This window comes from Streptomyces sp. NRRL F-5727, assembly GCF_000719555.1.
Lineage (GTDB): Bacteria > Actinomycetota > Actinomycetes > Streptomycetales > Streptomycetaceae > Streptomyces.
On the sequence record NZ_JOGX01000043.1, the window covers coordinates 1 to 54,121 of the forward strand.

The following is a 54,121-nucleotide window of genomic DNA, read 5'->3' on the forward strand; positions in this document are numbered from 1 at the left end:
GAGCGGGCGCGGGGGCCTGGGCGGGGGCGGGGGTGGTCTGCGGCTCCGCGCCGGCGACGTGGACGCCGTGGTCGGTGGCCAGGCCCTCCAGGCCGTTGGCCCAGCCCTGCCCGACGGCCCGGAGCTTCCAGCCGCCGGCCCGCCGGTAGAGCTCGGCGAGCACCATCGCGGTCTCCCCCGCGGCGTCCGTCACGTCGTAGCGGGCGACCGGGGTGCCGTCGGGGGCGAACGCCTCCACCGAGAGCCCGGGCACGTCCCGGAGGGCGCCCCGGTCCGTGGAGCCGACGACGAGCACGCGGTCCACGTCCGGTTCCAGCGCCGGCAGCCCGACCTCCAGCCAGTCGCCGCCGTCCTCGGCCCGGGCGAACCTCACGGCGCCGTTCGGGTGCGCCGGCTGGCCGTGGAAGACCACGTCGGCGTCGCCCCGGACGAGCCCCCGCTCGGTGAGCAGGAGCGCCATCGCGTCCAGGCCCCGACCGCGTACGGCGATCCGCAGCGGCACCGAGGGCACGAAGCCGTTGCCCCCCTTGATCAGCGTCGTCATCGCGCTTCGACCCTTCCCCTCGTGTCCCCACCTGGTCGATCAAGGAAGATCCTCCGCGACGCGCGGTCCCGGGACAAGAGCCGAGGACCGAGGTCCGCGCTCGCGCGAGTGCTCGGCCCGCCGCGGGGCAGTCGCGGGGTGAGGCACCGGTTCCGTCCGGCCGTGCGAGGAGGTGACGACGTGGTCCGCGACACCATCCTGGTCCAGGCGCCGCTGAAGCGGGTGTACGACCAGTGGACGCAGTTCGAGGAGTTCCCGCGCTTCATGCACGGCGTGGTGGCGGTCAGGCAGACCGACGAGCGGCATCTGCACTGGCGGACGAGCATCGCCGGGGTGCGCCGGGAGTTCGACGCCGAGATCGTCGACCAGGCGCCGGACGAGCGGATCGCCTGGCGCACCGTGGGCGGCGACGTACGCCAGCGGGGCGTCGTGACCTTCGAGCCGGTCGGCGCCACGCACACGCGCGTGCGGCTGGTGCTGGAGCTGGAGCCCGAGGGGCCGGCGGAGAAGGCGGCCGCGGCGCTGGGCGTGGTGTCCAGCCGGGTCTCGGGCGACCTGCGGCGCTTCAAGGACTTCGTGGAGGACCGGCACGGGGCGACCGGCGGCTGGCGCGGCCGGCTCCGGCCCGCCGGCGCGGCGCGCTCGCCGGGCGCGGAGCCCGGTCCCGTACCGCCTGCCCCACCCTCTCCACCCCCTCCTCCCCGCCCTCCCCCTTCTTCCGGTTCTCCCGGCTTCCCGGACGGGCGGCAGCCGATGCCGCCCCGCTGACCCCCGGCGCCCGGCATCGGTCCGCCCGCCCGTTCCCCGACACTCGAAAGGCCCTGTCATGGTCCCGCTCCTGCTCGTTCTCCTGTTGATCCTGGTGCTCTTCGGCACCGGCTTCGCCGTCGAGGCCCTCTGGTACATCGCCCTGGCCGTGCTGGTCCTGTGGGTGCTCGGCTTCCTGTTCCACGGCTCGGGTTCACGGTGGTACCGCTGGTGATCCGCACCTCTCCCTCCCGGAGCTCGTCGCCCTCAGCGGGCGGCGGGCTCCCCGGCCGTCCCGGTGCCGTCCTCGCCCCGCCCTCCCCAAGTTAGTTTGATTTTCAACCATCAGTCGGGGGATGATGTCCCCGCCACCCGCGGCACTCGCGGGACGAGGCAAGGCGAAGGAGCGGACAGTGAGCGACGCCGTGGCGGCACCGGCCGGGCAGCGGATCTTCCTCGACAAGCAGACCCCCGACGTCTTCAAGGCGTACGTCAGGACCGCCCAGACGGTCCGGGACGCCGCCGACGCCGCCGGGCTCGACCGCGTCCTGGTCGAGCTGGTGAACCTGCGCGTGTCCCAGCTCAACGGCTGCGCCTACTGCCTCGACACCCACACCCGCGCCGCCCTCGCCGCCGGCGAGACCCCCCGCCGCCTCGGCGTGCTCGCGGCCTGGCGGGACACCCGGCTCTTCACCCCGAAGGAGCGGGCCGCCCTCGCCCTCGCCGAGGCCACCACCCACCCGGCCGAGGCCGACGCGCAGGACCGGGCCTACGCCGAGGCCCGCGAGGTCCTGGACGACGCCGCGCTCGCCGCCGTGATCTGGGTGGCCATCACCATCAACGCCTTCAACCGGGTGTCGATCCTCAGCAAGCACCCGGTGCGCGAGAGCTGACACCCGCTCCGGCCCGGCGCCTCACCACCCCCGTCGAACAGACGGCCGGTCCCGGGCGGCGCGGACCGGTAAAGTCTTCGGGTCGCCCCGGCCGCCGCGCCGCCGAACCGCCGCCCGGGGCTCGCCCCCCTCCCCCGTACGACAGGTCCCTCTCCTTTGCCTTCCGCCGTCGCTCCCGCCTCCGCCTCCGCCTCCGCCCCGGCCGTCTCCCGGTTCCGGGGCCCCCTGCCCGACTGGATGCGCGATCCGCGGGTGTGGCGGACCGAGGTGCTGGCGGGGCTCGTCGTCGCCCTGGCGCTGATCCCGGAGGCCATCGCCTTCTCCGTGATCGCCGGGGTCGATCCGGCGATGGGGCTCTTCGCCTCGTTCACGATGGCCGTCACGACGGCGATCGTCGGCGGACGGCGGGCGATGGTCTCGGCCGCCACCGGGGCCGTGGCGCTCGTCATCGCGCCGGTCAACCGGGAGCACGGCGTCCAGTTCCTGATCGCCACGGTCATCCTCGCCGGCCTCTTCCAGATCGTGCTGGGGCTCGTCGGGGTGGCGAAGCTGATGCGGTTCGTGCCGCGTCCGGTGCTGGTCGGCTCGGTGAACTCGCTGGCCGCCCTGGTCTTCCTCGCCCAGCTCCCCGAGACCCGGAACGTGCCCGTGGCGGTGTACGGGCTCATCGCGGGCGGCATCGTCCTGCTCGTCCTCTTCCCGAAGGTGACGACGCTGATACCCGCCCCGCTCGTCACCATCACCGTCCTCACCCTGGTGACGGTGGCCGCCGGAATCGCGGTGCCGACCGTCGGCGACCGGGGCGAGCTGCCGTCGGCACTCCCCGTCCCCGGCCTGCCGGACGTGCCGTTCACCGCCGGCACGCTGGCGACGATCGCCCCGTACGCCCTCGCCGTCGCCCTCGTCGGGCTGGTGGAGTCGCTGCTGACGGCGAAGCTCGTCGACGACCTCACGGACACCCCGTCGAACAAGACCCGGGAGTCGGTCGGGCAGGGCGTCGCGAACGTCGTCACCGGTCTCTTCGGCGGCATGGGCGGCTGCGCCGTCATCGGCCAGACGATGATGAACGTCAAGGTGGCCGGCGCCAGGACCCGGGTCTCCACCTTCCTCGCCGGCGTGTTCCTGATGGTGCTGTGCGTGGTCCTCGGGCCGGTGGTCTCGCGGATCCCGATGGCCGCGCTGGTGGCGGTCATGGTGATCGTGTCCGTCGCCGCCTTCGACTGGGAGTCGGTCGCCCCGCGCACCCTGCGGCGCACCCCCGTCGGGGAGACCGTCGTCATGCTGGTCACGCTGGCCTGCGTCCTGGTCTCCCACAACCTCGCGCTCGGCGTCGTCGTCGGCTCGGTCGCCGCCACCCTCGTCTTCGCCCGGCGGGTCGCCCGCCGCACCACCGTCACGTCGGTCGCCGACCCCGACGGGACGACCGTCGTGTACCGGGTCTCGGGCGAGCTGTTCTTCGCCTCCGCGGAGGCGTTCGCCGACCGCTTCGACCACGCCGGCGACCCGGACCGGGTGGTGATCGACCTGTCCGCCGCACGGGTCTCGGACGCGTCGGCCGTCGCCGCGCTGGACGCCGTCGAGGCGGCGTACGCCCGGCGCGGCAAGACCGTCGAGATCACCGGCCTCGACCCGGCCGGCGCGACCCTCCGCGACCGCCTCGCCCCCACCACGTCCTGACGGCTCCGGATACGGGCGGTTCGGTTTTCCGAACCCCCGGTTCGGGGGCGGGCACCATCGCCCGGCCGGGGCCCGTCCGCCGAGGATGAGGGCATGATCGAGACGGCGAAGGACATCGGGACGGAAGCAGCAGCGCGGGCGGAGGACCTGCGCCGCGTGTACGGGCGGGGCGGTGCGGCCGTACGGGCGCTGAACGGGGTGTCGGTGACCCTCGCGCCCGGCACGTTCACGGCGGTGATGGGGCCGTCGGGCTCCGGCAAGACCACGCTGCTGCACTGCCTCGCCGGCATGGACCGGCCCACCGGCGGCTCCGTCTGGTGGGGCGGTACGGAGATCTCCCGGCTGCCCGAGCGGCGGCTGGCGGTCCTGCGGCGCAGCCGGGTCGGTTTCGTCTTCCAGGCGTTCAACCTGATGCCGGCGATGACCGTCGCCCAGAACGTCGAGCTGCCCGGCCGGCTGGCCGGCGCACGCCCCGACCGGGGCCGCGTCCTGGACGCCCTCGCCCGGGTCGGGCTCGCCGGGCGCGAGCGGCACCGCCCCGGGCAGCTGTCGGGCGGGCAGCAGCAGCGGGTGGCCATCGCCCGCGCGCTGGTCTCCCGCCCGCGGGTGCTCTTCGCCGACGAACCGACCGGCGCGCTCGACCGGGCCACCGGCCACGAGATCCTCGCCCTGCTGCGCGCCGGGGTGGACCGGGAGGGGCAGACCTGCGTCATGGTGACCCACGACCCGGTCGCCGCCGGGTACGCGGACCGGGTGCTGCTGCTCGCCGACGGGGTCCTGGTGGACGCGCTCGACCGGCCGTCCGCCGCGCGGGTCGCCGAACGCCTGAGCCGGCTGGGCGGGTGAGCCCGGTGGTCACGCTCGCCCTGGCGCCGCTCCGCCGGCGTCCGGCCGCCTTCGCCGGCCTTGCCGTCGCCCTCTTCCTGGCCATCGCCACCCTGACGCTGTTCGGCCTGCTGTTCGCCGCCGGTCTCACCGCCCGCGAGGAGGACCCGCGCGCGGTCGCCGGGCCCGGTCCGATGGTCATCGCGGGCGCGTTCGGGGAGATCGCCGTCCTGGTGGCCTTCTTCGTCGTGGTCAACGCGCTCGGCTTCGCCCTCCGGCAGCAGCACCGCGAACTCGCCCTGCTCCGCACCGTCGCGGCCACCCCCCGCCAGACGCGCCGTCTGGTCCGCGGCCAGGTCGTCGCGACGACGCTGCTGGTCACCGCGCCGGCGTGGGTCGCCGGCGCCGCCGCGGCCCGTCGCTTCCTCGGCGAGCTCCAGCGGCGCGGCATGGCCGCCCCCGGCCTGCGGGTGCCGGACACCCTCCTGCCCCCGGTGCTCGCCCTGGCGGCCGCCCTCGCCGTCGGCCTGGCCGGCACGGCCGTCGCCGCCCGGCGGATCTCCCGGATCGCGCCGGCCGCCGCCCTCGCCGCCAGTACGACCGAGCACGCGCGGACCGGCGCGCCGCGACTGCTCGCCGGCGTCGGCGCGCTGGCCGGAGGCGCTCTGCTGCTGCGGCTGGCGGCGACGCGGCCGGTGGCGGAGGCGGACAAGGCGGGGCAGGCGGCGCTGCTCGGTTCGCTGGTGCTGCTGGTCGCGGTCGCCCTGCTCGGCCCGCTCGCGGCGCGTCTTCTGGCGGCGGCGTCGGGCGCGCCGGTCCGGCTGCTGGCGCCCCGGTCGGGATGGCTGGCCGACGCCCACCTGCGCGGGTACGCGCGGCGCCTCTCGTCCGCCGTGGTGCCCGTCGCGCTCCTGGTGGGCCTGTCGGGCACCATGTCGATCATGACGAGCACCGCGGGGAACGCACCGGGCACGACGGCGTCCGGCGTCACCTCGGCGACGGACGTGTGGCTGCGCCAGTGCGAGCTGGCGCTGCTGGTCTGCTTCGCGGCCGTCTCCACGGTCAACACCCTGGTCGCCGTGACCGCGGGGAGGCGCCGGGAGTTCGCGCTGCTGCGGCTGGTGGGCGCGACCTCGTCGCAGCTGCTGCGCATGCTGACCGTGGAGGCCGTGCTGACCACGGTGGTGGGCGTGCTGCTCGGCGCCGCCGTCGCGGGTGCCGCGGGCGCCGCTTTCAGCACGGCCGTGACCGGCTCGGCCGTACCGACCGTCCCCCTGGCCGCCTGCGGGTGGATCGTGGCGGGCGCGGCGGCGCTGACGGTCCCGGTCATCCTGGTGACGGGGGTTCGGGCGGTCCGTGGCCCGGCGGTGGAACGGGTGGGTGGTGACGGTGACTGAGCCGCGAGGCCGGGGCGGGGGCGGCGCTCCTGGGGGCAGGTCGGGTTCTGGGGGCGGGTCGGGTTCTGGGGGCGGTGCCGGGGGCGGTTCCGGACCCGGGGGCAGGGGATGGTTCTCCCTCGGCGGCGGTGAATGGCTCTTCGCCGCCGCCGGGCTGCCGCTCGCCCTCCTCTGCGGCGGTTACGCGATCGCCGTCCTGTACGCGGGGGTGCTGCTGTCGCTCACGGTGCTGGGCCTGCCGTTCGTGGTCGCCGCGCTGCTGGGCGCGCGGGCGCTCGGCGCCCCGCACCGGAGGCTCGTCGGCCGGCTGCTCGGGGAACCGGTCGAGGCGCCGGCGCCGCTCCCCCGCGCCACGGGCCCGGTCGCGCGCGGCCGCGCCGTGCTGACCGACCCGGTCGGCTGGCGGACGCTGCTCTACCTGGTGCTGCGGCTGCCGCTCGGCGTCCTGGGGTTCGCCGCCGCGGTGGCGCTCCCGCTCGGCTGCGGCTGGCTGATCGGCTTCCCGCTCTGGGTGCGGCTCCTGGAGACGGAGCCGCGGGCGTTCGGCTGGGCCGACGCCGTCTCCGTGCCGCTGGGTCTGCTGCTGCTCGCCGCGGTGCCCGGCGCGATCAGGGCGCTGAGCGGAGCCAACCGGCGGCTGGCGGCCCTGCTGCTCGGCCCGGCACCGGCGCAGCGGCGGGTCAGGCGGCTGGAGGCGGCCCGGGCCGTGCTGCTCGCGGAGAACACCGACCGGCTGCACCGCCTGGAGCGCGACCTGCACGACGGGACCCAGGCCCGGCTCGTCGCCCTGGCCATCACCCTCTCGCTCGCCGACGACGCCCTCGCGCCCGCCGCGGGCCCGGACCTGGAGCGGACGCGCGGCCTGGTGGAGCGCGCCCGCGGCCAGACCGACGACACCATCGCCGAACTGCGGCTGCTCACCCGGGGGATCCGGCCGGTGGCGCTCGACGGCGGCCTCGCCGAGGCGCTGCCCGGACTGACCGCCACCTCGCCCGTACCCGTCGCCCTCCGCCTCGATCTGCGGGAACGGCCGGACCCGGCGGTCGAGCGGGCGGTCTACTTCTGCGCCGCCGAACTCCTCACCAACGTCACCCGGCACAGTGGCGCGCGCGGGGCCGAGGTCGCGGCGAGCGCCGCCGGCGGCCGGGTCCGGCTGACCGTCCGCGACGACGGGCGCGGCGGTGCGGCGCCCGGCGGCGGCACGGGTCTGGCGGGGCTGGCCGAGCGGCTGGCGGCGGTGGACGGCGTCCTGACCGTCGACAGTCCGCCCGGCGGGCCCACCACGGTCACGGCGGAACTCCCGTCGCACCTGTGAGCGGTGCCCGCTCAGCCGGCGCTCTCCGCGAGGTACGTGAGGACGGCCTTCACGCGCCGGTTGTCGGTGTCGGTCGCGCGCAGGCCGAACTTCACGAAGACGGCGGCGACGTGCTTCTCCACCGCCCGCTCCGACACCACCAGCGACGCGGCGATGGAGCGGTTGGAACGGCCCTGGGCCATCAGCTCCAGCACCTCGCGCTCGCGCGCCGTCAGCGTGTCCACGGGACCGCGCCGCCCGCCGCGCATCAGCCCGGTGACGACCTCGGGGTCGAGCGCCGTGCCCCCGCCCGCGACCCGGTGCAGCGCCGCCACGAACTCGTCGGTGCGGGCGACGCGTTCCTTCAGCAGGTAGCCGACGCCCGCCGCTCCGTCGGCCAGCAGCCGGGCGGCCCAGACGGTCTCGATGTGCTGGGAGAAGACCAGGATGCCGACGTCGGGGGTGCGGGCCCGGATCTCGACGGCGGCACGGATGCCCTCGTCGGTGTGGGTGGGCGGCATCCGGATGTCCACCACGGCCACGTCGGGCCGGTGTTCGTCGACCGCTGCGACGAGCCCGGGCGCCGTACCGGCGGTGGCGACCACCCGGCAGCCGCGGGCGCCGAGCAGTTCGACCATGCCGTCGCGCAGGACGACGGAGTCCTCGGCCAGGACCACGCGGAGCTGTCTGTCGATCACCGTGCCCATTATCCGGTCATCCGGGAAGCGAACGGTCGGCCACCCGCCGCAGGTGCCCGGCGAAGACCTCGGCGGCGTCCGGGGTGAGGGTGCGCAGGGCGACCATGGCGGTGATGACGACGTCGCAGAGCTCCGCCTCGACGTCACCCCAGCTGTGGCTGGTCCCCTTCCGCGGGTTCTGTCCGGTGGCCCCGATCACCGCCTGCGCCGCCTCCCCGACCTCCTCGGACAGCTTGAGGACGCGGAGCAGGATCTCCTGGCCGGGCGGCAGCTCCTGATGGGCCGTGAGCCAGTCGTGGAGGCGGGCGATGGTGGTCCAGGTGTCGTCGGTCATGGCGGCAGCCTGCCAGGCCGGACGACTCCGGGGAGCGCGGTTCTACGCCTGGACGTCCTGCGGGTACCAGCGGAGTTCGACCGTGTTGCCGTCCGGGTCCTTCACGTAGACGGACTGGGCCGAGCCGCGGGCGCCCCAGCGGGGGACGGGGCCCTCCAGGACGTCGAACGTGCCGGAGTCGATGACCTCCTGCCAGTCGAGCGGGTCGACGACGAGGCAGATGTGGTCGACGTTGGACTCGCCTCGCGGCCGGGAGAAGAGGTCGATGACGGTGCCCTCGTCGATCCGGACGGACGGGAACGGCACCTTGCCGGCCCGCCACTCCTCGACCCGCTCCGGCGCGAGGCCCAGCCGGTCGGTGTAGAAGGCGAGGGCGCGCTCGACGTCGGTGACGTTGAGGACGAGGTGGTCGAAGGCTTTGACGCGCATGCGGTGTCTCCCGTGTTTCCGTTCGGTGGTGCCGGTCCGACGGGGTCGATGACCGCGGCGGCGCTCGACCGCGCCCCCCGCCGCCCCCTCCGCGCCTCCGCGCGGCCTGACCGGCCCGCACCTCCCCCGTGCAGGTAGTGCCTATCACGGCGGACCGCCCGCGCCCCACCCCGTATCCGTCGCGCCGTCAGGCCGGCGGCGTCCGCCGGGCGATGCCGGCGGCGGGTATCCCGTGACGGTCGGCGTGCGGCAGGGGCGAGCGCGGGGGCCCGGAACGGGCGCACCGCGCCGTACCGGCTCGGGAAGCCGGTCCGCAGGGGCCTCCGTCGCACCCCCGCCCTCCGGAACCGGCGAGACCGGCGGCGCCGCCCCGCCGCCGCCGCGGGGCCGGATTCGGGTCCGTCGTGTCCGAAGCCTTGTCAGGTACCGCGCGGCGCCCCTATCGTCACGCGCCGAAAGCGCTTTCTGGAGAGCGCTTTCTATGTTGCGTTACCCAGGGACGGGGCTGACGACGACATACGTCCGTGACCCCACGGACGTCTACGAAAGGGCAGGCATGGGACGACGATCCCCCTCCACCCGGCTCCGCGCGGCGCTGGCCGCCATGGCGGTCGCAGCGGCCACCGGCGCGGTCCTGACCATCCCGGAAGCCTCGGCCGCCACCGCCGGCGCCACCGGCTACGCGAGCCAGAACGGCGGGACCACCGGCGGCGCGGGCGGCCAGACCGTCCGCGCGACCACCGGCACCCAGATCCACGCGGCCCTCTGCGGCCGCGCCTCCAGCAGCACCCCGATCGTCATCCAGGTCGAGGGCACCATCAACCACGCCAACACCGCCAAGGTCTCCGGCACCAGCTGCAACACCGCCGACGGCGTCATCGAGCTCAAGCAGATCAGCAACGTCACGCTCGTCGGCGTCGGCTCCGGCGCCGTCTTCGACCAGCTCGGCATCCACATCCGCGAGTCGAGCAACATCATCATCCAGAACGTGACGGTCAGGAACGTCAAGAAGTCCGGCTCCCCCGTCTCCAACGGCGGCGACGCCATCGGCATGGAGAGCGACGTCCGCAACGTCTGGGTCGACCACGTCACCCTGGAGGCGTCCGGCGGCGAGTCCGAGGGCTACGACGGGCTGTTCGACATGAAGGACAACACGCAGTACGTGACGCTCTCCTACAGCGTGCTGCGCAACTCCGGCCGCGGCGGCCTGGTCGGCTCCAGCGAGACCGAGCTGAGCAACGGCTTCATCACGTACCACCACAACCTGTACGAGAACATCGACTCGCGCGCGCCCCTGCTGCGCGGCGGCATCGCGCACATGTACGACAACCACTACCGGCAGCTCAACGAGTCCGGCATCAACTCCCGGGCCGGCGCCCGCGCCAAGGTGGAGAACAACTACTTCGAGGACTCCAAGGACGTCCTCGGCACGTTCTACACGGACGCGGCCGGCTACTGGCAGGTCGCCGGGAACGTCTTCGACAACGTGACCTGGTCCCCCGCCGGCACCGACTACCGCCCGGCGGGCCCGAACCCGGTCTCCAACACCTCGGTGTCGGTCCCGTACGCCTACACCCTCGACAACGCGTCCTGCGTCCCCGACGTGGTGGCGCGCACGGCCGGCGCCGGCAAGGGCCTGCTGGTCTCGGACGGCTCCTGCACCCCGCAGACCCCGAGCCCGACGCCCACCCCGACCGCCACCGCGACGCCCACGCCCACCCCGACCCCCACGCCCACCCCGACGGCCACCGCCACCACCGCCCCGCCGTCCGGGACCAACCTGAGCATCGGCGCCGGCTCGGACGGTTCCAGCAAGGCCGACGGCACCAGCTACGGCAACGTCCGGGACGGCAGCCTGAGCACGTACTGGTCGCCCGTCGGCACGACCGGCTCCGTCTCGGTCAAGTGGAGCGCCCCGACGACGATCTCGTCGGTCCGCGTCCGCGAGGCGTCCGGGGCGGGCACGGTCACCGGCTGGCGGCTGCTGAACGCCGACACCGGCGCCGTCCTCGCCACCGGCGGCGCGGCCGGCACGATCTCCTTCCCGGCGACCTCGCTGAGCAAGGTCACCTTCGAGATCACCGGCGCCACCGGCACCCCGCGGGTCGCCGAGTTCGAGACGTACGCGTAGCGGTCGCGGCGTCAGAAGTCGATCGGGTCGCGGACGAGGGGGCAGGTCATGCAGTGGCCGCCGCCGCGTCCGCGGCCCAGCTCAGCGCCCACGATGGTGATGACCTCGATGCCCGCCTTCCGCAGCAGCGTGTTGGTCTGGGTGTTGCGGTCGTAGGTGAAGACCACGCCGGGCTCCAGGGCGACGGCGTTGTTCCCGCTGTCCCACTGCTGCCGTTCGGAGGCGTAGACGTCGCCGCCGGTCTCGATCACCCGCAGCCCGGGCAGGCCGAGGGCCTTGGCGACGACGTCCGTGAAGGGCGTGTCGCCCTCGTCGGTGATCTCGACGCCGGGGGCGCGGTCCGAGGGGCGCAGCGAGAAGGTGTGGACCGCGTCCATGATCTTCGGGTAGAGCGTGACGACGTCGCGGTCGGCGAAGGTGAAGACGGTGTCGAGGTGCATGGCGGAGCGCAGCTTGGGCATGCCCGCGACCACGACCTGCCGGGCGGCGCCGTGCTCGAACAGGGCGCGGGCGACCTGGGTGATGGCCTGCCGCGAGGTGCGCTCGCTCATGCCCATGAGGACGACGCCGTCGCCGACCGGCATGATGTCGCCGCCCTCGAAGGTGGCCTGGCCCCAGTCCTGCTCGGGGTCGCCCCACCAGACGGTGGCGTCCCTGAAGTCCGGGTGGTGGGTGTAGACCGCCTTCATGAGCAGGGTCTCGCCGTGCCGGGCGGGCCAGTACAGCGGGTTGAGGGTGACGCCGCCGTACAGCCAGCAGGTGGTGTCCCGGGTGTAGAGGGTGTTCGGCAGCGGCGGCATCAGGTACTCGCGGGCCCCGACGCCCTCGCGGGCCAGGGCCGCGTGGCCGGAGCGCACGTCCAGCGGCAGGTCGGCGGTGGAGAGGCCGCCGATCAGGTAGTCGGTGAGTTCGCGCGGGGCGAGCGAGTCGAGGAAGGCGCGGGTGTCGTCGATGAGCCCGAGGCCGACCTCGTTGGCGGTGATCTTGCGGTCGAGGAGCCATGCCCTCGCCTCGGGCAGGGCCATGGTCTCGGTGAGCAGGTTGTGCAGCTCGACGACCTCGACACCGCGCTGGACGAGCTTGTTGACGAAGTCGGCGTGGTCGCGCTGGGCGTTCTCCACCCACATGACGTCGTCGAAGAGGAGGTCGTCGGAGTTGGTCGGGGTCAGCCGGCGGTGGGCCAGGCCCGGCGAGCAGACGAGGACCTTGCGGAGCCAGCCGACCTCGGAGTGGACGCCGAGGGGGCGGGTGGCCTCGGGGGTGGCGGGATTCATCGCTGGCCGTTCCTTTCCGGAAGGGTCGTTTCTCGGGTCTGCTGCACTGGGGTCTGCCGCTCGCGGGGCTGCCGCACCCGGGACTGTCGCTCGCGGGGCTGCTGCCTGCGGGGTCGCCGCTCCCGGGGGCGCTCGCGGGCGCTCACAGTTCGATCCAGCCGACGGCGAGGGCGACGACGCCGACGGCGGCACCGGCCACGGAGAGGGCGCAGACGACCGCCTCGCGGGGGCTGAAGAGGCGCCGGCCCTGCTCCCGGCGGGCCTTGACGAAGAGCAGGGTGGCGGGGGCGTAGAGGATCAGGGAGACCAGGACGAACTTCAGCCCGGCCGCGTACAGCAGGAAGGTGGTGTAGAGGGTGGCGACGGCGGCGACGACGAGTTCGCGCCGGGTGCTGTCGCCGGTCACCCGGTTCTGCCGGGGCCGCAGGGCGATCTTGACGGCGAAGGCGGCGGCGAGGAGGAAGGGGATGAGGCTGAGGGCGCTGGTGAGGTCGAGGGCGAAGTTGAAGGCGTCGTCGGAGAAGGCGGTGACGACGAGCACGGCCTGGCTCAGCGCGGTGGTCATGAGCAGGGCGGGGGCGGGGACGTCGTTCTTGGTGGCGCGGCCGAGGAAGCGGGGCATGTCGTCGTCCTTGGCGGCGACGAAGAGGACCTCGGCGGCCATCAGGGTCCAGGCGAGGTAGGCGCCGAGGACGGAGACGACGAGGCCGACGCTGACGAAGACCTTGCCCCAGGTGCCGACGGCGGCCTCCAGGACGCCCGCCATGGAGGGCTGGCGCAGTTCGGCGATCTCGCTCATGGGCAGGATGCCGTACGACACGATGGTGACCGAGGCGAAGACGGCGAAGACGCTGAGGAAGCCCAGGACGGTGGCGCGGCCGACGTCCTCGCGGCGCCGGGCGTGCCGGGAGTAGACGCTGGCGCCCTCGACGCCGAGGAAGACGAAGACGGTGGCGAGCATGGTGCCGCGGACCTGGTCGAAGAGGGAGCCCGCGTAGTCGGCGCCGGCGAAGTTGTCGGCGAAGACGGCGGGCTCGAGACAGAAGGCCGCGAGGAGGACGAAGACCAGGATGGGCACGATCTTGGCGACCGTGACGATCCGGTTGATCGCCGCCGCCTCCTTGACCCCGCGCCGGATGAGCAGGAAGAAGCCCCAGAGGCCGACCGAGGAGAGCACGATCGCGAGGGCGGTGTCCCCGTCGCCGAGGGAGGGTGCCACGGCGCCGATGGTCGACATGATGAGCACCCAGTAGGTGACGTTGCCGACGCAGGCGCTGGCCCAGTAGCCGAAGGCGGAGAAGAAGCCCAGGTACTCGCCGAAGCCCGCCTTGGCGTACGCGTACACGCCGGCGTCCAGGTCGGGCCGGCGCACGGCGAGCGTCTGGAAGACGAAGGCGAGCATGAGCATGCCGGTGCCGGCGACGGCCCAGGCGATGAGCGCGCCCGCGACACCGGTCTCCTGGGCGAAGCGGCGGGGCAGTGAGAACACGCCGGCGCCGACCATGGAGCCGACGACCATGGCGGTGAGCGTCAGGAGGGTGAGCTTGACCGCCGGTGGGGGGCCGCCGGAGGCGGTCTCGGCGCTGGGTTCCGCTGTGGTCATGGGGCGTACCTCGCCGGTGCGCTCGCGCCGCGGTTCGGCGCGAAGTGAAGAGCGTCGGGCCGCTCAGACTCTAGTGGCGAATGACCACTTATGCCCGTTTTGTTAGATCTTGTACGTGCTCCGCCGGCCGGATCGCGCATGCGGTCGGGGGGACGGGGCAGCCGCCGTGTGTACGGGAGTCCACGACGTCACGAGGAGCGGCAGGGTTCGCCATGACCAAGGCACGCGAGATCATGACTCCGGACGTGACCTGCGTCCGGAGCGACGAGAGCGTGGTCGAAGCCGCGCGGAAGATGGTCGAGCTCGATGTCGGCGCGCTGCCGATCTGCGGGCCGGACGAACGCCTGAAGGGCATGCTCACCGACCGCGACATCGTGGTGCGGGTGGTCGCCGAGGGCCGTGACCCGTCCGCGTGCACCGCGGGCGAGCTGGCCCGGGGCGAGCTGGTGTGGGTCGGCGCCGACGACTCCCTGGAGCGGGTCCTGGAGCTGATGGCCGACCGGAGGATCCGCCGGATCCCGGTGATCGACGGACATGTGCTGGTCGGGATCATCGCCCAGGCCGACGTGGCCCGCCGGCTCCCCGACAGCACGGTCGGCGACCTGGTGGCGGACGTCTCCCGCCCGCCCGCCTGAGGACCCGGCCCCGGACGGTCAGAGGCGGCGGAGCGCGCCCTCCGCGCGCAGGTCGGCGAGGGAGGGGTAGCCGTCGACGGCCATGATCAGGTCGGTCTCGGCCAGCAGCGAGCGCAGGACGTGCACGACGCCGTCCTCGCCGCCGGCCGCCAGTCCGTACGCGTAGGGGCGGCCGACGCCGACGGCGGTCGCGCCGAGGGCGAGCGCCTTGACGGCGTCCGCGCCGGTGCGGACGCCCGAGTCGAAGAGGACGGGCAGTCCGTCGGCGGCCTCGACGACGCCAGGGAGGGCGTCGAGGGCGGGCAGTCCGCCGTTGGCCTGCCGGCCGCCGTGGTTGGAGCAGTACACCGCGTCCACCCCGCCGTCCCGGGCACGGCGCACGTCCTCGGGGTGGCAGAGCCCCTTGAGGATCAGCGGCAGGTCCGTGAGGGAGCGCAGCCAGGGCAGGTCGGCCCAGGTGAGGGGGTTGCCGAAGACGCCGACCCATTCGAGGATCGCGGCCCCGGGGTCCTCCTCGGGCGCCTTGGCGAGGCGGGCGCGGAAGACCGGGTCGGAGGTGTAGTTGGCGAGGCAGTGGCCGCGCAGCTGCGGGAAGTTGCTTCCGGCGAGGTCCCGGGGCCGCCAGCCGGTGACCCAGGTGTCGAGGGTGACGACGATCCCCCGGAACCCGGCGGCCTCGGCGCGCCGCACCAGGCTCTCCGCGAGGTCCCGGTCGGTGGGCGTGTAGAGCTGGAAGAAGCCGGGGGTGTCGCCGAACTCCGCGGCGACCTCCTCCATCGGGTCCGCGCTCAGGGTGGACGCGACCATGGGGACGCCGGTCCGGCGGGCCGCGCGGGCGGTGGCGAGGTCGCCGTGGCCGTCCTGGGCGCAGAGCCCGATGACGCCGACCGGGGCCATGAACAGCGGCGAGGGGAGCCGGAGCCCGAACAGGTCGACGCCCAGGTCCCGCTGGGTCGCCCCGACCATCATCCGGGGGACCAGGCCCCAGCGTTCGAAGGCCGCGACGTTCGCCCGCTGGGTGAACTCGTCGCCGGCCCCGCCCGCCACGTACGACAGCACCGACGGCGGCAGCGCCGCGCTCGCCCGGGCCTCCAGGTCGGCGTAGGTCATGGGGTGGGCGGGGAGGACGCCGCCGAGCCCGGCGAGGTAGATCTCGTTCTGGTAGTCGCCGTACCGCCCGCCGAACGCCCCGCTCATCGTGGCCCCGCCCTTCCCTCGCCCTCCCGGCCCGGGCCCGCCCCGGCCGCCGGTGGCGCCCACGGTGCCAGGCCGCGGGCCGGAGCGCCATGGGCGGGGCGGCACGGGCGGGGCGCCGGGCCTCGCATATTCCGGTGCGTCAGGGAGCGGGCCGGTGGTGGAATCGCCGGATGCGCATGAACGACGAGCGGACGACGGTGGTGGACCGGGGGCGGTTCCCGGACGCCGTGACCCCCTGGGACGACGAGGAGTGGCGGCGGGACGTGCTCGGCTGGGCCGAGCACGTCCTGGCCGGACGCGGTCTGGAGGAGACCGGAGCGCGCGAGGTGCGGGTCCGCCCGTGGTCGGTGCTCGTGCGGTTCCGCACCGGCGAGGGCGAGCGGGACGCGGTGTGGCTGAAGGCGGGCGCCCCGTCGAACGCCTTCGAGGCCGGGCTGTCCCGCGCGCTCGCCGACTGGGTGCCGGGGCATGTGATGACCCCGCTGGCGGTGGACGCCGACCGCGGGGTGTCGCTGCTGCCCGACGGCGGGCCGCTGTTCCGCGGGCTCGTCGACGCAGGCGAGGCCGGCCCGGAGGCGTGGACGTTGGCGCTGGGGCAGTACGGCGGCATGCAGCGGCGGCTCGTCCCGTACGCGGACCGGCTGGCCGGGCTCGGGGTGCCGCGGGCACGGACGCGGGACCTGCCGGACGCCTTCGACGCGCTCGTCGCCGACAACCCCTTCTTCGACGCGGACGAACGCGCCGCGCTGCTGCGCCGGCGGCCGCGGCTGGTCGAACTGTGCGCCGAGCTCGACGCGTACGGCCTGCCCGACTCGCTCGACCACTGCGACCTGCACGACGGGCAGCTCCTGGCCCCGGCCCCCGGCCGCTTCACCTTCTTCGACTGGGGCGACGCGTCCGTCGCGCACCCCTTCGGCAGCCTCCTGGTCCCGGTGCGCGCGGTGCGGGAGGCGTACGGCCCCGAGCACGTGGCCCCTATGGTGGACGCGTACCTGGAACACTGGACCGGCCTGGGCCCGTCACCGGCGGAGCTGCGACGGGCCGCGCGCCTCGCGGTCCGGCTGGCGGCACTGGGCCGCGCGGGCACCTGGTTCCGGCTCTTCCCCGGGACGCCGCTCGGCAGCAGCCACGACGCGAGCGCGTACTGGGTGCGGGAACTCTTCGCCGCCGAGGACCTGCTGGAGCCGTGACGGCCCCGGGGCCCTGACGCCCTACAGACCGACGTCGCGGGCGCGGAGGTCCGCCAGGGTCTCCCGCCGGACGAGCAGCCGGGCGGCGCCGTCGCGGACGGCGACGACCGGCGGCCGGCCGACGAGGTTGTACGAGGAGGCCATCGACAGGTGGTACGCGCCGGCCACCGGCACCGCGAGCAGGTCGCCCGGGCGGAGGTCGGCCGGCAGGGCGACGTCCTCGGCGAGGAGGTCGCCCGCCTCGCAGTGGCGGCCGGCGACGGTGGTGCGGACGGCGGGGGCGGTGGAGCGGCGGCCGATCAGGCGGGGCGCGTACCGGACGCCGTACAGGGCGGGGCGCGGGTTGTCGCTCATGCCGCCGTCGACGGCGGCGAAGGTCCGGCCGCCGGCGGTCGTCTTGACCGCGAGGACCCGGTAGAGGGCGACCCCGGCCGGTCCGACGACGGCCCGGCCCGGTTCGACGAGCAGCCGGGGCACGGGCAGTCCGGCGGCGGCGCAGCTCTCGGTGAGGGCGGCGCGGAGCCGGCGGGCGAGGGCGGTCGGGTCGAGGACCGGATCGCCGGGCCGGTAGGCGATGCCGTGGCCGCCGCCGAGGTCGAGCTCCGGCAGGGCGACGCCGTGCGCGTCCCGGACCCGGGCCATGAGTCCGACGAGCCGGCGCAGGGCGGTGAGGTAGGGCTTGACCTCGGTGATCTGGGAGCCGAGGTGGCAGTGCAGGCCGGTGAGTTCGAGCCGCGGCTGGTCGAGGACGCGGGCGACGGCGTGCTGCGCGTGACCGTCGCGCAGGGAGAGGCCGAACTTCTGGTCGTCCGTGCCGGTGCGGACCTTCGCGTGGCCCCCGGCGCCGATCCCGGGGGTCACCCGGAGCATGACCTTCTGGCGGCCGCGCGGCCCGACGGCGGCGGCGATCCGGGCGATCTCGGCCGGGCCGTCGATGACGATCCGGCCGACGCCGAGGCGCAGCGCGGTGTCGAGGTCGGCCGGGGACTTGGCGTTGCCGTGGAGGAGGATCCGCTCGGGCGGGAAGCCCGCGGTGACGGCGAGTTCGAGCTCGCCGGCGGAGCAGACGTCGAGGCCCAGTCCCTCCTCGTCGAGGAGGCGGACGAGGCCGCGGCAGAGGAACGCCTTGGCCGCGTAGTGCACCTCGGCCCCGGGTGCGGGGAAGGCGGCCCGGTAGGTGCGGGCGCGGTCGCGGATCTCGGCCTCGTCGAGGACGTAGACGGGGGTGCCGTGGGCGTCCGCGATGTCGGCCAGCGGCACACCGGCGAGGAGGACCCGGCCGCCGGGTTCCTCGGTGGCGGTGGCGGGCCAGACGGAGAACGCCCGGAGGGCGTCGACGGCTTCGTCGCCGAGCAGGTCGGTCACGGTCATGCGTCGTTCCCCCTCACGAACGCGTCGACGCGACGGGCGCAGGGCGTCGCCGGAAGGGCCCCGGGCAGGTCCGCGACGGTCTCCCGGGTGGGGGCGGGGGTGTAGGGGGCCGTGAGGACGGGGTCGACGGTCAGCGTGTGCACCCCGAGCGGGCGGGCGAGCGCGCGCAGCGCGGCCTCGGAGAGCGGGATCCAGGGCTGCGCGGCGCCGAGGGTGGCGCGGAGCCGCCCGGGGCTGGTGAAGGCGACGACCGTACGGGCGCCGACGGGCGTGCGGAAGAGGCGCGTCGAGACGCCGTGGGCTCCCGGCCGGACGGGCACGCAGAGCCGTCCGGCCGGGGCCGGTTCCCGCGGGTCGGCGTCGGCGTTTTCCGGGGCGGCGGATCCGGGGCGGGCGGATTCCGGGGCGGAGGGCGCCGGATCGACGGGCTCCGCGTCGGCGGGTGCCCTGTCGGCGGCTGCCCTGTCGACAGGCCGACGGCCGACCGGACTTCGATCGGCACGGTCTCGGTCCGCCGCGCCTCGGCCGGCGCTGAGCGGGGTGTGGGGCATGGGTGCCTCCTGCGTGCTCGGTCCCGCCGGGGGTGCGGCGGGGGCGTCCTCGCAGCTTTGCCCGGCAGGGGGCGGTCCGTCCCGGTCCCTGACGCGGTTCTGACGCCGGATCGGCCGACTCTTGACGCGTTCGTCACGCCGGGGCGTCCCCGGCCCGGGCGGCGTCGGCGTGCGCGGGGTGGGGGCGGCGGGGCCCGCGCGCGCACGAGGACGAGGCCGGGGAGGCTTCGCGCCGGGCCGGGCGGCGTGCGTGACGGACCTCCGGGGGCGCGTCGGGGGTGCGTGTCGCGCTGCGTGTCCCGCCGGGCGCGTGCTGGCACTTGGTGTCTCCCTGCGGTCGCGCGCCCTGCCCCGCCCCCACCTTCCGCTATACCGCCTGGGGGTATGTGATCCCCATGGGGTCGGGGCCATCGCCGCCCTCGGCGGCCGGACGGCCGGGATGGCACCGCGTGCCTGGTCGGAGGGGACCGGGACGTCGGCTGGACGGAGGGGCCGGGAAGCTGGAAACCTCGGCGTTCGAGGACCCGATCACCGGTCCCGTACGTGCGCCGCCGCGAGGGGAGCGTGGCGCGGGCCCGTGATCGCCGCGTCCTCGAAGGCGCGTCCGCCGCACCCGTACGCGCCGGAACCGCGAGGAGGAGGACCACCGATGACCGCCGCCCGGGAAGAACGGCTCCAGCTCGACGCCGCGAGCGTCGACAACGCGAGGACGACGCTGCTCCAGCTCCTCGCGCGGGCGGGGGTGTACTCCGGCGACGCGGAGGAGCTGATCGGCCTCGTCGAGGCGGGCGCGCTCGCCGTCGCGCACGAGACGCTGGCCGGCGCCGGACGGCAGGCGCCCCCGGGGAGCGGCGAGCCGTACAGCGCGGGCTGGCGCGACGGCTCACGGGCCGTCACCGAGGGGCTCGCGGGCCTCGCCGACCGGGCCCTGGGCGCGGCCGTCGCGGCGGAGGCCGGGGAGGACCCGGACGCCCGGCCGCGGGTGGGCCGGATGGAGGTCGAGCGGGCCAAGGTGGCGGTCGTCCCCCTGTACCTCACCTTCTCCGAGGAGTCCGACCTCGACCCAGAGGTCACCGAGCAGGTCCTCGCGGCCTCGCTCGCGACGATGGGGGTCCGCCAGCGGGCCTCGTACCCGGGACGGCTGACGGCGTTCGCGGCCGAGCACCGGCCCCATCTGGAGCGGCTGTACGCCACGTACGGGCCGGGCAGCGCGATCGCCATCCACGGGCGGTACACCCTCGTCCACTCCCCCACGAGCCTCGCCGTCCTGGAACGGCTCACCGCCCGCCCGGCGGAGCTGCGGGAGGAGTGGGACGCGGCCGAACTGCCGCCGGCCTGGCTGGACGGACTGACCCGCGCGTGGGACGCGACGGCCTGACGCCCCCCGCTCCAGGGACCGGCAGGGGTGCGCTCCGTCACAAGGGGCCCGGCGGGGGCGACCCGGTATAGCACGGACCCGGTCGCCCGCATAGGGTGGCGGCATGCCCAGAACTTCTCCGGCCCTTGCTCTCGACGCGCTCCTCGAAGGCAACCGTCGCTTCGTCTCGGGCACGCCCGAGCACCCGAACCAGGACGCCGCCCGCCGCACCGAGCTGGCCCCCGGCCAGGACCCGTTCGCCGTCATCCTCGGCTGTTCCGACTCGCGGCTCGCGGCCGAGATCATCTTCGACCGGGGGCTCGGCGACCTGTTCGTGGTCCGCACCGCCGGTCACGTCATCGGCCCCGAGGTCCTCGGCAGCGTCGAGTACGCGACGAGCATCCTCGGCGCGCGGCTCGTCGTCGTCCTCGGCCACGACTCCTGCGGCGCGGTCGCCGCGGCCCGCGCGGCCGTCGAGGAGGGCTTCACGGCCGGCGGCTTCGTCCGGGACGTGGTGGAGCGCGTGACGCCGAGCATCCTGGCGGCCAGGACCGCCGGCCTGACGGCGGACAGCGACATCATCGACGAGCACATCCGGCACACCGTGGACCTGCTCCTGGACCGCTCCCGGCTGCTGTCCGACCAGGTCGCGGCGGGCGAGACGGCCGTCGTCGGACTCGGCTACCGGCTGGACGAGGGCAGCGCCCGCCTGGTCACCACGCGGGGCGTCGTCGCACCGGAGGGCACCCCGGTATGACGACCCGCTTCGACTGCGCCGACCCGGCGGCCCGCGCGGCGGGCCTCGCCGAGGCAGCGGGCGCGGTGCGCCGCGGCGAGCTGGTGGTCCTGCCGACGGACACCGTGTACGGCGTCGGGGCGGACGCCTTCGACCCGAAGGCGGTCGCCTCGCTGCTGGCCGCGAAGGGCCGCGGCCGCCACAAGCCCTCCCCCGTCCTGGTCGACTCGGCCGCCGCCCTCGGTGAACTGACCGACGAACTCCCCGACGCGGCCCGGGCGTTGGTCGACGCCTTCTGGCCGGGCGGGCTGACCCTGGTGGTCCGTCACCGCGCCTCCCTGGACTGGGACCTGGGCGAGACCGGCGGCACGGTGGCCGTCCGGATGCCCGACCACCCGCTGACCCTGGAGCTCCTCGCGACCACGGGCCCGCTGGCGGTCTCCAGCGCCAACCTCACGGACCACCCGTCACCGCAGGACTGCGACGCCGCCCAGGCGATGCTCGGCGACACGGTGGCGGTCTACCTCGACGGCGGCCGCACCGCCGGCGCGGTGTCGTCGTCCATCGTGGACCTCAGCGGCGAGACGCCGCGCCTGGTCCGCGACGGCGTCCTCCCGGTCTCCGAACTCCGCGCGCTCGTTCCGGACCTGATCGTCCCCTGACGCACGGCTCGCATGCCTGGATCGAACGACCGCGCCCCGGGGCCCCTGAGGGGCCGCCGGGGCGCGGTCGTCGTGGTGTGGCGGGTTACGGGACCAGGCGGAGGAGGCGGTTCGGGGAGCCGTTGCCGGGGGTGGTGACCTTGTCGGGGGTGGCGCCGTTCACGAGGGCGGTGGCGACCTGGGCGGGGGTGGCGGAGGTGTGGCCGGCGAGGTAGACGGCGGCGGCGCCGGCGACGTGCGGGGTGGCCATGGAGGTGCCGGAGATGGTGTTGGTCGCCGTGTCGCTGGTGTGCCAGCCGGCGGTGATGGAGACGCCGGGGGCGAACAGGTCGAGGACGGCGCCGTAGTTGGACCAGCTCGCCTTGGCGTCGGTGTTGCTCGTGGCGCCGACGGTGATGGCCTCGGTGACCCGGGCGGGCGAGGTGTTGCGGGCGTTGACGCCGGAGTTGCCGGCGGCGACCGCGTAGGTGACGCCGTCCGCGATGGAGCGCTTGACCGCGTTGTCGAGGGTGGTGGAGGCGCCGCCGCCGAGCGAGAGGTTGGCGACGGCGGGGGCTCCGGCGGCGTGGTGGGAGGTCACCCAGTCGATGCCGGCGACGACACCGGCGGTGGTGCCGGAGCCGTTGGCGTCGAGGACGCGGACCGCGACGACCTTGGCGGCCTTGGCCACGCCGTAGGTGGAGCCGGCGATGGTGGTGGCGACGTGGGTGCCGTGGCCGTTGCCGTCCTGCGCGACGGTGTCGCCCTCGACGGCGTCGTAGCCGTTGACGGCCCGGCCCGCGAGCTCGCCGTGGCTGATCCGTACGCCGGTGTCGATGACGTACGCGGTGACGCCGGCGCCGGCGCTGTCCGGGTACGTGTACGTGCCCGAGAGCGGCAGGGCGGCCTGGTCGATGCGGTCGAGGCCCCAGGGTGCGTTGGTCTGGGTGGCGTCCGCGCGGACGATCTGGTTCTGCTCGACGGTCGCCACCGCCGGGTCGGCGGCGAGGCGGCGGGCGGCCGCGGCGTCGAGGGTGACCGTGTAGCCGTTGAGGGCCGCGCCGAAGGTCTTGCCGACCTTGCCGCCGTAACCGGCTATCAGACCGCGGCCCTTGGCGGAGCCGGCGGCGAAGCCGGCGTCCGGCTTGAGCGTGACGAGGTAGCTGCCGGCCACCGCGTCGGGCGAGCCCGCGGCGAGGACGACGCCCTCGGCGGGGGCGGGGGCGGCCTGCGCCGGGGCCACGGTGAGGCCGGTGGCGAGCGCGGCGACGGTGGCGGCCGAGGCGATGAGCGCCCGGCGGGCGGTGCGGTTCGCGGGGAGTGCCATGGTGAGGGATTCCTCCTCTTGGCGTGGCGCCCGGGGTCGGGCGTCGCGGCGTGGGGGTCGCGTGCGGTCGCACGCACCGCCGGGGCGGGGGCCCCGCTCGGCGTGAGCAGCAGCCTGCGCCGCAACGGCCGGACGGATCAAGAAAGTTGACCCCTTGTCATGCATCCGACACATGATGGACATGGAGACTCCGTCGATCCCCTGCCGAACCCCCATGAACCACCCCGCCCGCACCGCCGTCACGATCCGGCCGCGACCCTCCGGGACCGGCCACCGGACGGCACCGCACGAAAGCCGGACGGCCGGGGGAGGGATCGCGGGGGGGCCGCCGGGGGAACGCGGGGGAGGGATCACGGGAGGACCGCCGGGGGAACGCGGGGGGGCCGCCCGGGGGACCGCGGGTCCGCGAGGGGGCCGCGGGGGACCCCGGGAGCGCCCCTCCCCCGCGGGGCCCGTCGTGATCCCCGCGTGCGCGATGATCGGGGCATGCACGAGAAGAGCCCGTCGGACACCGGCGCCCCCGCCCTCCCCCCGTATCAGGAGGGGCTGCGCCGGCGCCTCCTCGACGCCCCGGTCGTCCCGGCGCCGGCGCCGTGGCGGAGCGTGTTCGGCGGATACGCCGCCGTCGGCGGGCTCACCGGCGTCGGCTTCGGCGTGGACCCCGTCGGCGGGCACGACCTGGTGATGGTCGTCTCCTCCCAGGGGTACGGGGTCTTCGACTGCGTGACGGGCGAGCGGATCGCGCGGGACCGGGACCCCGAGGACGACGGGCCCGACGGCACGCCCGACCTGTCGTGCCCCTGGATCGGGCCGCTCACCGGCCGACGGGCGCGTATCGCCGGACTGTTCGGGGGCGGGCTGCACAGCACCAGCGGCGACGGCTGGACCGTGGACGTCGAGGCCCCCGACTGGCCGAACCACCGGATCCTGCTGTCGGACAACGGCGGGAACTGGCACCGGCCGCCGCACACCGAGGGCTGGTGGCACGTCCACCACTCCACCTGGTCGACGCTGCGCGCCGCCGGCTTCTCCCCTACGGGGCAGACGCTCGCGGTCGCCACCTCCAGCGACCTGACGCTGTGGACGCGCCGGCCCGCGTGAGGAGCCGTCAGGCGTCGAGGACGGCGGCGACGGCCTCGATCTCGACCAGCTGGTCGTGGTACCCGAGCACCGTGACGCCCATCAGCGTGCTCGGCACGTCGTGGGCGCCGAAGGCGTCCCGTACCACCTCCCAGGCGGCGACCAGGTCGGCCTGACGGGTCGTCGCGACGAGCACGCGGGTGCTGATGACGTCCTCGATGCCGGCGCCCGCGTCCTTCAGCGCCGTCCGCAGGTTCTCGACGCAGGCGGCGGCCTGCCCGGCGACGTCGCCGACGGCGACGGTCGCGCCCTCGGCGTCGAGCGGGCAGGCGCCCGCCAGGAAGATCAGCCGGGCGTCGGCCGGCGCGGTCGCCGCGTACGCGTACTCGGCGACGTCGGAGAGGGAGGAGGAACGGATCAGGGTGACGGCGCGGGGCACGGGGATCCTCTCGGCTGCGGGTGGCGGTGACAGGGGCCGCACCCGGCCCCCGTCACGGGAACGTCCCACCCTGTCAGGCTTCCGTCGCCGCCTCGACCTCGTTTTCCGCGCCCCGGCGGGCATCGCCGTACCGCACCGGCCCCAGCGCCTCCGGCAGCAGCCGCACCGCCTCCGCGACCGCCTCCCGGGCGGTGGCGAACGACCGCCCCGGATCCGACATGAGGCGGCGCAGCCGGTAGCCCCCCTCCCCGGTGCAGTACAGGCTCGGACCCACGACGTCCAGGGCCGGACGGGTCGCGGTGGAGAAGCGCAGAGCCCAGTGGCTCGTGAAGGGGTACAGCGCCCTCAACCGCGGTTCGGCGTACGCCGCTTCGACCAGGTCCCGGTGGGCGTACGCCCAGGGGGTGTCGAGTTCGGCCGCCTCCGTGCGCAGGTACCGCCACTCGGACTCCACCATGCGTGCGGGGTCGGGCTCGACCAGCTCCAGGTGGCCGGTGGGGCGGACGGAAGGGGCCGCCGCGTGGATCTCGTCCGGCGTCCGGCCGTCGTACCAGGCGCGGAGCGCCCGCGCGACCTGGTCCAGGTCGTCCGTCACGCCGTGGACGAGGGGCAGGTCGAGGAGCGGTACCCCTGCCCCGACCGACCACTTCCGCTCATGGGCCCGGGCGGAGACGCGCATCGCGTCCCGGTGCGGCAGCACGCTCCCACACGTGGCGCTGGTGAGCGGCCCGTCGTCGGGCGAGGTCAGGGGTACGTCGTCGAGGGCGCCGTCCGCGACCGCGCGGAGCGCGGCGGCGAGGCTGCCGGCGGCGGCGATGTCGGGGTACAGGACGGCGGGTTCGGGAGGCGTCGGCATGGCGCCGATTCTCCCTGGTCCGCGCGTCAGCCGGTGGGGGTCGGCCAGTGGCGGTGGAGGGCGTCGATGCGGAAGGTGTGGACGTGCCGGTGGTCCGGGCCGGTCGCGGTGGCCATGTGGGGGTGACCGGCGGGGAGTTCGGGGTGCGTGTGCTCCAGTTGCTCCGGGTCGCCGCGCGGCCAGAGCCGGGCGGCGGCGACGGCGGCGGCCAGGGCGACGGCGGTGAGGGCGGCGGCGGAGACGGCGGTCCCCGCGCGGGCGGCGAGCCAGCCGGCCAGCGGGTACGTCAGCAGCCAGCATCCGTGCGAGAGGGAGAACCGGGCGGCGAAGACGGCGGGCAGGTCGGCGTCGGCCGCGGACCGGCGCAGCAGCCGGCCGCCGGGGGTGAGGACCGCCGAGGTGGCGGCGCCGAGGCAGAGCCAGACGGCGAGCAGTGCCGGCCAGGCGGCCGCCCGGTGCGCGTCGGCCCAGCCGGAGGCGAGTCCGGCGGTCAGCAGGCCGAGCGCGGCGGCGAGGACGGCGGCGGCGGGCAGCATGAGGGCCCGGTCGCCCGTCCGGTCGAGCAGGCGCGGCAGGAGCAGGGCCACGGCCATCGAGCCCGCCCCGTACGCGGCGAGGGCGAGGGACACGTCGCCGGGCGGCCGGGCCAGCCCGTCCTGGACGAGGACGACCGTGTCGACGAGGACCGCCGCGCCGGCCGCGGCGACGGCGAGGTCGAGGGCGAGCAGGGCGCGCAGCCGGGGCGTGGCGAGGAGGAGCCGGACGCCGAGGATCCGCTCGGCCGCCGGCCCCGGCCGGTCCTCCGGCGGGAGGCGCAGGGGGAGGACGAGGAGCGCGGAGAGGAGGAACCCGGCCGCGGTGCCGGTGAACAGCCATCCGTACGGCACGAGGGCGAGGAGGGCGGCGGCCAGGACGGGGCTGGCGAGGCTCTCCAGGTCGTAGGCGAGCCGGGAGAGGGCGAGCGCCCGGGTGTAGTCGCGCTCCTCGGGCAGGACGCGCGGGATGGTCGCCTGGAAGGCGGGGGTGAAGACGGCGGAGGCGGCCTGGAGCAGCAGGACCAGCGCGTACACCTGCCAGACCTGGTCCACGAACGGCAGGACCAGCGCGGCGAGCAGCCGTACGAGGTCGGCGCCGACGAGCAGCGCCCGGCGCGGCACCCGGCGGGCCAGCGCCCCGGCGAGCGGGGCCAGACCGACGTACGCGGCCATCTTGAGCGCGAGCGCGGTGCCCAGCACGGCGGGCGCGTGCCCGCCGGCGAGGTCGTACGCGAGGAGGGCGAGGGCCACGGTCGCCAGGCCCGTGCCCGTGAGGGCGACGACCTGGGCCAGGAAGAGGTGCCGGTACGTGCGGTCGCGCAGGACGGACAGCATGGGGACGCCCTCGGTCGGCTCGGGTGCGGTCCCCTTCACCGTAGCCGACATGTGCATGTGTGCGCACATGACGATTACGAAACGGCGGGAAGCCGCGCCTGGACCCCGTGCGGTGCCCGTCGCCTCAGACGTGTCCGTCGTGTTCATACGTGTCCGTCGTGTCAGACGTGTCCGTCGCGTCCGTCGCGTCAGTCGTGCCAGGGCTCCCCCGTCACCACATGGTCGGCCCGGTTCAGGGCCTCGACCACCAGCCGCTTGAGATGCCCGTCCGGCAGCGCGTACACCACCCGCCGCCCGTCCTTCCGGGCCTGGACGAGCCCGCCCAGCCGGAGTTTGGCGAGGTGCTGGCTGACCGCCGGCCGCGCCGCCCCGCACGCCTCCGTCAGCGCGCCGACGTCGGCCTCGCCCCGCGTGAGCAGCCAGAGCAGCTGCAGCCGGGTCGGGTCGCTGAGCAGCCCGAACACCTCGGCCGCCGCCGCGAGCTCGGGCGCCCCCGGCGTCCGCGGATGGACGGGGGACACGACCTGTTCACGTACGGGATCCGCCATGGAGCCATCGTAGGGAGACGGGCGGGGCTGTTCAGGCCGTGGGGGCGCGGGCGCGGTGAGGCGCGGGCGCGGGCGCGGTGGGGCGCGACCGTGGGCGCGGGGAGGGCGTGGCCTTCGGTGCGGTGGGGGCGTGGCCTTCGGTGCGGATGCCGCACGCCGCCTGTCCGGGTGCCGGGACGGGTGACCGATCCGTGGACCGGTCGTGCGCGGGGGCGGGCTCTCGGGTGAGGATGCTGCGGACGGCCGGGACGTGGCCGGGAGCGAGGAGAGACGACGATGACCATCGAGTGGCGCTACACCATCCACCCCGGCCTCGGTGTGCTCTCCTTGGCCGGCTTCCTCGGCCAGGAGGCCGTGGGGCGGTTCCAGGGGGCCGTCGGCTGGGCGCTCGCCCGCGGCACCGGCCCCGTGGTCCTCGACCTGACCGGACTGCGCGGCTGGTCCGACGGCGGCCGGCTCGCCGTGTCCGAGGCCGCATCGCGGCTGGCCGCCGAGGGGCGCGGGCTCGAACTGGCCGCCGTGCCGGGGAGCGGGGCGGGTGGCGCGCCGGACGGCGGCTTCGCCGACGGGCCGGTGGCCATCGCGGTGCACGGCGACCTCGCCGCCGCCCTCGCCGCCCACCGGGACCGGGGTGTCGAGGAACGCGCGTGGCGCAGCGACGCCTGGCCCGAGGGCGGCTGAGAGGGCCGACTGCCTGGCCGGGGGCAGCTGGGACAGAGGGCGGCCGAGGCCGAGGCGGCCGAGGGCGCCCCGGTCAGAACCAGTGCAGGCAGTGCGGCGGGCGCTCCGTGCGGAAGAGGGCGTCGGCGAGACCGGCCGCCTCCGGGTGATGGGCGCGGACGTGGCCCGCGCCCACGAGGGTGCTGGGGGCCGTACCGCCGAGGTAGACCGAGCCCAGGTCGCTCACGTCCAGGGACAGGTCGGGGCCCCGGTCCGTCGGGACGCAGTCGGCCTTGCCGTCCCGGACGGTCAGCAGGTGGCGGCCGCGCTCACCGAGGAACGGGTCGTGGACGTCGAGGACGAGCTCGCCGTCCGTGAGCCAGCCGCGCGCGGTCAGCGCGCGCGGGACGTCGAGGATGCGCACCCACAGCCAGTCGGTGTCGTTTCCCACCTCGGCGGCCCGGTAGTCCGCGAAGCGGTGGCGCAGTGGATGGGCGGGCGGGACGTGCTTGAAGACGACCTTCTCGACCAGGTCGTGGTCGAGCGCGAAGCGGGCCAGCTCGGCGAAGACCGCGTCGTCGGCGGTGATGATCTCGTCGACCGTCAGCGTCCCTCCGTCGAGGGAGTACGAGGCGTACCCGTCCGGGTTCCCTTCGGCGTCCCGGTGGACGGCGACGTGCCGCGGCGCCTTCGCGACCGGCGGCTGCCCCGCCCCGAGGGCCCACCAGCGGGGCGGCCGGGAGAGCGCACCGGGCCGGGCGCGGCGGTAGCGGTCGTAGACCTCTTCGAGGACGGCGCCGCCGTCGGCCCGCCGGACCAGCTCGACCGAGCCCGCCGGGGCGGGCGCCGTCGCGCGCGGGGCCGCGAACGCGCTCTGGTGGCGCTGTACGGTCATCCGCTGCGTGGAGGTCGCCGGTCCGTAGCCGAACCTGCGGTAGATGAGGGCCTCGGAGGCCAGCAGCACCGAGAGGATCTCGCCCCGCGCCCTCAGCTCGGTGAGCTGGTGCCGCATCATCGTGCTGAGCACGCCCTGGCGCCGGTGCGAGGGCAGGACGCCCACGGCGGTCACACCGGACACCGGGACGACGGTCTCGCCGGGCAGGGTGAGTTCGAAGGAGTACGCGCCGGCGGTGCCGACGGGGCGCCCGTCCGGGGCGACCGCGAGGAGGTTGCGCTCCATCTCCAGGGCCGACCACCAGACACCACCGCCGTCTGCGCCCGGGGTCTCCGGGAAGCGCCCGAACGCGGCGTGCAAGGTGTCGACGAAGACACCGAGGTCCTCGTCGGTCGTGGGACGGATCTCTACCACTACGGCTGCCTCCTCGTGCCGGCCCCACGGCTCCGTGGCGCCCGCATCAGTGCACCGCCGCCCTGCGACCCGGTCAAACGAATTAGGAGGTGGGGGCGCTGACGGGGCGACACGCGGAGGCGCGGTGCGTGCGCCCGGCCAGGCTCAGTCGAGGCAGAACTCGTTGCCCTCGACGTCCCGCATGTTGATGCAGGACTCGTTGACACCGTCGGCGTACAGCGTCAGGTCGTGGACGGCGCCGAGCGCGACCAGGCGCGCGCACTCCGCCTCCAGGGCGGCCAGCCGCTCCGCGCCCACGAGCCCGGTGCCGGCCCGCACGTCGAGGTGCACCCGGTTCTTGACGACCTTGCCCTCGGGAACGCGCTGGAAGTAGAGCCGCGGCTCGTCGCCCACCGGGTTGATCGAGGCCCAGTCCGCACCCCGGCGCCCGGGCTCGGCGTCGTCGAACTCCTCCCAGGAGGCGAACCCCTCCGGCGCCGGCGGCGCGTCGTGACCGAGTACGGCGCACCAGAAGCGCGCGACCCGCTCCGGTTCGGCGCAGTCGAAAGTGATTTGAAGCTTCTTGATCGACGACATCGGGCCATCATAGGTCGGCGCTTCCGAGGGCTCCGGGCATTTTTCGCCCAGGCCGGGCCGGCCCACGGCGGTCCGGAGGCGGTCCGGAGGCGGTCCGGAGGCGGACCGGTGGCGCGTAGCAGACGCTCAACTACCGCTACGGGAAACACGCTTGAGTCGCGCTCCCGGCGCTGCCCCCACCACCCGTCCCCGCGACCGGAGTCGGCCCGGTCCCCCCTCGCCAGGGCGACGACCCCGAGGGCACGCCCCCGACGCCGCACCCTCGCACCCCCCGCGGCGCCGGACAGCAACCCCCACCCCTCGTTCATATTCCTGAACACCCATCACGTACCCGCATATTGACGCGTCTCCGACACTCCCCCTAGCGTCGGCGCCAGCACGCCAGAAAGCGCTTTCTCGCCTGTGTCCGAGCCGCTTCCCCCACCAGGAGACACCGATGCGCACCCCTTCCCTCGCCGTGAGCGTGGGCCTCGTCGCCGGCACTCTCGTCGCACTGTCGACCGCCGGCGGCGCCCAGGCCGCGACCGTCCGGTACGAGGCCGAGAGCTCGCCCGCCGTCTGTACCGGGACGATCGACTCCGACTGGACCGGGTTCTCCGGCAGCGGGTTCTGCAACGGCACCAACGCCACCGGCGCGCAGGCCCAGTTCAGCGTGTCGGCGCCCGCCGCCGGGAGCGCGACGCTCACCGTGCGGTTCGCCAACGGGTCGACCACCGCACGCCCCGCCGACGTCGTGGTCAACGGGACGACCGTCGCCGCCGCCTCCTCGTTCGAGTCCACGGGTACGTGGACGGGCTGGACGTCCCGGACGTTCACCGTGCCGGTCGCGGCCGGCGCCAACACCGTCCGGCTCGTCCCGACGACCGCCGCCGGTCTGCCCAACATCGACTACGTCGAGCTGGCCACGGCCGACTCCCCCGCCCCCTCCGGCCCCGCCCTCTACGTGTCGCCCGCCGGGACCGCGGGCGCCTCCGGCACCCAGGCCGACCCGACGACGCTCGCCTCCGCGATCACCCGGATCGGCGCCGGTGGCACGATCTACCTGCGCGGCGGTACGTACGCGCACTCCACGACCGTCACCGTCGCCGCGGGCAACAACGGCACCTCCGCCGCCCGCAAGACGATCGCCGCCTACCCGGGTGAGACGCCGGTCCTCGACTTCTCCGCGATGGCGGAGTCCTCGTCCAACCGGGGGCTCGCCCTCAACGGCAACTTCTGGCACGTGAAGGGCCTGATCGTGCAGCGCGCCGGCGACAACGGCATCTACGTCGGCGGCAGCGACAACGTCATCGAGCGCACGGTCACCCGCTTCAACCGGGACACCGGCCTCCAGCTCGGGCGGATCGGCTCCACCACCCCGCGCGACCAGTGGCCGGCCCGTAACCTCATGGTGAGCGTCGAGTCGCACGACAACGCCGACGCGGCCGGCGAGAACGCGGACGGCTTCGCCGCGAAGCTGACCACGGGGCCGGGCAACGTCTTCCGGTACGCGGTCGCCCACCACAACATCGACGACGGCTGGGACCTCTACACCAAGCCCGACACCGGCCCGATCGACCCGGTGACGATCGAGTACTCCCTCGCCTACACCAACGGCACCCTCTCCGACGGCACGGTGAACGCCAACGGCGACCGCAACGGCTACAAGCTCGGCGGGGAGTCGATCGCCGTCGACCACGTCGTGCGGCGCAGCATCGCCTACCGCAACGGCAAGCACGGCTTCACCTACAACAGCAACCCGGGCTCGCTGAAGGTCTCCGAGAACATCTCGGTCGACAACGCGCAGCGCAACTTCACCTTCGAGGCGGGTACGTCGGTGTTCCGGGGCAACACGTCCTGCCGCAGCACGAGTTCGGGCACCAACGACAAGCTCGTGGGCGACGTGGACGGCACGAACCAGTTCTGGTCCGGTACGAACGGCTCGCGGTGCGCGAACCACAGCGGCGCCCTCGGCTGGTCGTTCGCCTCGAACGGTTCGCTCGTCGCCACCTTCGGGGGCCGGCCCGTCACCTGGTAGGCCGCGAACCGCCCGCCCGTGCCCGCCCGTTCAGGAGCGGGCGCGGGCGCGCAGTTCCCTGCCGAGGGCGTACGCGGCCCACAGGTCGTCGCCCTCGTACCCGGCGCCGGCCAGTGCGCGCAGCGCCGGGGAGGCGTTGACGGCGACCGTGTGCCGCAGGACGAAGAACAGCGGCACGTCGGAGCCGGAGTCGCCGTAGGCGACGCAGGAGTCCCGGTCGATGCCGAGGGCGGTGCGGAGGCGGTCGACGGCGGTGACCTTGTCCTGGGGGACGAGGATCCTGGCGGGGTCGGGCGCCGCGCGGAACGGGGGCGGCGGGAAGCCGGAGGCCACCACCTCGTCGACGCCGAGGCCGCGGAGCCGGTCGGCGAAGAAGTCCGGCGACATCGTGACGACGACGGCCCGGTCCCCCCTCTCCCGGATGTCCGCGAGGACGTCCGGGAGCCCGCCGATCCACGGGGCCCCGTCGAACGCCTCCGCGACGACGCCCGGGGTCAGCTCCCGCCACAGCCCGTGCAGGGCGGCGGCGAAGCCCCGGGTGTCGATGCTCCCGGCGGCGAACTCGCCCTCCAGTGCGCGGAGTTCGTCCAGACAGCCGAGCCGGGCGGCGATCTCCAGGCTGGCCGAGGTGTCCCTCAGCAGCGTGCCGTCCATGTCGAAGACGTGCAGCAGCCGTCCGTCCTCCACCGTGCCTCCCCGGGTCCGGGGATCAGCGTACGTCGCGGGCCGGGGCGGGGTGCTCGGGGTCAGCTGCCGAAGCCGAGGCCGAGGCGGTCGAGGGTGCGGAGCCACAGGTCGCGGCGGCCCTCGTTGCGGTCGGAGCGGGTGAGCGAGCGCTGGGTGAGACCGATGCCGATCGCGCGGGCCGGCTCGGGCGGGAAGGGCAGCGGCTTGCGGCGGACGAGTGCGAGGGAGGTGCGCTCGGTGCGGGCGCCGGCCAGCAGGTCGAGCATGACCTCGGCCCCGAAGCGGGTGGCGCCGACGCCGAGGCCGGTGAAGCCGGCGGCGTACGCCACCTTGCCGTGGTGGCTGGTGTCGAAGAAGACGCAGAAGCGGGTGCTGGTGTCGATGGCCCCGCCCCAGGCGTGGCTGAAGCGGACGCCCTCCAGCTGCGGGAAGGTCCGGAAGAAGGTGCGGGCCAGGGTCGCGAAGGTCTCCGGGCGCCGTTCGTTCTCGGCGCTGACGCGTCCGGCGTAGCGGTAGACGACGTCGTAGCCGCCCCACAGGATGCGGTTGTCGGCGGAGATCCGCACGTAGTGGAAGTGGTTCGCGGGGTCGGACCAGCCCTGGCGGTTCTTCCAGCCGACGGCGGCGAGCTGGTCCGCGGTGAGCGGTTCCGTCATCAGCGCGTAGTCGTAGACGGGCACCGTGTAGAGCCGGTGGCGGCGGAGCAGCGACGGGTAGGCGTTGGTGGCGAGGGCGACGCGAGGGGCGGTGACGCGGCCGTAGGGGGTGCGGACGGCGACGACGGCGCCGTGTTCGTCGAGGGAGAGGCCGGGAGTGTGCTCGTGGATGCGGACGCCGAGGTCGAGGCAGGCCCGCTTGAGGCCCCAGGCGAGGCGGGCCGGGTTGACCATGGCCGTGTCGCTCTTGTTCCACAGGCCGCCGAGGAAGGTCGGCGAGTCGATCTCGGCTCGGACGGCGTCGGCGTCGAGGAGGGTGGTGGTGGCGCCGTACCGTGCGGCGGTCTCGGCCTCCTCGGCCAGCCAGGGCAGCTGGTGGGGCTCGGTGGCGACGGTGAGGGAGCCGGTGCGCTCCCAGTCGCAGTCGATGCCGTACCGCTCGACGGCGTCCTCCATGGCCTGCAGGTTCTCGCGGCCGAGGCGTTCGAGGGTGGCGATCTCGTCGGGCCAGCGGTCGAGGCCGTTGCCGAGGCCGTGGGTGAGGCTGGACTCGCAGAAGCCGCCGTTGCGGCCGGAGGCGGCGTGGCCGATCTCCGTGCCCTCGATGAGGACGACGTCGGTGGCGGGGTCGCGTTCCTTGGCGACGAGCGCGGTCCACAGGCCGGCGTAGCCGCCGCCGACGACCAGGAGGTCGCAGGTGGTGCCGCCGACGAGGGCGGGGGTGGCCCGGGGGCGGCGGGGGTCGTCGAGCCAGAACGGCTTCGGTTCGGCGTCCCGCAGGGAGGTCAGGTGGTCCATGGGGGTGTCCTTCGGATCGCGGAGGAGCCCGGTCGCGGGGCTCCTTCCGAGGTGCCGCCCATGAGACCGGGCCGCGCCCGGCAAGGTCAATGGTGTTGACGTAAGGCGGCCGCCGAGGGCCCGGGAGGGGCCGCCGGCGGTTCAGCCCCGCGGGTCCCAGCGGTCGAGGAGCCCCTCCGCGATGCGGCGGGCGCCGGGGTCGTACCGCTGCGCGAGGGTGCGGAAGGTGCGCTCGGCGGCCTCGGCGGGCCACTCCTCGGGGAGGTGTTCGGCGGGCAGGTACGGGTCGCGGCGGACGAGTTCCAGCCAGTCGGTGTGGAGCAGCAGTTGGCGGCCGAGGTCGTCGCGGGCGTCGGCGGAGGCCGGTGCTTCGCCGTCCCAGCGGGCGAGGAAGGCGCGGTATCCGGCGGCGACGGCGTCGAGGTCGAAGGCGGTACGGAGCAGGGCGCCCGCCTCGGTCGGCGCGGCGGCCTGCCCGTGGAAGGCCCTGATACGGTCCCCGAGCCCGAGCTCCGCCGCGAGGGGCGCGACGTCGACGCGGCCGGGGGCGGCCCACAGGCCGCTCTGGAGCGGGCCGAAGCCGGCCCAGACGAGCCGGGAGCGCAGGTCGTGACGCTCCCGGCGCCAGGATTCGGGGAGCGAGAAGCCGACGAGGGTCCAGGTGCCGTCCCAGGTCCGGTTGACGGCGCCGGTGCGCCGGACGCGCTCCTCGCCGTCGGCGAGCACGGCGGCGGCGCGGTCGGTGAGCGAGAAGTACATGCGGCGGCCGCGGCGGTGCCGGTCCAGGAGTCCCCGCCCGACCATGCGGGTCAGCGTGGAGCGGACGGCGTCCTCGCCGACGTCGGCGCGGGCGAGGGCGTCGATGACACCGGCCGAGGAGAGCGCGGTGCCGGTGCCGAGCACATGGATGCCGAAGAAGCTCAGCATCAGGGACTGGGGGCGGGGCGCGGAGCCGCGGCCGCCGGTGTCGGGCTCGGCGTCCGGGGTGCGCCGAGGGGCGGGTGGGATCACGGGGGACAGCGTAGGGGGGCGGGTTCCGGGCGCGGAGGCCCCGGCAGAAATATTCGGCACTTTATTGACCGCAGACGGGAAGTTGCCTAACTTTGGCGCCGCCGGTGCGTGTGCGAGGCGGCGATCCCGCGCCCCGCCCCCGGCGACCCTCGACTCACGGGAAGGACCCCGTCCATGACCTCTCCTCAGGTGAATCCGGTGCATCCGGTGCGCCCGGCGGACCCGACAGACCCGGTGAATCCGGTGGATCTCACCGGCAAGGTGGCCGTCGTCACCGGCAGCGGCCGCGGCCTCGGCCTCGCCTACGCCCGTTCGCTGGCCGCCGCCGGCGCAGCCGTCGTCGTCAACGACGTGGACGCCGAGGCCGCCGGCGCGGCGGTCAAGGAGATCACCGAGGCGGGCGGCCGGGCCGTCGCCGAGGTGGTGCCGGTCGGCTCGACCGAGGCCGCCGAGGCGCTCGTCGCCCGGGCCGTCGACAGCTTCGGCCGGATCGACACGATGGTCACCAACGCGGGCGTGCTCCGCGACCGGGTGCTGTGGAAGATGACCGACGACGACTTCGACACCGTCGTCCAGGTCCACCTGCGCGGCACCTTCACCTGCGTCCGCGCCGCCGTCGAGCGCATGCGCGAGCAGGGCGACGGCGGCCGGATCGTCGTCGCCGGCTCCCCCGCCGGACAGCGCGGCAACTTCGGCCAGACCAACTACGCCGCCGCCAAGGCCGGCATCGCCGCCATGGTCCGCACCTGGGCGATGGAGCTGGGCCGCGCGGGCATCACCGCCAACGCGGTCATCCCGGTCGCCGCGACCGCCATGACCAAGACCGTCCCGGTCTTCGCCCCGCACATCGAGGCCCTGGAGCGGGACGGCACGCCGTTCCCGGACAGCCTGCGCAAGGGCGAGGGCTTCGGCACCCCCGAGGACGTCGCCGGCCTGGTCGCCTTCCTCGCCTCGGACGCCTCCGCCGGCGTCACCGGCCAGTGCATCGGCATCGGCGGCGACAAGCTCGCCCTCTGGTCGCACCCGCAGGAGATCGCGGTGGCGTACGCGGACGGCGGCTGGAGCGCGGACGCGATCGCCGCCGCCTGGCCGGTCTCCGTCGGCCGCGCCCCGGAGACCTACGGCATCCCCGCCCCGGTCCTGTGAGCGGCGCCGTGATGGACCTCGACGCGCTCGTCGCCATCGACATGCACGCCCACGCGGAGGTGTCCGCGAAGGGCGCGGCGTCGCTCTCGGCCGAACTGGACGCCGCCGCCGGCGCGTACTTCAAGGCGGAGCACCGGCACCCGACGCTCCCGGAGATCGCCGCGTACTACCGCGAGCGGTCGATGGCCTGCGTGGTCTTCACCGTGGACGCGGAGTCGACCACCGGCACCGAGCCGGTGCCGAACGAGGAGATCGCCGAGGCGGCCGCCGAGAACCCGGACGTCATCATCCCGTTCGCCGGCGTCGACCCGTACAAGGGCAAGGCGGCGGTTCGTCAGATCCGGCGGCTCGTCAACGAGTTCGGGGTCAAGGGCGTCAAGTTCCACCCGAACCTGCAGGCGTTCCACCCCAACGACCGGATGGCCTACCCCCTCTACGAGGCCATCGAGGACGCGGGCGCGATCGCGGTCTTCCACACCGGCCAGACCGGCATCGGCGCGGGCGCGCCGGGCGGCGGCGGGATCCGGCTGAAGTACTCGAACCCGATGGACGTGGACGACGTCGCCGCCGACTTCCCGGGCATGCGGATCGTCCTCGCCCACCCGTCCTTCCCCTGGCAGGACGAGGCGCTGGCGGTGGCGACGCACAAGCCGAACGTGTACATCGACCTGTCCGGCTGGTCGCCGAAGTACTTCCCGCCGCAGCTGGTCCGCTACGCGAACAGCCTCCTGCAGGACAAGGTCCTGTTCGGCTCGGACTATCCGCTGCTCACGCCGGACCGCTGGCTCGCCGACTTCGCCGGGCTGCCGCTCAAGGACGAGGTGCGACCGAAGATCCTGAAGGACAACGCGGCCCGTCTGCTCGGCCTCACCACCACCTGAGGGAGGACGCCATGCGCAACCAGGGCATCGGCTCCTGGCCGGCCCGCCGGAACCGCAGGAGCCCCCGCCGGACCGCCCTCGTGCACGAGGGCCGTTCGCTCGACTACGCGACGCTGCACGACCGCTCCACCCGCCTCGCCCACGCCCTGCGGGGCGCGGGCGTGGAGCGCGGGGACCGGGTCGCCTTCCTGGGCCCGAACCATCCGGCGTACCTGGAGACGCTGTTCGCCGCCGGGCTCCTCGGGGCGGTCTTCGTGCCGCTCAACACCCGCCTCGCCGCAGCGGAGTTGGCGTACCAGCTGACGGACTCCGGCAGCCGGGTGCTGGTGCACGCCCGGCAGCCGGAGGAGAAGGTGGCCGGACCGGCCTCGGCCGCCGGGACCGCCACCCTGCTCTCCGTCGAGGGCGAGGGGCCGGGCCTGGTGTACGAGGAGCTGCTCGCCGCCGCGCCGGCGGAGCCGCTCGACGAGGAGGTGGGGCACGACGACGTCTGCCTGATCATGTACACCTCGGGCACCACGGGCCGGGCGAAGGGCGCCGTCCTCACCCACGGCAACATCGTCTGGAACAGCCTCAACGTCGTCGTCGACACCGACGTCGCCGCCGATGAGGTGGCCCTCGTCGGCGCCCCGCTCTTCCACACCGGCGCGCTCGGCATGAGCTGCCTGCCGACCCTCCTCAAGGGCGGCACGGTGGTGCTGGAGTCGGCCTTCGACCCGGAGCGGGCCCTGCGCCTCATCGGGCGCCACGGCGTCACGGCGCTCTTCGGGGTGCCGACGATGTACGACGCGATGGCGGCCGCCCCCGGCTGGCGGGAGGCGGACCTGACCAGTCTGCGGCTCCTGCTGTGCGGCGGGGCGCCCGTCCCGAGCCGGACCGCCCGCGCCTACCTGGAGCGGGGGCTCGCCTTCGTCCAGGGGTACGGCATGACCGAGGCGGCGCCCGGCGCGCTGATCCTGGACCGTGCCGACTCGGCGCGCCGTGCCGGCACGGCGGGCGTCCCGCACTTCTTCACCGACGTGCGGGTGCTGCGCGAGGACGGCTCGGAGGCGGCGCCCGGCGAGAAGGGCGAGGTCGTGGTGGCGGGGCCGAACGTGACCCCCGGCTACTGGAACCTGCCGGAAGCGACCGCCGCGGCCTTCCGCGACGGGGGGCGTTTCCGTTCGGGCGACGTCGCCACCGTCGACGCCGACGGCTACGTCACGCTCGTCGACCGCCTCAAGGACATGATCATCTCGGGCGGGGAGAACATCTACCCGGCCGAGGTCGAGGAGGCCCTGCTCCGGCACCCGGACGTCGCCGAGGCGGCCGTCATCGGCGTCCCCGACACCCGCTGGGGCGAAGTCGGCCGCGCGGTCGTCGTCCCGCGCGCCGGGACCTCCCCGACCGCCGAGGAGCTGCTCGCCCACCTCGGGGGCCTGCTGGCCCGCTACAAGATCCCGCGGAGCGTCGTGCTCGCGCCCGAACTGCCCCGCAACGCCACCGGAAAGCTGCTGAAGGGCCCCATCCGGGACCACTACGGCAGCTCCCCCGCCCACTGACCTTCTGGAGAACCCCCATGGCCCTCACCGTCCACGGCATCGACGGGATCCGCGCCCAGGCCGGCGCCGACCTCGGCCACAGCTCCTGGGTGGAGATCGCCCAGTCCCGCGTCGACACCTTCGCCGACGCCACCGACGACCACCAGTGGATCCACGTCGACCAGGAGCGGGCCGCCGCCGGCCCCTTCGGCGGCACCATCGCCCACGGCTACCTCACCCTCTCCCTCCTCATCCCCATGTGGAGCGAGCTGCTCCAGGTCGAGGACGTCTCGATGGCCGTCAACTACGGCCTGAACAAGGTGCGTTTCCCCTCCCCCGTGCGCGTCGGCTCCAAGATCCGCACCCACGGTCGGATCGCCGCGGTCGAGGACGTGCGCGGCGGCGTCGAGGTCGTCGTCGACCTCACGGTGGAGATCGACGGCTCCGAGAAGCCCGCCTGCGTGGCCCAGGCGGTCTACCGCTTCCACGCCTGACCTCCCGCCCCGAAGAGGCGGCCGCCGCCCCGGCGACCGCCCCTTCGGCATGCCCCCGGCCGGACAGCGGGACGGTCACGCGCCGGGTACGGTTCTCCCCGCGCGCGGGACGAGGGAGGCGGACATGGCGGTGGAGCGGCCCGACGGGGTGGTGGGGCCTCTGGAGCGGGGGCTCGCCGTGGTGCGGGCCGTGGTCGACGGCGGCGGGCGGCGGGGGCTCGGGGAGGTGGCGCGGGCGACCGGGCTCGCCCGGGCCACGGTGGACCGGGTCGCCACCACGCTCACCGTCCTCGGGGTGCTGCGCGCCGAGGGGCGCGACCTGCTGCTCGCGCCGGGCGCGGCCGCGCTCGGCAACGCCTATCTGGACTTCTGCGGGCTGCCCGGGCTCCTCGGGCCGCATGCCGCCGCGCTCGCCGACGAGCTCGACGCGCCCGTGTCGCTCGCCGTCCCCGACGGGGACGGGGTCCGGTTCCTCACCCAGGCGACCCGGCGCCGGGCCATGGCCATCTCGTTCCGGCCCGGCGACCTGCTGCCGGCCGAACGCTGCGCGCCCGGCGCCCTGTTCGCCGCCGGCTGGGACGCGGAGCGGTTCGCCGCGTGGCGGGAGTCGCACGGCGACGACGGCGGGTTCCCGGCGCGGGTGCGGGCGGCCCGCGAGCGGGGCGCGGCCGTCGACGACCAGCTGATCGAGCCGGGCCTGGTGGCCGTCGCCCTGCCGGTACGGGACCCGGCGGGGGCCGTCGTGTGCGCGGTCAGCGCCGTCAGCCACACCAGCCGGCACGACGCCGCCGCCCTGGAGGCGCTGGCCCTCGCCCCGCTCGCCCGGACCGTCGCCGCGATGGAGGCCGCGCTCGCCGCCGGACCACCGGCCGCCGCCGGGCCCGCCGCCCTGGCCGCCGGGCCCGCGCTCAAGGAGGAGCTGGGGTCGGGCTACCTCCAGTCGCTGGCCCGGGGGCTCGACGTGCTGCGCGCCTTCGGAGCCGTACGCGGGCCCGCCCGGCTCACCGATCTCGCCCGGCTCGCCGGGCTTCCCCGGGCGACCGCCCGGCGCTCGCTGATCACGCTGCGGCACCTGGGGTACGTACGGGAGGAGGCCGGGGGTTTCGTGCTCCTCCCCCGCGTCCTCGAACTCGGCCACGCCCTGCTGTCCGCGCTCACCCTCCCCGAGATCGCCACCCCGCACCTGGTCCGACTGGTGCGCGCCGTCCGGGAGTCGGCGTCGGTGGCGGTGCTCGACGGCGACGACATCCGGTACGTGGCGCGGGTGGCGGGCAGCCGCCTCCTGCACATCGACATCGTGGTGGGCACCCGCCTGCCCGCGTACGCCACCTCGATGGGGCGGGTGCTGCTCGGCGCCCTGCCGGAGGCGGAGCGGGACGCGCGGCTCGGGCGGATCACCCCGGAGGCCCTGACCCCCCGGACCCTGACCGGGCCCGAGGAGCTGCGGGAGGCCGTGGCGGCGACCGCCGGGCGCGGGTTCGGGTGGGTGGAGGAGGAGCTGGAGGAGGGGCTGCGGTCGATCGCGGTGCCCGTCCGGGACGGCGCGGGGCGGGTGGTGGCGGCGCTCAACGTCGCGCTGCACGCGGGCCGTTGCTCCCCGGAGGAGAGCCTGGACGCGCTCCTGCCACGGCTTCGGGAGACCGCCGGAGCCATCTCCGCGGACCTGGCGGCGGTGGGCCGTCACGCCCCCGTGGGGCGGTTCTGACGCGGCACCGGAGAGGTGTTCCTACGCCTCGGCCTTCGCCGGGTCCGGGCGCAGGCCCGCCAGTGCCGTCAGCATGAGCTCCAGGGCGAAGGGGTAGCCGCTCTCCCGCATGTCGGCGGCGAGGAGCGGGAACGTGGCCGCGATGTGCGGGTGGGTCTCCGCCGGGAGGCGGCCGTAGACCTCTCCCCAGACCTCGGCGTCCGCCTCGCGCGCGGCCGGCGGCATCGCCCCGGCGGCGGCGTCCTGGGCGGCGAAGGCCAGCGCCTGGTCGACGAAGGCGTGGTAGGCGCGGACGGCCAGGGGGTCGGGGAAGCCGCCGTCCCGCAGGATGCCGAGGATCCTCTCGACCGCCCGCGTCTCGTGGCAGCGGCCGGTCGTGCGGTGCGCGGCGAGGAGGGCGGCCTGGGGCTGGGCGACGTAGGAGGCGTGGATGCGCAGGCCCAGCGCGCGCAGGTCCGCGCGCCAGTCGCCGGTCGCCTCCCAGCCCTCCTGCGCCCGGCCGATGACCTCGTCGGCGAGCGCGAGGAGCAGGGCGTCGGTGTTGCGGAAGTACCGGTAGAGGGCGCTGGGGTCGGCGCCGAGGGCCGCGCCCAGCCGGCGTACGGAGAGGGCTTCGGCGCCGTGCTGGGCCACCAGGCGCAGCGCGGTGTCGACGATGAGCCGTTCGGAGAGGACGGCGCCCTGCTTGGTGGGGCGGCGGCGCTGCCGGCTTCCTTCGGGTACGACGCGTGCGGACATGGCCGGGACCTTACGTCAACACCATTGACGTGTAAACGGCTCGCGGGCTTCCATGGCGCCCGTCACCTGAACGGCGACGCCGGCCCGTTCCGGCCGCCGACGGGTCCGACCCGTCCGACGGCCGACCCCGCGGCGCTCCGCGCTCCGACCGGCCGTCGTCCGCCCCGCGCCCCCCGGGCGCGCCGCACGCAAGGGAGCCGCCGTATGCCCCAGGCCGATCTGGTCTTCACCCGAGGCCCCGTCCTCACCCTGGATCCGGCGCGGAGCCGGGCCACCTCGCTCGCGGTGACCGGTGACCGGATCACCGCCGTCGGCCACGACGAGGTGCGCGAGCTGATCGGGCCCGGCACCGAGGTGGTGGACCTGACCGGCAAGCTGCTGCTGCCCGGTTTCCAGGACTCCCACATCCACGCGGTGGGCGGCGGCACCGAGCTCGCCGAGTGCGACCTCACCGGCAGCGTCGACGTCGCGCAGTACCTGGAGCGGATCCGGGAGTACGCCGAGGCGCATCCGGACCGGGAGTGGATCACCGGCGGCGGCTGGTCGATGGAGAGCTTCGAGGGCGGCATGCCGACCCGCGCGCTCCTCGACTCGGTCGTCCCGGACCGGCCGGTGCTGCTGTCGAACCGCGACCACCACGGCGCCTGGGCGAACACCCGGGCGCTGGAGCTGGCCGGTCTCACCGCCGCCACCCCGGACCCGGCGGACGGCCGGATCGAGCGGGAGGCCGACGGCTTCCCGAACGGCATGCTCCAGGAGGGCGCGACCGGTCTGGTCTCCCGCCTGGTGCCGGACAAGACCGCGGAGGACCGGCTGGCGGGCCTGCTGCGCGCGCAGCGGCTGCTGCACTCGCTGGGCATCACCGGCTGGCAGGACGCGCTCCTCGGCGCCTTCAACGGCATGTCCGACCCGTCGGACGCCTATCTGACGGCGGCGAAGGACGGTTCGCTCACCGCCCGGGTGACCGGGGCGCTGTGGTGGGACCGCGAGCGCGGGGCCGAGCAGATCCCGGAACTGGTCGACCGGCGCGAGCAGTTGACCTCGGGGCGGTTCCGCGCCACCTCGGTCAAGATCATGCAGGACGGGATCGCGGAGAACTTCACGGCCGCGATGCTCACCCCGTACCTGGACGGCTGCGGCTGCGCGACCGGCAACTCCGGGCTGAGCTTCGTCGATCCGGTGGCGCTGCGCGGGCATGTGACCGAGCTCGACGCCCTCGGCTTCCAGGTGCACTTCCACGCGCTCGGCGACCGTGCCGTGCGGGAGGCGCTGGACGCGATCGAGGCGGCGGTCGGGGCCAACGGGCGGCGCGGCAACCGCCACCACCTCGCCCACCTGCAGGTCGTCCACCCCGAGGACCTGCCCCGCTTCGCCGCGCTCGGCGCGATCGCCAACATCCAGCCGCTGTGGGCGGCGCACGAGCCGCAGATGGACGAGCTCACCATCCCGTTCCTGGGTCCGGAGCGGGCGGCCTGGCAGTACCCGTTCGGCTCGCTGTTGCGGGCCGGGGCGACCCTGGCGGCGGGCAGCGACTGGCCGGTCTCCAGCCCGAACCCGATCGAGGGCATCCACGTCGCCGTGAACCGGCGGGACCCGGAGGCCGAGGACGACCGGGTGTTCTACCCGGAGGAGCGCCTCGACCTGCTCTCCGCGCTGACCGCGTACACGGCCGGCGCGGCCCATGTGAACGGCCTCGACGACGCGGGCAGTCTGCTGCCGGGCCACCTCGCCGACCTCGTCGTGCTCGACCGGGACATCCTGGCCGCGCCGGCCGACGAGATCGCCGAGGCCCGGGTGGAGCGCACGTACGTCGGCGGCCGGCTGGTGTACGAGGCGTGACCCGGCGGATCCGTGCGTCCGCTAGCCGGGCCGTACGGAGGACTCCCGTACGTCGAGCCTGACCGGCACGAGCGATCCGCCGGTCTCCTGGAGGCCCTGTTCGAGTACGGCGACGAGGTGGGCGATCCCCGCCTCGGCGACCGCGTCGGGGCGCAGGCTCAGCGTCGTCACCGGCGGGTCGGTGTGCACGGCGGTCTCGTCCTCGCTGACACAGACGAGGAGCAGGTCGCCGGGGACGTCGTAGCCGTGCCGGCGGGCCGCGTCCAGCACGAGCGGCGGACTGGCCTCGGCGACCACGAGGAGGGCGTCGGGGCGTTCGGGACCGGCACCCAGGGCGGTCTCCACGGCCTGGATCACCGGCCCGTTGCCGGGCTCGGCGGCCCGCACGGTCAGCTGCGGCAGTCCGTGCGCGGCGCACCACGCGCGGTGCGCCGCGTCCACCTCGCGGTGGAAGCGGGTGGTGCTGTCGGGGACGACGAGCACCGGCCGGCGGGCCCCCTGGGCGTGGACGTGGTCCAGGACCTGCCCGACGGCGTCGGCCGCGTCGACGTCCACCCAGTGGGCGCCCTCCCGGCCCTCCACGGACCGGTCGCTGAAGACCGGGATGCGGGCGGCCAGCAGGTCCTCGACGATCCGGTCGTCGGCGACGGGGTCGGCGACGACCACGGCGTCGAGGGGCAGCGCCGCCCACTCGCTCTGCAGCGAGCCGGCGGGCAGCAGCACCACCGCGTAGCCGCGCGCGAGCGCGGTGGCGGCGGTGGCGCCGGTGAGCCGGGCGAAGTACGGCGACTCCAGGAAGGTCCACGGGGTGTCGGCCAGCTCGCCGACGACGTAGCCGATCAGCCGGGCCCGTCCCGCGCGCAGCTGGCGCGCGGTGGCGTTGGGCCGGTAGCCCATGCGGCGGGCGGTCTCGCGGGCCTTCTCCCGGATCTGGGGGGAGAGCCGGCCGGTGCCGTTCAGGGCCGCCGACACGGTGGTCTTGGACAGTCCGGCCTCGCGCGCCACGTCGACGAGACGGACGCGCGGGGCGGGCTGTGCGGTCCCCCGGGTCCCGCCGCGCGCCTCGTTCCGCCGTCCGCCGGGCGCGTCCCGCCCCGGGGTGGTCGCGTGCCGCTCCGGGGCCGCTCCGCCGTGCTCTGAAGCTTCGGTCATGGGGCTGATGCTGCCATCCCCGTGACCATTGCAAAACCGTTCCCGCAAACTGGCCGGAACTCTTGTGCGGGAACGTTCCCGCATCAATACTCGCTCCATCCCCCCAGCGCCCGTCACTACACCCGTAAAGGGGTGGGTCTGCATGCGCACGCCCAGTTTCACCGCCCTCGCCTGTACCGCCGCCCTCGCGGCCTCCCTCACCGCCTGCTCCGGCGCCACCCAGCCCCAGCCGGGCACCTCGGGCACGGGAGCCGACTTCAAGGTCTCCCCCACCTCGCCGGCCGCGAAGGGCCCGCTCGACTCCTTCACCTGGTCGCTCTACGCGGAGCCGTACACCCTCGACTACGCCCTCGCGTACGACTACCCGCCCAACACCGTGCTCGCCAACGTCTGCGAGCAGCTGCTGCGGGTCACCCCCGACCTGAAGATCGAGCCCGGTCTCGCGGTCAAGTGGGACCGGCCCGACCCGCGCACCCTCGTCTACACCCTGCGGCCCGGCGTGAAGTTCCACGACGGCACCACCCTGACCGCCGACGACGTCGTCGCCTCCCTGAAGCGGCAGATGGATCCGGCCACCGGCTCCCCCTGGGGCTCCGCGTTCAAGACCGTCGACGCGATCGAGAAGACCGGCCCGCTGGAGGTGACGATCCGCCTCGGCAAGGCCGACGCCCTCTTCCACGAACTCCTCGCCGCCTCCCCCGGCACCGTCGTCAGCGCCGCCTCCCTCACGAAGGAGGGCAAGGACTACGGCACCCCCGAGGGCGAGCTGAACTGCACCGGCCCGTACGCGCTGGAGAAGTGGGCGCAGGGCGACAGCATCACGCTGAAGAAGCACCCGGACTACTGGGACACGAAGCTCGCCCCGAAGTCGGAGAAGGTGCGGTTCACCTTCATCGAGGACGCCGCCGCCCGCGCCAACGCCTTCCTCTCCGGCACCTCCGACGGCGGCTACATGGTCCCGTCGGCCTCCTTCGCCCAGCTCCGCGGCAGCGGCAAGGGCTCCCTCCTCTTCGGCCCCAACACCGCCGCCGCCAACCTGGCGGTCACCGACTTCAAGGGCACGCTCGGCGACGTGCGGGTCCGCAGGGCGCTGTCGATGGCGCTCGACCGGAAGAACATCGTCAAGGCGGCCGCCGGCGGCGTCGGCGTCCCCGCCAAGGCCCCCGCCGCCCGCGGCGCGTGGGCGCTCGTCCCCGAGAAGACCGCCACCCTGTACGACACGCTGCCCGAGCCCGCGTACGACCTGGCCGCCGCGAAGAAGCTGGTCGAGGAGGCCAAGGCCACCGGACGGAAGGTCACCCTCGCGACCAGCTCGATGGCCCCCGAGATCAGCGTCGTCGCCAACGCCGTACAGGCGGCCGGGCGGCAGATCGGCCTGGACGTGACGCTCAAGCCGGTCTCGCCGGACGCGTACAGCAACATCTTCGTCGACCCCGCCGCCCGCGAGGGCCTCGACCTGGTCATCACCAACGGCTACGACAACACCCCGGACCCGCTGGAGTTCTACCAGTACCTGCGCACCGGCGACTTCGGGAACTACGGCAACTGGTCCGACGCCGAGTACGACGTGGCCTTCGACCGCGCCAACACCGAGTACGACCCCGCCAAGCGCGCCGAACTCACCGCGAAGCTGCAGGAGATCGCGCTCGACCGGCTGCCGGTCATCCCGGTCTACGAGGCGCCCTACTCCGTCTTCCTCGGCAAGCGGATCACCGGCGCGCCGACCGGCATCGCCCAGCTCTACTACCCGTGGGCCGCGACGATCGGGGCCGCGCAGTCATGACCCGCTTCCTCCTCGGCCGGCTCGCCGGCCTGGTGGCGGTGCTGTTCGTGACCTCGGTCGTCGTCTTCGGCACCATCCACCTCGCCCCCGGCGACCCGGTCACCTTCCTCCTGCACGGCCGCCCCGCGACCCCCGAGACCGTGGCGGCCCTGCGGGCCGAGCACCACCTGGACGACCCGCTCGTCGTCCAGTACGGCAAGTGGCTCGGCGGCGTCCTCGGCGGCGACCTCGGCCGCTCCGCCCAGTACCACCAGGACGTCACCGCGCTCCTCGGCTCGCGGCTGCCCGGCACCGCCCTCCTCGTCGGTTACGCGGCGCTGCTCGTCACCGTCCTCGGCGTCGGCGCCGGCATCCTCGCCGCGCTCCGCCCCGGCCTCCTCGACAAGACCGTGCTCATCGGCACCGGCGTGGCCACCGCCACCCCCGCCTTCGTCACCGCGATCGCGCTGGTCTCGCTCTTCTCCGTACAGCTCGGCTGGTTCCCCGGTCCGGGCGGCGGCGCGGCCGAGGGGCTCGGCCCCCGGCTCCACCAGCTGACCCTGCCGGCCTTCGCGCTCGCCCTCACGTTCGCGGGCCTGCTCGCCCGGGTCACCCGCTCCGCGATGCTCGACGAACTGGGCCGCGAGCACGTCGAGGTGGCCCGCGCCCGGGGCGTCGCCGGCCGGACCGTGGTCCGCCGGCACGTGCTGCGGAACGCCCTCGGGCCGGTCGTCACCGTCGGCGGCACCATGCTCGCGGGCCTGCTCGTCAGCACCGCCATCGTGGAGACCGCCTTCGACGTCCCCGGCCTCGGCTCGCTGCTCGTCCAGTCGGTCACCGCCCAGGACTTCGCGGTCGTCCAGGCGGTCACGCTGCTCAGCGTGGCGGCGTTCGTCGTCGTCAACCTCGCGGTCGACCTGCTCGCGTCGCTCATCGACCCCCGTCTCTCCCCCGGGGAAGGCTCCTCATGACCACCACCCTCACCACGGTGCCGTACCGCAGGCCGGGCCTGCGCGGGCTGCGCCTGCTCGGGCAGGGTCCGCTCTTCACGGTCTCGGTCGCGGTGCTCGCCGTGCTCGTCCTCGTCGCCGTGTGCGCGCCGCTGCTCGCCCCGTACGACCCCGAGGCGCTCGACCTGGGCGCGAGCCTGGTCGGCACCACGGGCGACCACCTCCTCGGCACCGACCAGTCCGGCCGCGACATCCTGTCCCGGCTGCTGCACGGCGCCCGCACCGGCCTCCTCGGCCCGCTCCTGGTCGTCGGCGTCTCCACCCTGCTCGGCACCCTGCTCGGCGTGGTGGCGGCCTGGCGCGGCGGCTGGGCCGACACCCTGCTCTCCCGCGCGATGGACCTGGTCTTCTCGATCCCCGGGCTGATGCTGGCGATCCTGCTGGTCGCGGTCACCGGCCCGGGCATGACGGCCCCGGTGATCGCGATGGCGGTCGCGTACACCCCGTACGTGGGACGCCTGGTGCGCGGCATCGCCCGGCAGGAGAAGGCACGGCCGTACATCGAGGCGTACGTGGTGCAGGGCTGGTCCGGCTGGACGGTCTGCGTCCGGCACCTGCTGCCCAACATCGCGCCGACGGTCTTCGCGCAGTCCGCGATGAACTTCGGCTACGCGCTGATGGACCTGGCGGCGCTCTCCTTCCTCGGCTTCGGCGTCCAGCCGCCGACCGCCGACTGGGGCGCCATGATCAACGAGGGCCAGGGCGCCGTCCTGCAGGGCGCGATGCTGCCGGCGCTCGCGCCGTCCGTGTGCATCGTGCTCGCGGTGGTGGCCTTCGGCATCGTCGGCGAGGGCCTCGCCGACCGCATCGCCCGTCGGGAGAAGTAGACGACATGAACCACTCCACACCCCCTCCCGTCCTGGAGATCGACGGCCTGGAGCTGCGGCTCCCCGGCGACCGTGCCGCCCGGCCGATCCTCGACGGCGTCAGCCTGACCGTACGGCCCGGGGAGACCGTCGGCCTGGTCGGCGAGTCCGGCTCCGGCAAGTCCGTCGCCTGCCGCAGCGTCCTCGGCCTCCTCCCCAAGGGCGCCCGCACCGCCGGCGAGGTCCGGGTCGGCGGCGCGGACGTCCTCACCATGGACCGGGCGCGGCTCGCCGCGCTGCGGGCCCGAGAGGTCGCCATGGTCTTCCAGGACCCGCGCGCCTCCGTCAACCCGCTGCGCCGGGTCGGCGACTTCCTCACCGAGGGCCTCCGGGCCTCCGGCACCCCGGCCGCCCGGGCCACCGCGCGCGCCGAGGAACTCCTCGCCGCGGTCGGCATCCGCGACCCGCGCGGGGCGCTGCGCCGCCACCCGCACCAGTTCTCCGGCGGCATGCTCCAGCGGGTCGTCATCGCCGCCGCACTCGCCGCCGAACCGGCGCTGCTCGTCGCCGACGAGCCGACCACCGCCCTCGACGTCACCACCCAGGCCGAGGTCCTCTCGATCCTGGCCGGGCTGCGGGCCGAGCGCGGCACCGGCATGCTCTTCGTCACCCACGACCTGGAGCTGGCCGCCGCGATCTGCGACCGGGTGTACGTGATGTACGCGGGCCGGATCGTGGAGCACCGGTCCACCGACGAGCTGTTCGACCGGCCCCGGCACCCGTACACCGCCGGCCTGCTCCGCTGCACCCCGCGGATCGAGTCCGGCGCGCCCGCGCCCCGCCCGATCCCGGGCCGCCCGGTCTCGCTCGCCGAGGCGCCGCCGGGCTGCGCCTTCGCCGCGCGGTGCGCGCACGCGGTGGCGCGCTGCACGGAGGAGAAGCCCGAACCGGCACGGCACGGCGAGGGTTTCGCCGCGTGCCACCGCGCCGACGAAGGGATCGCGCTGTGACGACCGTGGTGGAGAAGGGCCTCGTCGTCGACGGGCTGCGGAAGCGGTACGGCGACCATCTCGCGGTCGACGGGGTGTCGTTCACCCTGCCGGCCGGGGGCTCGCTGGCGATCGTCGGCGAGTCCGGCAGCGGCAAGACGACCACGGTCCGGATGCTGGTGGGTCTGGAGCGCCCGGACGGCGGCACGGTCCGGCTCGACGGCCGGGACCGCTCCGCCCGCCCCCGGGGTCGCGCGGAACGGCTGGCGCGGGCCCGGCAGATCCAGATGGTCTTCCAGGACCCGTATCTGTCGCTGGACCCGCGGATCCCGGTGAGCGGCTGCCTGGACGAGGTGCTGCGGCTGCACACGGCACTGGACGCGGCCGGGCGGCAGGCCCGGGTGGCCGACCTCCTCGACCGGGTCGGGCTCGGCGCCCGCGAGGCCGCCGCCCTGCCGCGCGGGCTCTCCGGCGGGCAGCGGCAGCGGGTGGCGATCGCCCGGGCGCTGGCGGCCGAGCCCCGGGTGCTGGTCCTCGACGAGGCGGTCGCCGCGCTCGACGTGTCGATCCAGGCGCAGATCCTCGACCTGCTCCGGGAGATCCGCCGCGAGGCCGGCATCGGCTACCTCTTCGTCACCCACGACCTGGCGGTGGTCCGGCACGTCGCGGACGACGTGCTCGTCCTCAGGTCGGGGCAGGTGGTGGAGTACGGCCCGGTGGACCGGGTCCTCGGCTCCCCCGAACACCCCTACACACGGCTGCTGTTGGACTCGGTGCCGCGAAGGGGCTGGGACCCGGCCCGGGTGACGGGCCGGGCCTGAGAGCCTCCGTCCGGTCATCCCCTCCCCGTCACCCGGTCGAGCACGGCCCGGACCGCCCGGACCACGGCGTCCCGCGACGCGTCCGTGCGGTCCAACGCCTCGAAGCCGTGCCGCCCCTCCGGCACGTCGACGATCTCGACGTCCGCCCCGTGCTTCCCGGCCGCGGCGAGGAACTCCTCCACCGTCGCCGCGAACGCGGGGTGCTCGCGTCCGGCGCGGACGAGGACCACCGGCAGCGGGCCGGCGCCCGCGAGCGCCGCCACCGGGCGGAAGCGGGTCTCGACCGTCTCCCAGCCGGGCGGCGCGGCGAGGACGGGGTAGGAGAGGGCGAGGCAGCGCAGCCACGGCGGCGGCGCCGCCAGCCAGTCCGCGGCGAGGAGGCCGCCGCCGGAGAAGATCCAGAGCGCGATCCGGTCCGGGTCGGTCCGGGGGTGGGCGCGGAGCCGTTCGACCGCCTCGGCCAGGTCGTCGGCGGCGCGGGCGTAGTCGGTCAGGGCGTACAGCCGGTGGTCGACGGTGGCGCCGACGACGCCGAGTCCGGCCAGGTGGCGGGCGTAGCCGCGGTAGAAGGGCATGTCGCGCGGGGTGGGGGTGCGGTCGGCGTCGACGGGGCCGCCGTGCACGAGCAGAACGGCGGGCCTGCGGTCCTCCCCGTCGGGCGGGTAGACGTCGAGGCGGCCGTGCCGCTCGTACGGGAACTCCCGCGTCTCCAGCAGGAACTCCACCTGCTCGTAAGAGGGTTGATCGTCGTCCAGGGTCAGCCGCCGCCCCTCCCCGACGGCCGCCCGCACCAGCAGGTCGGCGAGTTCGGCAGGGTGCGTGAGCATCGGCCAGTGTCCGGCGGGGAGTTCGAAGAAGGCGTAGCAGGGACCGGCCAGTTTCCTCAGGTGCGGCGGTCCCGTCCGGACGAGCATCTCGACGACGTCGACGCCCGGCCCGTCGGCCGTGCACATCACCGCGGCGGCGGGCACCCGGTCCACGGCGCCGCCGAGCCGCAGGGGTTCGGTGAGGGTGCCGGCGGGCTGCGGCACCGCCCGCCGGTCGAGGAGGGCGAGGTCGTCGCCGGAGAGCCCGTCGAGGCTGCCCCAGCGCGCCCACTCCTCCCCCCGGGGCGCCGGGAGCGGCGCGGTGTCGTGGCCGAGCCGGGCCCGGACGGTCTCGTCGCGGACGAGGAGCAGCGCCGGGTCGCCGTCCGAGGGCAGCCCGGCGGCGACGTACACCACCCGGGCGACCCGGTCCGGCCGCCGGTCGGCGGCGGCGAGCACGGGGTGGATGCCGTAGTCGTGCCCGACGAGGACGAGCTCCGGGTCGTCGAGCCGGTCGACGAGCTCCGTCAACTCCCGCACGTGCGTGCCGAGTCCGGCGTCGGGTGCGCCGTCCAGGGTCACCGGGCGGGCCGCGGCCCCGGCTGCCCGCAGCCGCTCCGCGACCCGTTCCCACAGCCACCCGCCGGTGAACGCGCCTCCCACCAGAACGAACGTCGTCATCGCCGCCTCCTCGTACTCGTCTCCCGCTGCGGTCCCCGGCAGGCTAGGAACTCCCCCTGGGGGAGATTCCACCCCGCGCGGGGGCGGCTAGGGTCGGCCGCGGGAGGTGCGGGGTGGCGGACGCGGACGGGACGTGGAGCATCGGCGAGCTGGCCGGGCGGGCCGGGGTGACGGTGAAGACCGTGCGGTACTACTCGGACCGGGGACTGCTTCCGGAGGCCGGGCGCAGCGGCGGCGGGCACCGGCGGTACGGCCCCGGGGCGCTGGCCCGGCTGCGGGAGATCCGGTCGCTGCGGGCCCTGGGTCTCGGCGTGCCCGAGGTGGCGCGGGCGCTGGAGGACGAGGGCCGGCTGGCGGACGTGGTCGCCGGGGAGCTGCGGGGCGTGGCGCGGGAGCGGGCGGCGCTGGCGTGGCGGGAGGCGTCGCTGCGGCTGCTCGCGGAGTGCGACGGCGCGGAGCGGGCCGAGCTGCTGCCGCTGTTGGGTGCGGCGGCACTGCCGCCGGACACGGACGCGGTGGTCCGGTTCTGGCGGCGGTCGCTGCCGGTGCGGCTGCCGGCCCCGCTGGTGGCGCGGGTTCTGGAGGAGGTCGTCCCGGTGCCGCCGGACGAGCCGTCGCCGGGTGAGGTGCGGGCCTTCGCCCTGCTGCGCGCGCTGGTGTCGGACCCCCGGCCGGAGCGGGCGCCGGCGCCGCCGCTGCGGGGGGAGCGGTACCGGCCGGCGGTGCTGTACGAGGGGCTGGCGGAGGCGTACGGCCTGGCGGCGGCGGAGGTGCGGGCGGGGCGGGCGCCCGGCGGCGCGGAGGCCGTGGACTGTTTCGCCGGGGCGTACGCGCTGGCGCTCGGGGAGGCGGACTCGGCGGTCTTCCGGCGGCGCCTGGTGGAGCTGCTGGGCCGCGAGGACACGGGGGTGATGGCCCGGTACTGGAAGCTGGTCGCCCCGCTCCAGCCGGCGGACCGGCCCGCTCTCGGCCTGCTGCACCACCACCTCACGGTGGCCCTGTCCGCGCCCCCGGCGGCCTGACGTCCCGCCCGGGTCCGGTGCGCCGCCGGCCGGGTGAAGGGGGGTGTGCGGGGCGGTCCGCCGGGGAAGGCGCGCGGGGTGGCGTCCGGCCGGCGGGCGCTGGGTCAAGGAGGTGGTCCGGTGGCGGAGCCGACGACGGCACAGGCGCTGGGCGCGCCGTGCTGGCTGAGTCTGGCGGCGCGGGATCTGGACGCGGCGCAGCGGTTCTACGGCGCGGTGCTGGGCTGGACGTTCCGCAAGGGCGATCTCGAGGCGGGTTCGGCGTACGCGGTGGGCGAGCGGGACGGGGTACCGGTCGCGGGGATCGCCGCGCTGGCGGCGGAGCTGGCGGTGCCGGTGGCCTGGACGGTGTTCTTCGCGGTGGAGGACGCGGACGCGGCGGTGGCGCGGATCAGGGAGCGGGGCGGCACGGTGGGCGTGGGCCCGGTGGCGTACCCGCCGCAGGGGCGGGCGGCGCTGGCCACGGACCGGGACGGGGCCGCGTTCGCGGTGTGGGAGGGGCGGCTGGTGTCGCGCTGGCAGGTGGGCGAGCGGGGCGCCCCGGCGTGGGTGGAGCTGCACACCCGGGACGCGTTCGACGCGGCGGTGTTCTACGCCGGGGTGCTGCGCTGGGCGGAGGACCTACCGGGCTGCTGCGACACCTCGTACGAGGAGGACCGGGTGGTGCTGCGCCGCGACGGGGTGGCGGTGGCCCGGCTCGACAGCGGTCCGGTGGAGGCGGCCTCGTCCCGTCCGCAGCTGCGGCCGCGGTGGCTGGTGCGGTTCCGGGTGCCGGATCTGGCGGCCTCGGTGGCGGCGGTGGGGGAGCACGGCGGGGCGGTGGTGCCGGGCGGCGAGTGGGGCGGGGCGAGGGAGCCGGAGACCGGGGGCGACGAGCGCCGGGTGGTGGTGCGGGATCCGGACGGGGCGCTGTTCACGCTGGAGGCGGACGGGACGGGGTGAGCGGTACGGGTACGGGGCCGGCGGCCGCGTACCCGTACCGCCGCCGGGTCGGCGTGCCGGGGCTCAGGCGGTGCGGGGGGCGAGGACGCCGACGACGCCCCCGGGGCGTGTCTCGTCGGTCTGGGCGCGGTCCACGGGTCTCTCCTGGTGCCACGGAGGCGAGGCTTGTGCATCATGCACATTAATTGCATGACGCACAAGCCGTGCATGATGCACATCCCTCGCGGCAGGAGAGAATGACGCCCATGGACAAGCCCGTGGACCACCCCGTGGAGACGCCCCCGGACGGGCCGGTGGAGAAGGCCACCGACCGCGTCGAGTTCGAGACGATGCTGCTCAGCCGGCACTCGCACCTCCACGCGCCGCGCGCCCGGGTCGGCGGCGGCGGACTCGACCGCAGCGCGTACGTGCTCCTCACCCGGATCCGGATGCACGGGCCGATGTCCATCGGGCAGCTCACCGACGCCTTCGGGCTCGACACCTCCACCCTCAACCGGCAGACCGCGGCCATGCTGAGGGCCGGGGTCGTGGAGCGCATCCCGGATCCGGACGGCGGCATCGCCCGCAAGTTCCGCATCACGGAGGAGGGCGAGCGCCGCCTGGCGGCCGACCGCTCGTACAACATCGGCGGCCTCCAGCGGATCATGGAGCACTGGTCGCCCGAGGACGTGACCCGTTTCGCGGACTTCCTGGAGCGCTTCAACCGGGACATCGAGCGCCTGGAGGGCCGCCCCTGGCCCCGGAGCTGACGGCCCGGGACCGGGGCCGGGCCCCCGCCTCACCCGTCCGGCGCGGCGGGCTCGCACCGGGCGCCCGGTGCGGTCAGGCTCGTCGGGAGGGAAGCCCAGGAGACGAGGTGCCGCGATGCCCACCGCCGCCCGCACCCGCCTCCCCGCGGTCCCCCGTCGCCTCGCGCTCCCCCGCCTGCCCGGCCGCCTCGCCCGCCGCC

At 75.1% G+C, this 54,121-nt stretch carries 52 protein-coding genes; 30 read left to right on the forward strand and 22 right to left on the reverse strand.

What is annotated here, in order from left to right; genetic code table 11:
• The coding region (locus tag IF73_RS0125340; RefSeq protein ID WP_031011975.1) for a TerD family protein at positions 1-544 on the reverse strand (544 nt) is incomplete at its 3' end.
• Positions 545-724: 180 nt separating this feature from the next.
• Between IF73_RS0125340 and IF73_RS0125345 the strand changes: the two genes are divergently transcribed.
• The 7 genes from IF73_RS0125345 to IF73_RS0125375 all read left to right on the forward strand — a co-directional run bounded on the left by IF73_RS0125345 (position 725) and on the right by IF73_RS0125375 (position 7,398).
• Complete coding sequence (locus tag IF73_RS0125345; protein ID WP_063833476.1) at positions 725-1,312, forward strand: SRPBCC family protein; 588 nt, start codon at positions 725-727, stop codon at positions 1,310-1,312.
• 58 nt (positions 1,313-1,370) lie between these two features.
• Positions 1,371-1,526, forward strand: coding sequence for a hypothetical protein (locus IF73_RS0125350; protein WP_031011979.1), 156 nt, complete (start codon positions 1,371-1,373; stop codon positions 1,524-1,526).
• A 178-nt stretch (positions 1,527-1,704) separates the two neighbouring features.
• Positions 1,705-2,184: a carboxymuconolactone decarboxylase family protein gene (locus IF73_RS0125355; protein ID WP_031011981.1), complete on the forward strand. Its 480-nt coding sequence runs from the start codon at positions 1,705-1,707 to the stop codon at positions 2,182-2,184.
• 237 nt (positions 2,185-2,421) lie between these two features.
• Entirely contained in the window at positions 2,422-3,861 is a 1,440-nt protein-coding gene (locus IF73_RS0125360) for a SulP family inorganic anion transporter (RefSeq protein ID WP_051717296.1), read from the forward strand.
• Positions 3,862-3,954: 93 nt separating this feature from the next.
• Complete coding sequence (locus IF73_RS0125365; RefSeq protein WP_031011983.1) at positions 3,955-4,707, forward strand: ABC transporter ATP-binding protein; 753 nt, start codon at positions 3,955-3,957, stop codon at positions 4,705-4,707.
• A gap of 5 nt (positions 4,708-4,712) precedes the next feature.
• Positions 4,713-6,083 (forward strand): FtsX-like permease family protein, encoded by a 1,371-nt coding sequence (locus IF73_RS0125370; RefSeq protein ID WP_031011984.1) that lies wholly within the window; start codon positions 4,713-4,715, stop codon positions 6,081-6,083.
• Positions 6,076-7,398 (forward strand): sensor histidine kinase, encoded by a 1,323-nt coding sequence (locus IF73_RS0125375; protein ID WP_078868250.1) that lies wholly within the window; start codon positions 6,076-6,078, stop codon positions 7,396-7,398. The genes IF73_RS0125370 and IF73_RS0125375 overlap by 8 nt, the downstream gene beginning before the upstream one ends.
• Before the next feature lie 11 nt (positions 7,399-7,409).
• On the opposite strand, the gene IF73_RS0125380 is transcribed toward IF73_RS0125375, so the two are convergent.
• From IF73_RS0125380 to IF73_RS0125390, 3 genes are read right to left on the reverse strand one after another with little or no spacing between them, the layout of a single operon-like run.
• Positions 7,410-8,084 carry a response regulator transcription factor gene (locus tag IF73_RS0125380; RefSeq protein WP_063833477.1) on the reverse strand — a complete coding sequence of 225 codons (675 nt, stop codon included), beginning with the start codon at positions 8,082-8,084 and terminating at the stop codon, positions 7,410-7,412.
• Positions 8,085-8,091: 7 nt separating this feature from the next.
• A complete protein-coding gene (locus IF73_RS0125385; RefSeq protein WP_031011990.1) occupies positions 8,092-8,409 on the reverse strand; it encodes a MazG-like family protein in 318 nt (105 codons plus the stop codon).
• Between the two features lie 42 nt (positions 8,410-8,451).
• A complete protein-coding gene (locus IF73_RS0125390) occupies positions 8,452-8,838 on the reverse strand; it encodes a VOC family protein (RefSeq protein WP_031011992.1) in 387 nt (128 codons plus the stop codon).
• Between the two features lie 556 nt (positions 8,839-9,394).
• Here IF73_RS0125390 and IF73_RS0125395 point away from each other — a divergent pair.
• Positions 9,395-10,969 (forward strand): pectate lyase family protein, encoded by a 1,575-nt coding sequence (locus IF73_RS0125395; protein WP_031011994.1) that lies wholly within the window; start codon positions 9,395-9,397, stop codon positions 10,967-10,969.
• Between the two features lie 11 nt (positions 10,970-10,980).
• Here the strand turns inward: IF73_RS0125395 and IF73_RS0125400 are convergent, their stop codons facing one another.
• Positions 10,981-12,243 carry an arginine deiminase gene (locus IF73_RS0125400; protein WP_031011996.1) on the reverse strand — a complete coding sequence of 421 codons (1,263 nt, stop codon included), beginning with the start codon at positions 12,241-12,243 and terminating at the stop codon, positions 10,981-10,983.
• A 142-nt stretch (positions 12,244-12,385) separates the two neighbouring features.
• A complete protein-coding gene (locus tag IF73_RS0125405; protein ID WP_031011998.1) occupies positions 12,386-13,846 on the reverse strand; it encodes a basic amino acid/polyamine antiporter in 1,461 nt (486 codons plus the stop codon).
• Between the two features lie 212 nt (positions 13,847-14,058).
• Between IF73_RS0125405 and IF73_RS0125410 the strand changes: the two genes are divergently transcribed.
• Positions 14,059-14,481: a CBS domain-containing protein gene (locus tag IF73_RS0125410; protein ID WP_031012000.1), complete on the forward strand. Its 423-nt coding sequence runs from the start codon at positions 14,059-14,061 to the stop codon at positions 14,479-14,481.
• An 18-nt stretch (positions 14,482-14,499) separates the two neighbouring features.
• Here IF73_RS0125410 and IF73_RS0125415 read toward each other — a convergent pair whose 3' ends face one another.
• Positions 14,500-15,678, reverse strand: coding sequence for a lactate 2-monooxygenase (locus tag IF73_RS0125415; protein ID WP_031012002.1), 1,179 nt, complete (start codon positions 15,676-15,678; stop codon positions 14,500-14,502).
• 170 nt (positions 15,679-15,848) lie between these two features.
• On the opposite strand from IF73_RS0125415, the gene IF73_RS0125420 reads away from it, so the two are divergent.
• Positions 15,849-16,868 carry a phosphotransferase gene (locus IF73_RS0125420; RefSeq protein ID WP_031012004.1) on the forward strand — a complete coding sequence of 340 codons (1,020 nt, stop codon included), beginning with the start codon at positions 15,849-15,851 and terminating at the stop codon, positions 16,866-16,868.
• 21 nt (positions 16,869-16,889) lie between these two features.
• On the opposite strand, the gene lysA is transcribed toward IF73_RS0125420, so the two are convergent.
• Both lysA and IF73_RS39780 read right to left on the reverse strand, forming a co-directional pair.
• The gene (lysA, locus tag IF73_RS0125425; protein WP_031012006.1) at positions 16,890-18,239 is read right to left on the reverse strand and encodes a diaminopimelate decarboxylase; all 1,350 of its coding nucleotides are present in this window, start codon (positions 18,237-18,239) and stop codon (positions 16,890-16,892) included.
• Complete coding sequence (locus tag IF73_RS39780) at positions 18,236-18,559, reverse strand: SAV_915 family protein (RefSeq protein WP_051717298.1); 324 nt, start codon at positions 18,557-18,559, stop codon at positions 18,236-18,238. The genes lysA and IF73_RS39780 overlap by 4 nt, the downstream gene beginning before the upstream one ends.
• Positions 18,560-19,439: 880 nt before the next feature.
• Here IF73_RS39780 and IF73_RS0125435 point away from each other — a divergent pair.
• The 3 genes from IF73_RS0125435 (at position 19,440) to IF73_RS0125445 (ending at position 21,545) form a co-directional block, all read left to right on the forward strand.
• Positions 19,440-20,168 (forward strand): hypothetical protein, encoded by a 729-nt coding sequence (locus IF73_RS0125435; protein WP_031012011.1) that lies wholly within the window; start codon positions 19,440-19,442, stop codon positions 20,166-20,168.
• A 103-nt stretch (positions 20,169-20,271) separates the two neighbouring features.
• Positions 20,272-20,904, forward strand: coding sequence for a carbonic anhydrase (locus tag IF73_RS0125440; RefSeq protein WP_031012012.1), 633 nt, complete (start codon positions 20,272-20,274; stop codon positions 20,902-20,904).
• Positions 20,901-21,545 carry an L-threonylcarbamoyladenylate synthase gene (locus IF73_RS0125445; protein ID WP_031012014.1) on the forward strand — a complete coding sequence of 215 codons (645 nt, stop codon included), beginning with the start codon at positions 20,901-20,903 and terminating at the stop codon, positions 21,543-21,545. The genes IF73_RS0125440 and IF73_RS0125445 overlap by 4 nt, the downstream gene beginning before the upstream one ends.
• 85 nt (positions 21,546-21,630) lie before the next feature.
• Here IF73_RS0125445 and IF73_RS0125450 read toward each other — a convergent pair whose 3' ends face one another.
• Positions 21,631-22,851 (reverse strand): S8 family peptidase, encoded by a 1,221-nt coding sequence (locus tag IF73_RS0125450; protein ID WP_031012016.1) that lies wholly within the window; start codon positions 22,849-22,851, stop codon positions 21,631-21,633.
• 486 nt (positions 22,852-23,337) lie between these two features.
• On the opposite strand from IF73_RS0125450, the gene IF73_RS0125455 reads away from it, so the two are divergent.
• On the forward strand, positions 23,338-23,952 hold the full coding sequence (locus IF73_RS0125455) for a hypothetical protein (protein WP_051717290.1): 615 nt from the start codon (positions 23,338-23,340) through the stop codon (positions 23,950-23,952).
• Positions 23,953-23,959: 7 nt separating this feature from the next.
• On the opposite strand, the gene IF73_RS0125460 is transcribed toward IF73_RS0125455, so the two are convergent.
• From IF73_RS0125460 to IF73_RS0125475, 4 genes are all read right to left on the reverse strand, one after another.
• Entirely contained in the window at positions 23,960-24,370 is a 411-nt protein-coding gene (locus IF73_RS0125460) for a RidA family protein (RefSeq protein WP_031012020.1), read from the reverse strand.
• A gap of 73 nt (positions 24,371-24,443) precedes the next feature.
• Positions 24,444-25,226, reverse strand: a complete 783-nt coding sequence (locus IF73_RS0125465) for a DUF6193 family natural product biosynthesis protein (protein WP_051717292.1) — start codon at positions 25,224-25,226, stop codon at positions 24,444-24,446.
• Positions 25,227-25,252: 26 nt separating this feature from the next.
• Positions 25,253-26,596 carry an MFS transporter gene (locus IF73_RS0125470; RefSeq protein ID WP_031012024.1) on the reverse strand — a complete coding sequence of 448 codons (1,344 nt, stop codon included), beginning with the start codon at positions 26,594-26,596 and terminating at the stop codon, positions 25,253-25,255.
• Between the two features lie 188 nt (positions 26,597-26,784).
• Positions 26,785-27,144 carry an ArsR/SmtB family transcription factor gene (locus tag IF73_RS0125475; protein WP_031012026.1) on the reverse strand — a complete coding sequence of 120 codons (360 nt, stop codon included), beginning with the start codon at positions 27,142-27,144 and terminating at the stop codon, positions 26,785-26,787.
• Between the two features lie 276 nt (positions 27,145-27,420).
• Between IF73_RS0125475 and IF73_RS0125480 the strand changes: the two genes are divergently transcribed.
• Positions 27,421-27,825: a hypothetical protein gene (locus IF73_RS0125480; RefSeq protein ID WP_031012028.1), complete on the forward strand. Its 405-nt coding sequence runs from the start codon at positions 27,421-27,423 to the stop codon at positions 27,823-27,825.
• 73 nt (positions 27,826-27,898) lie between these two features.
• Here the strand turns inward: IF73_RS0125480 and IF73_RS0125485 are convergent, their stop codons facing one another.
• Positions 27,899-29,113 carry a GNAT family N-acetyltransferase gene (locus IF73_RS0125485; protein ID WP_031012030.1) on the reverse strand — a complete coding sequence of 405 codons (1,215 nt, stop codon included), beginning with the start codon at positions 29,111-29,113 and terminating at the stop codon, positions 27,899-27,901.
• Between the two features lie 144 nt (positions 29,114-29,257).
• The gene (locus IF73_RS0125490) at positions 29,258-29,689 is read right to left on the reverse strand and encodes a VOC family protein (RefSeq protein ID WP_031012032.1); all 432 of its coding nucleotides are present in this window, start codon (positions 29,687-29,689) and stop codon (positions 29,258-29,260) included.
• 436 nt (positions 29,690-30,125) lie between these two features.
• Between IF73_RS0125490 and IF73_RS0125495 the strand changes: the two genes are divergently transcribed.
• Positions 30,126-31,706 carry a carbohydrate-binding protein gene (locus IF73_RS0125495; RefSeq protein WP_031012034.1) on the forward strand — a complete coding sequence of 527 codons (1,581 nt, stop codon included), beginning with the start codon at positions 30,126-30,128 and terminating at the stop codon, positions 31,704-31,706.
• A 30-nt stretch (positions 31,707-31,736) separates the two neighbouring features.
• Here IF73_RS0125495 and IF73_RS0125500 read toward each other — a convergent pair whose 3' ends face one another.
• The 3 genes from IF73_RS0125500 to IF73_RS0125510 all read right to left on the reverse strand — a co-directional run bounded on the left by IF73_RS0125500 (position 31,737) and on the right by IF73_RS0125510 (position 34,855).
• On the reverse strand, positions 31,737-32,393 hold the full coding sequence (locus tag IF73_RS0125500) for an HAD family hydrolase (RefSeq protein ID WP_199806714.1): 657 nt from the start codon (positions 32,391-32,393) through the stop codon (positions 31,737-31,739).
• Positions 32,394-32,452: 59 nt separating this feature from the next.
• Positions 32,453-33,847: an NAD(P)/FAD-dependent oxidoreductase gene (locus IF73_RS0125505; RefSeq protein WP_031012038.1), complete on the reverse strand. Its 1,395-nt coding sequence runs from the start codon at positions 33,845-33,847 to the stop codon at positions 32,453-32,455.
• Positions 33,848-33,988: 141 nt separating this feature from the next.
• The gene (locus tag IF73_RS0125510; RefSeq protein WP_420706583.1) at positions 33,989-34,855 is read right to left on the reverse strand and encodes a PaaX family transcriptional regulator C-terminal domain-containing protein; all 867 of its coding nucleotides are present in this window, start codon (positions 34,853-34,855) and stop codon (positions 33,989-33,991) included.
• A 237-nt stretch (positions 34,856-35,092) separates the two neighbouring features.
• Between IF73_RS0125510 and IF73_RS0125515 the strand changes: the two genes are divergently transcribed.
• The 5 genes from IF73_RS0125515 (at position 35,093) to IF73_RS0125535 (ending at position 40,604) form a co-directional block, all read left to right on the forward strand.
• The gene (locus IF73_RS0125515; protein ID WP_037880455.1) at positions 35,093-36,004 is read left to right on the forward strand and encodes an SDR family NAD(P)-dependent oxidoreductase; all 912 of its coding nucleotides are present in this window, start codon (positions 35,093-35,095) and stop codon (positions 36,002-36,004) included.
• Between the two features lie 11 nt (positions 36,005-36,015).
• Complete coding sequence (locus tag IF73_RS0125520) at positions 36,016-36,885, forward strand: amidohydrolase family protein (protein ID WP_031012044.1); 870 nt, start codon at positions 36,016-36,018, stop codon at positions 36,883-36,885.
• Between the two features lie 11 nt (positions 36,886-36,896).
• Positions 36,897-38,426: an acyl-CoA synthetase gene (locus tag IF73_RS0125525; protein WP_031012045.1), complete on the forward strand. Its 1,530-nt coding sequence runs from the start codon at positions 36,897-36,899 to the stop codon at positions 38,424-38,426.
• A gap of 17 nt (positions 38,427-38,443) precedes the next feature.
• On the forward strand, positions 38,444-38,899 hold the full coding sequence (locus tag IF73_RS0125530; RefSeq protein WP_031012046.1) for a MaoC family dehydratase: 456 nt from the start codon (positions 38,444-38,446) through the stop codon (positions 38,897-38,899).
• A 124-nt stretch (positions 38,900-39,023) separates the two neighbouring features.
• Positions 39,024-40,604, forward strand: a complete 1,581-nt coding sequence (locus IF73_RS0125535) for an IclR family transcriptional regulator domain-containing protein (protein WP_031012048.1) — start codon at positions 39,024-39,026, stop codon at positions 40,602-40,604.
• 21 nt (positions 40,605-40,625) lie between these two features.
• Here the strand turns inward: IF73_RS0125535 and IF73_RS0125540 are convergent, their stop codons facing one another.
• Positions 40,626-41,342 (reverse strand): TetR/AcrR family transcriptional regulator, encoded by a 717-nt coding sequence (locus tag IF73_RS0125540; RefSeq protein WP_031012049.1) that lies wholly within the window; start codon positions 41,340-41,342, stop codon positions 40,626-40,628.
• Between the two features lie 204 nt (positions 41,343-41,546).
• Between IF73_RS0125540 and IF73_RS0125545 the strand changes: the two genes are divergently transcribed.
• Positions 41,547-43,181: an amidohydrolase gene (locus IF73_RS0125545; RefSeq protein ID WP_031012051.1), complete on the forward strand. Its 1,635-nt coding sequence runs from the start codon at positions 41,547-41,549 to the stop codon at positions 43,179-43,181.
• A 21-nt stretch (positions 43,182-43,202) separates the two neighbouring features.
• Here the strand turns inward: IF73_RS0125545 and IF73_RS0125550 are convergent, their stop codons facing one another.
• Positions 43,203-44,333, reverse strand: a complete 1,131-nt coding sequence (locus tag IF73_RS0125550; protein ID WP_078868249.1) for a LacI family DNA-binding transcriptional regulator — start codon at positions 44,331-44,333, stop codon at positions 43,203-43,205.
• 142 nt (positions 44,334-44,475) lie between these two features.
• On the opposite strand from IF73_RS0125550, the gene IF73_RS0125555 reads away from it, so the two are divergent.
• Genes IF73_RS0125555 through IF73_RS0125575 form a run of 5 tightly spaced genes read left to right on the forward strand, consistent with a single transcriptional unit; the run spans position 44,476 to position 49,721 of the window.
• Positions 44,476-46,116 (forward strand): ABC transporter substrate-binding protein, encoded by a 1,641-nt coding sequence (locus tag IF73_RS0125555; protein ID WP_031012055.1) that lies wholly within the window; start codon positions 44,476-44,478, stop codon positions 46,114-46,116.
• Positions 46,113-47,066, forward strand: coding sequence for an ABC transporter permease (locus tag IF73_RS0125560; protein ID WP_031012057.1), 954 nt, complete (start codon positions 46,113-46,115; stop codon positions 47,064-47,066). Before IF73_RS0125555 ends, IF73_RS0125560 begins: the two co-directional genes overlap by 4 nt.
• Positions 47,063-47,932: an ABC transporter permease gene (locus tag IF73_RS0125565; protein WP_031012059.1), complete on the forward strand. Its 870-nt coding sequence runs from the start codon at positions 47,063-47,065 to the stop codon at positions 47,930-47,932. Before IF73_RS0125560 ends, IF73_RS0125565 begins: the two co-directional genes overlap by 4 nt.
• Before the next feature lie 5 nt (positions 47,933-47,937).
• A complete protein-coding gene (locus IF73_RS0125570; protein ID WP_031012060.1) occupies positions 47,938-48,921 on the forward strand; it encodes an ABC transporter ATP-binding protein in 984 nt (327 codons plus the stop codon).
• A 5-nt stretch (positions 48,922-48,926) separates the two neighbouring features.
• Entirely contained in the window at positions 48,927-49,721 is a 795-nt protein-coding gene (locus IF73_RS0125575) for an ABC transporter ATP-binding protein (protein WP_051717301.1), read from the forward strand.
• A gap of 14 nt (positions 49,722-49,735) precedes the next feature.
• On the opposite strand, the gene IF73_RS0125580 is transcribed toward IF73_RS0125575, so the two are convergent.
• Positions 49,736-51,208, reverse strand: coding sequence for a dienelactone hydrolase family protein (locus IF73_RS0125580; RefSeq protein ID WP_031012064.1), 1,473 nt, complete (start codon positions 51,206-51,208; stop codon positions 49,736-49,738).
• A gap of 113 nt (positions 51,209-51,321) precedes the next feature.
• Between IF73_RS0125580 and IF73_RS0125585 the strand changes: the two genes are divergently transcribed.
• From IF73_RS0125585 to IF73_RS0125595, 3 genes are all read left to right on the forward strand, one after another.
• Complete coding sequence (locus IF73_RS0125585; protein WP_037880432.1) at positions 51,322-52,230, forward strand: MerR family transcriptional regulator; 909 nt, start codon at positions 51,322-51,324, stop codon at positions 52,228-52,230.
• A 120-nt stretch (positions 52,231-52,350) separates the two neighbouring features.
• Positions 52,351-53,172: a VOC family protein gene (locus IF73_RS0125590; RefSeq protein WP_234338336.1), complete on the forward strand. Its 822-nt coding sequence runs from the start codon at positions 52,351-52,353 to the stop codon at positions 53,170-53,172.
• Between the two features lie 329 nt (positions 53,173-53,501).
• Positions 53,502-53,921 carry a MarR family winged helix-turn-helix transcriptional regulator gene (locus IF73_RS0125595; RefSeq protein ID WP_420706584.1) on the forward strand — a complete coding sequence of 140 codons (420 nt, stop codon included), beginning with the start codon at positions 53,502-53,504 and terminating at the stop codon, positions 53,919-53,921.
• The last annotated feature ends 200 nt before the right edge of the window (positions 53,922-54,121 follow it).

What these genes read in the sequence shown, in the direction of transcription:
- IF73_RS0125595 (WP_420706584.1), top strand. Translation starts at nt 53,502, where the DNA reads ATGCTGCTCAGCCGGCACTCGCACCTCCACGCGCCGCGCGCCCGGGTC.
- IF73_RS0125555 (WP_031012055.1), top strand. Translation starts at nt 44,476, where the DNA reads ATGCGCACGCCCAGTTTCACCGCCCTCGCCTGTACCGCCGCCCTCGCG.
- IF73_RS0125505 (WP_031012038.1), bottom strand. Translation starts at nt 33,847, where the DNA reads ATGGACCACCTGACCTCCCTGCGGGACGCCGAACCGAAGCCGTTCTGG.
- IF73_RS0125580 (WP_031012064.1), bottom strand. Translation starts at nt 51,208, where the DNA reads ATGACGACGTTCGTTCTGGTGGGAGGCGCGTTCACCGGCGGGTGGCTG.
- lysA (WP_031012006.1), bottom strand. Translation starts at nt 18,239, where the DNA reads ATGACCGTGACCGACCTGCTCGGCGACGAAGCCGTCGACGCCCTCCGG.
- IF73_RS0125455 (WP_051717290.1), top strand. Translation starts at nt 23,338, where the DNA reads ATGCACGAGAAGAGCCCGTCGGACACCGGCGCCCCCGCCCTCCCCCCG.
- IF73_RS0125395 (WP_031011994.1), top strand. Translation starts at nt 9,395, where the DNA reads ATGGGACGACGATCCCCCTCCACCCGGCTCCGCGCGGCGCTGGCCGCC.
- IF73_RS0125570 (WP_031012060.1), top strand. Translation starts at nt 47,938, where the DNA reads ATGAACCACTCCACACCCCCTCCCGTCCTGGAGATCGACGGCCTGGAG.
- IF73_RS0125365 (WP_031011983.1), top strand. Translation starts at nt 3,955, where the DNA reads ATGATCGAGACGGCGAAGGACATCGGGACGGAAGCAGCAGCGCGGGCG.
- IF73_RS0125360 (WP_051717296.1), top strand. Translation starts at nt 2,422, where the DNA reads ATGCGCGATCCGCGGGTGTGGCGGACCGAGGTGCTGGCGGGGCTCGTC.
- IF73_RS0125525 (WP_031012045.1), top strand. Translation starts at nt 36,897, where the DNA reads ATGCGCAACCAGGGCATCGGCTCCTGGCCGGCCCGCCGGAACCGCAGG.
- IF73_RS0125385 (WP_031011990.1), bottom strand. Translation starts at nt 8,409, where the DNA reads ATGACCGACGACACCTGGACCACCATCGCCCGCCTCCACGACTGGCTC.
- IF73_RS0125440 (WP_031012012.1), top strand. Translation starts at nt 20,272, where the DNA reads ATGCCCAGAACTTCTCCGGCCCTTGCTCTCGACGCGCTCCTCGAAGGC.
- IF73_RS0125390 (WP_031011992.1), bottom strand. Translation starts at nt 8,838, where the DNA reads ATGCGCGTCAAAGCCTTCGACCACCTCGTCCTCAACGTCACCGACGTC.
- IF73_RS0125480 (WP_031012028.1), top strand. Translation starts at nt 27,421, where the DNA reads ATGACCATCGAGTGGCGCTACACCATCCACCCCGGCCTCGGTGTGCTC.
- IF73_RS0125465 (WP_051717292.1), bottom strand. Translation starts at nt 25,226, where the DNA reads ATGCCGACGCCTCCCGAACCCGCCGTCCTGTACCCCGACATCGCCGCC.
- IF73_RS0125380 (WP_063833477.1), bottom strand. Translation starts at nt 8,084, where the DNA reads ATGGGCACGGTGATCGACAGACAGCTCCGCGTGGTCCTGGCCGAGGAC.
- IF73_RS0125420 (WP_031012004.1), top strand. Translation starts at nt 15,849, where the DNA reads ATGCGCATGAACGACGAGCGGACGACGGTGGTGGACCGGGGGCGGTTC.
- IF73_RS0125415 (WP_031012002.1), bottom strand. Translation starts at nt 15,678, where the DNA reads ATGAGCGGGGCGTTCGGCGGGCGGTACGGCGACTACCAGAACGAGATC.
- IF73_RS0125550 (WP_078868249.1), bottom strand. Translation starts at nt 44,333, where the DNA reads ATGACCGAAGCTTCAGAGCACGGCGGAGCGGCCCCGGAGCGGCACGCG.
- IF73_RS0125410 (WP_031012000.1), top strand. Translation starts at nt 14,059, where the DNA reads ATGACCAAGGCACGCGAGATCATGACTCCGGACGTGACCTGCGTCCGG.
- IF73_RS0125530 (WP_031012046.1), top strand. Translation starts at nt 38,444, where the DNA reads ATGGCCCTCACCGTCCACGGCATCGACGGGATCCGCGCCCAGGCCGGC.
- IF73_RS0125495 (WP_031012034.1), top strand. Translation starts at nt 30,126, where the DNA reads ATGCGCACCCCTTCCCTCGCCGTGAGCGTGGGCCTCGTCGCCGGCACT.
- IF73_RS0125545 (WP_031012051.1), top strand. Translation starts at nt 41,547, where the DNA reads ATGCCCCAGGCCGATCTGGTCTTCACCCGAGGCCCCGTCCTCACCCTG.
- IF73_RS0125560 (WP_031012057.1), top strand. Translation starts at nt 46,113, where the DNA reads ATGACCCGCTTCCTCCTCGGCCGGCTCGCCGGCCTGGTGGCGGTGCTG.
- IF73_RS0125470 (WP_031012024.1), bottom strand. Translation starts at nt 26,596, where the DNA reads ATGCTGTCCGTCCTGCGCGACCGCACGTACCGGCACCTCTTCCTGGCC.
- IF73_RS0125565 (WP_031012059.1), top strand. Translation starts at nt 47,063, where the DNA reads ATGACCACCACCCTCACCACGGTGCCGTACCGCAGGCCGGGCCTGCGC.
- IF73_RS0125445 (WP_031012014.1), top strand. Translation starts at nt 20,901, where the DNA reads ATGACGACCCGCTTCGACTGCGCCGACCCGGCGGCCCGCGCGGCGGGC.
- IF73_RS0125450 (WP_031012016.1), bottom strand. Translation starts at nt 22,851, where the DNA reads ATGGCACTCCCCGCGAACCGCACCGCCCGCCGGGCGCTCATCGCCTCG.
- IF73_RS0125405 (WP_031011998.1), bottom strand. Translation starts at nt 13,846, where the DNA reads ATGACCACAGCGGAACCCAGCGCCGAGACCGCCTCCGGCGGCCCCCCA.
- IF73_RS0125435 (WP_031012011.1), top strand. Translation starts at nt 19,440, where the DNA reads ATGACCGCCGCCCGGGAAGAACGGCTCCAGCTCGACGCCGCGAGCGTC.
- IF73_RS0125540 (WP_031012049.1), bottom strand. Translation starts at nt 41,342, where the DNA reads ATGTCCGCACGCGTCGTACCCGAAGGAAGCCGGCAGCGCCGCCGCCCC.
- IF73_RS0125400 (WP_031011996.1), bottom strand. Translation starts at nt 12,243, where the DNA reads ATGAATCCCGCCACCCCCGAGGCCACCCGCCCCCTCGGCGTCCACTCC.
- IF73_RS0125350 (WP_031011979.1), top strand. Translation starts at nt 1,371, where the DNA reads ATGGTCCCGCTCCTGCTCGTTCTCCTGTTGATCCTGGTGCTCTTCGGC.
- IF73_RS0125490 (WP_031012032.1), bottom strand. Translation starts at nt 29,689, where the DNA reads ATGTCGTCGATCAAGAAGCTTCAAATCACTTTCGACTGCGCCGAACCG.
- IF73_RS0125535 (WP_031012048.1), top strand. Translation starts at nt 39,024, where the DNA reads ATGGCGGTGGAGCGGCCCGACGGGGTGGTGGGGCCTCTGGAGCGGGGG.
- IF73_RS0125475 (WP_031012026.1), bottom strand. Translation starts at nt 27,144, where the DNA reads ATGGCGGATCCCGTACGTGAACAGGTCGTGTCCCCCGTCCATCCGCGG.
- IF73_RS0125520 (WP_031012044.1), top strand. Translation starts at nt 36,016, where the DNA reads ATGGACCTCGACGCGCTCGTCGCCATCGACATGCACGCCCACGCGGAG.